Origin of the sequence: Mycolicibacterium sediminis (genome assembly GCF_010731735.1) — a bacterium.
In the GTDB taxonomy this organism is placed as follows: domain Bacteria; phylum Actinomycetota; class Actinomycetes; order Mycobacteriales; family Mycobacteriaceae; genus Mycobacterium; species Mycobacterium sediminis.
Genome location: NZ_AP022588.1, coordinates 4,732,617 through 4,790,287, shown reverse-complemented (window position 1 = coordinate 4,790,287; position 57,671 = coordinate 4,732,617). Strand labels below are relative to the sequence as shown.

The window sequence follows — 57,671 nt, the reverse complement described above, 5'->3', positions numbered from 1 at the left end:
AGGGCGCGACCCGGATCGACGACGACGCCGTCCCGGTACTGGTCCACCCCAACCCCCGCGCGGTCCTCGGGGTGGCCGCCGCCGCCGTCTACGGGAACCCGTCCGAACTCCTGCGCGTCATCGGCGTCACCGGGACCTCGGGCAAAACCACCACCACGCACCTGGTCGAGGCCGGGTTGCGCGCCGCCGGTCGCGTCGCCGGTCTGATCGGCGGCGTCGGCATCCGGATCGACGGCCACGACGAACCCGGCGGGCTGACGACGCCCGAGGCGCCCGACCTGCAGGCCCTGCTCGCGGCGATGCTCGAGCGCGGCGTGGACACGGTGGTGATGGAGGTGTCGAGCCACGCGCTGACGCTCGGACGGGTCGACGGCGTGCACTTCGCGGTGGGCGGGTTCACCAACCTGTCCCGCGACCACCTCGACTTCCACCCCACGATGGCCGACTACCTGGACGCCAAGGCGCGACTCTTCGACCCCCGGTCCTCGACGCACGCGGACGTGTCGGTGGTCTGCGTCGACGACGACGCCGGCCTCGAGGTCGCCCGCCGGGCAGACGGTCCCGTCACGGTGAGCCTCGACGGTCGCGGCGACGGCTGGCGTGCCGAGGACGTCCGGGTGGCGGCCCGGGGTGGTCAGGACTTCGTCGCCGTCGACCCCGCCGGTGGACGCCACCCGCTGCACGTCGCGCTACCCGGCCGGTTCAACGTCGCGAACTGCCTGCTCGCCGCCGCGCTCCTCGACGCCGTCGGGGTGTCGCCGGAGCAGGCCGCAGCCGGTCTGCGCGACGCCGGCGTGCCCGGCCGCCTCGAAGCCGTCGACCGCGGTCAACCCTTCCTCGCGCTCGTCGACTACGCGCACAAGCCTGGAGCGCTGGGTGCGGTCCTGTCGACGCTGCGCGACCAGGCGTCGGGCCGGATCGCGGTCGTGATCGGTGCCGGCGGCGACCGCGACCCGGGCAAGCGGGAGCCGATGGGCCGGGTCGCCGCCGAACTGGCCGACCTCGTCGTCGTCACCGACGACAACCCGCGCAGCGAGGACCCCGCGACCATCCGGGCGGCGCTCCTGTCGGGTGCACGCGCCGCTGCACCCGCCACGACGGACGTCGCCGAGATCGGTGACCGCAGAGCCGCCATCGAGTACGCCGTCGAGTGGGCCCGCGACGGCGACGTCGTGCTGGTGGCGGGCAAGGGACACGAGGCCGGCCAGACCGTGGCCGGCCACACCCGGCCGTTCGACGACCGCGACGAACTGGCCTCGGCCCTGGCCGGACTGGGAGCACGCCCGTGATCGATCTCTCCCTGGCGCGGATCGCCGAGATCGTCGGCGGCGTGGTCGCCGACGTGCCCGCGGGTGACGCGGACCTCGTCCACGTCACCGGCACCGTCGAGTTCGACTCGCGCGAGGTCCGCCCCGGTGGACTGTTCCTCGCGCTGCCCGGCGCACGCGCCGACGGCCACGACTTCGCCGCGGCAGCGGTGGCCGCGGGTGCGGTCGCCGTCCTCGCCGCGCGCCCGGTCGGCGTCCCCGCGATCGTCGTGCCTCCGGCTCCGGCCGCGGGGGACCGGGAGTCGGGCGTCCTCGAACACGACGCCGACGGGTCGGGCGCGGCCGTGCTGGCGGCGCTGGCCAGGCTGGCCGCTGCCGTCGCCGCGGAACTCGTCGAGGGCGGGCTGACGATCATCGGCGTCACCGGTTCCTCGGGCAAGACCTCGACCAAGGACCTGCTGGCCGCGGTACTCGCCCCGCTCGGCGAGGTGATCGCCCCGCCCGGCTCGTTCAACAACGAACTGGGCCACCCGTGGACGGTGCTGCGCGCGACCACCTCGACCGACTACCTGATCCTCGAGTTGTCGGCGCGGCACCCGGGCAACATCGCCGCGCTGGCCGCCATCGCGCCGCCGTCGATCGGGGTGGTGCTCAACGTCGGCACCGCTCACCTCGGCGAGTTCGGCTCCCGCGAGGCCATCGCCGCCACGAAGTCCGAACTGCCGCAGGCGGTTCCATCGTCCGGCGTGGTGATCCTCAACGTCGACGACGCTGCCGTCGCCGCGATGGCCGACGTCACGGCGGCACGCGTCGTGCGGGTGGCACGCCGGCCCGGCGTCGACCTCTGGGCCGGTGACGTCACGCTCGACGAGTTGGCGCGGCCGAGCTTCACGCTGCACACCGCCGGCGCGGAGGTGCCCGTGCAGCTGGCCGTGCACGGGGACCACCAGGTGTCGAATGCACTGTGCGCCGCGGCGGTCGCGCTGCAGTGCGGCGCCGATCTCGACACGGTGGCGGCGGCGTTGGCGACGGCGGGACCGGTGTCCCGGCGGCGCATGCAGGTGACCACCCGCGCCGACGGCGTGACCATCGTCAACGACGCGTACAACGCCAATCCCGACTCGATGCGGGCGGGCCTCAAGGCGCTGGCCTGGATGGCTCAGTCGACCGCGGTGGACGGCGTCGGCAAACGCCGGAGCTGGGCCGTGCTGGGCGAGATGGCGGAACTCGGTGACGATGCGATCGGCGAACATGACAGCATCGGTCGTCTGTCCGTGCGCTTAGATGTGTCACGGCTCGTCGTCGTCGGAACCGGGAGGTCCATGAGCGCCATGCACCACGGGGCCGTCATGGAGGGATCGTGGGGCAGCGAGTCGAGCATGGTGCCCGACGCCGACGCCGCGCTCGCGCTGCTCCGGGCAGAACTGCGTGCGGGTGACGTGGTGCTGGTGAAGGCGTCCAACTCGTCCGGGCTCGGCGTACTCGCCGACGCGCTGGCCGCCGACGGGGGCCCGGCGTGAGACAGATACTCATCGCCGTCGGCATCGCGCTGGCGGTATCGATCCTGCTGACGCCCGCCCTGATCCGGCTGTTCACCCGGCAGGGCTTCGGCCAGGAGATCCGCGAGGACGGTCCGCCCAGCCACCAGAAGAAGCGCGGCACCCCCTCGATGGGCGGCGTGGCGATCCTGGCCGGCATCTGGGCCGGGTACCTCGGCACCCACCTGGTCGGTCTCGCGCTCGACGGGCGCGGGCCGTCCGCGTCCGGACTCCTGGTACTCGGGCTGGCGACCGCGCTGGGTGCGGTCGGCTTCATCGACGACCTCATCAAGATCCGCCGGTCGCGCAACCTCGGGCTGAACAAGACCGCGAAGACCGTCGGACAGCTGACGGCGGCGGTGCTGTTCGGCGTGCTGGCGCTGCAGTTCCGCAATCCCGACGGGCTCACGCCCGGCAGCCCCGAGCTGTCCTACGTCCGCGAGATCGCCACCGTGACGTTCGCGCCGGCGGTGTTCGTCCTGTTCGTGGTGGTGCTGGTGAGCGCGTGGTCGAACGCGGTCAACCTGACCGACGGGCTCGACGGCCTCGCCGCCGGAGCGATGGCGATGGTGACCGCCGCCTACGTGATCATCACGTTCTGGCAGTTCCGCAACGCCTGCGCCACCAGCCCCGGGCTCGGCTGCTACAACGTGCGGGACCCGCTCGACCTGGCACTGGTGGCCGCCGCCACCGCCGGAGCGTGCATCGGCTTCCTGTGGTGGAACGCCGCACCCGCCAAGATCTTCATGGGGGACACGGGGTCGCTCGCGCTCGGCGGCGTCATCGCCGGCCTGTCGGTCACGAGTCGCACCGAGACGCTGGCGATCGTGCTGGGTGCCCTGTTCGTCGCCGAGGTCACGTCGGTGGTCGTGCAGATCCTCGCGTTCCGGACGACGGGCCGCCGGGTGTTCCGGATGGCGCCGTTCCACCACCACTTCGAGCTGGTCGGGTGGGCCGAAACCACGGTCATCATCCGGTTCTGGCTGCTCACCGCGATCGCCTGCGGGCTCGGTGTCGCGCTGTTCTACAGCGAGTGGCTGGCCACCGTCGGCGCCTAGCCCGTCGCTTCGCTCGCCCTGGTTCGCGACACGCGCCGGGATGTCCCGGCCTTCCCGTGCGCGGCGGGGGAGGATTTTGGGGTGCAAGGGACAGATGAGCCAGCTGATGCAATCGTGGCTTGTGTGACTCCTGAGACCCGGGTGGTCGCGTGACCTCGCTGCTCTCGCGCCTCCGTCGCCCACGCGGCACGGACGCCGACGCCGCAGTGGCGCGTCCGCCGGTCGGCCCCCGGACCAAGTTCGGGGCCTGGCTCGAACGGCCGATGACGTCGTTCCACCTGATCATCGCGGTGGCGGCCCTGCTCGTCACGCTCGGACTCATCATGGTGCTGTCCGCATCGGGGGTGCACTCCTACGACGAGGACGGCACGCCCTGGGCGATCTTCGCCAAGCAGGTGCTGTGGACGGGTGTCGGACTGCTGGCGTTTTACGTCGCGCTGCGGATGCCGATCGCGATGATGCGGCGCCTGGCCTTCCCGGGGTTCCTCGTCACCATCGTCCTGCTGGTGCTGGTGCTGATCCCCGGCATCGGCACGCTCTCGAACGGCTCGCGCGGGTGGTTCGTGGTGGCCGGTCTCTCGATGCAGCCCTCGGAGTTGGCGAAGATCGCGTTCGCCATCTGGGGTGCCCACCTGTTGGCGACACGTCGCATGGAGAAGGCGTCGCTGCGGGAGATGCTGGTCCCGCTGCTACCAGCCGCGGTGGTGGCGCTGACGTTGATCGTGGTGCAGCCCGACCTCGGGCAGACGGTGTCGCTCGTCATCATCCTGCTCGGCCTGCTCTGGTACGCGGGCCTGCCGCTGAAGGTCTTCGTCATCGGCATGGTGTCCGCGGCCTCGCTGGGGGCCTTCCTCGCGGTCTCGGCCGGCTACCGCTCGGCGCGCGTGCAGTCCTGGCTGGATCCCGCCGCCGACGCCCAGGGCTCGGGCTACCAGGCGAAGCAGGCCCGTTTCGCGCTGGCCAACGGCGGCGTCTTCGGCGACGGCCTCGGGCAGGGCACGGCCAAGTGGAACTACCTGCCCAACGCGCACAACGACTTCATCTTCGCGATCATCGGCGAGGAACTCGGCTTCGTCGGCGCAGCCGGACTGCTGCTGCTATTCGGCCTGTTCGCCTACACCGGCATGCGCATCGCCCGCCGCTCGGCGGACCCGTTCCTGCGTCTGCTCACCGCCACGACGACGCTCTGGGTGCTCGGTCAGGCGTTCATCAACATCGGCTACGTCGTCGGGCTGCTGCCGGTGACCGGTCTGCAGCTGCCGCTCATCTCCGCCGGCGGCACCTCGACGGCCACGACGCTGCTCATGATCGGGATCATCGCCAACGCCGCACGACACGAACCCGAGGCGGTGGCCGCCCTGCGCGCCGGACGCGACGACCGGATGAATCGGCTGCTGCGGTTGCCGCTGCCCGAGCCCTACGTCCCCTCGCGCGTCGAGGCGGTCAAGGACCGGCTGCGGGCCAGGTCCGCGTCGTCGGGCGGCAAGTCCGCACCGGCCAAGCGGCTCCCCGCCAAGCCCCCGGCGCGGGTCAGGTCGATGGCCCCGGCCAGGGTCGCCACCAAGGCCGAGCAGAAGGCTGGGCAGAAGGCGCGGGCCAAGGCCACCAAGTCGCGCAAGAAGGTCGACGACCGGACAGAGCAGAGGGCCACCGCCCGGGCGGAGCGCAGGGTCCGCGACGTGGCCGCCCGCGAGGACCGGAGGCAGATCACCCAGCCGGGCGACCGTAGGGTGAGCGGCGCGGTGCATCATGGAGCCCGTCGAACTCAACAGGGCCGTCCGGCCCGCTCACTGGAAGGCCGACCCTACGGGTGAATGACCGCGCCATCCCCGGGAGCGACCGAGGCACCTCCGTCGTACTCGCCGGTGGTGGCACCGCGGGGCACATCGAGCCCGCCATGGCCGTCGCCGACGCGCTCGTCGCGATCGACCCGAACATCAGGATCACCGCCCTGGGCACCTACCGAGGGTTGGAGACCAGGCTCGTCCCCGAGCGGGGCTACTCCCTCGAACTGATCACGCCGGTGCCGCTGCCGCGCAAGCCCAGCGGCGATTTGGCGCGTCTGCCCGTGCGGGTCCGCGAGGCGGTCCGGCAGACCCGCGCCGTCCTGGACGCGGTGGACGCCGACGTGGTGATCGGCTTCGGCGGCTACGTGGCGCTGCCGGCCTACCTCGCGGCCCGCGGCAGGGTCCGGGGACGCCGGGTGATCCCCGTCGTCGTGCACGAGGCCAACGCCCGGGCGGGCTGGGCGAACCGGGTCGGCGCGAGGTCCGCGCGCCGGGTGCTGGCCGCCGTCCCGGATCCCGGGCTGGGCCCCGTCGAGGTCGTCGGCGTCCCGGTCCGCCAGAGCATCACGCTGCTGGACCGCGCCGCGTTGCGTGCTGAGGCGCGCGCCCACTTCGGCTTCGCCGAGGACGCCCGCGTTCTGCTGGTCTTCGGCGGGTCGCAGGGCGCGCAGTCGATCAACCGCGCGGTGTCGGGCGCGGCGGGCGCCCTCGTCGCCGCGGGCATCTCCGTACTCCACGCGCACGGCCCGAAGAACGTGCTCGACCTCGCCGAGCCGCGTCCGGGCGACCCGCCGTACGTCGCGGTCCCGTACCTCGACCGCATGGACCTGGCGTACGCCGCGGCCGACCTGGCGATCTGCCGGTCCGGGGCGATGACGGTCGCGGAGGTCACCGCGGTCGGCCTGCCCGCCATCTACGTCCCGCTGCCCATCGGCAACGGCGAGCAGCGGCTCAACGCCCTACCCGTGGTGGGCGCAGGCGGCGGGATGCTGGTCGACGACGCCGACCTCGTGCCGTCGTTCGTCGCCGATACCGTTTCGGGCGTGCTGTCCGACGAGCGCCGGCTGGGTGCGATGACGTCGGCCGCGGCGCTGGCCGGGCACCGCGACGCGGCTCATCGGGTCGCCGAGGTGGCGCTCGCGGTCGCCGCCGAGCCGCGGAGGATGCGCCGATGAGCGGGCGCGAGCTGCCCGAGGTGCTCCGGCGGGTCCACATGGTCGGCATCGGCGGTGCCGGGATGTCCGGGATCGCCCGCATCCTGCTGGACCGCGGAGGTCAGGTGTCGGGCTCGGACGCGAAGGAGTCGCGTGGCCTGGCCGCGCTGCGGGCCCGGGGTGCGCTGGTGCGGGTCGGGCACGACCCGTCGTCGCTGGACATGCTCGAGGGCGGCCCGACGGCCGTCGTCAGCACGCACGCCGCGATACCGAAGACGAATCCCGAACTGGTCGAGGCTCATCGGCGCGGACTCCCGGTGATCATGCGCCCGACGGTGCTCGCGCGGTTGATGGACGGCTACCGCACCGTGATGGTGACGGGGACGCACGGCAAGACCACGACGACGTCGATGGTGATCGTCGCCCTGCAGCACAGTGGGTTCGATCCCTCGTTCGCCGTCGGCGGCGACCTCGGCGAGGCGGGCACCAACGCCCATCACGGCAGCGGTGACGTCTTCGTCGCCGAGGCCGACGAGAGCGACGGGTCCCTGCTCGAGTACACGCCCGACGTCGCGGTCGTGACGAACGTCGAGGCCGACCACCTCGACTTCTTCGGCACGGTCGAGGCCTACGAGGAGGTGTTCGACTCCTTCGTCGCCCGGTTGCGGCCCGGCGGTGCCCTGGTCGTCTGCGTCGACGATCCGGGTTCCGCGCGGCTCGCCGAGCGCTCGCGCGCCCGCGGCGTGCGGGTGCTCGCCTACGGCAGCGGCGACGACCCCGAACTCGCGGGCTCCCTGCAGGAGTGGACCCAGCAGGGCACCGGCGGCGTCGCCACCGTACGGCTGGCGGGGGAGCGCGCGGCCCGTGGGATGCGGCTCGCGGTACCCGGCAGGCACATGGCCCTGAACGCGCTCGCCGCACTGCTGGCCGCTCGCGAGGCCGGCGCCGACGCAGGCGCGGTGCTCGACGGACTGGCGGGCTTCGAGGGCGTCCGTCGCCGGTTCGAGGCGGTGGGCACGGCAGGCGGGGTGCGCGTGTTCGACGACTACGCCCACCACCCGACCGAGGTCCGCGCGACGCTCGAGGCAGTGCGGGCGGTCGCCGGGGACGCCCGCTCGATCGTGGTGTTCCAGCCGCACCTCTACTCCCGCACCCAGGCCTTCGCACGGGAATTCGGCGCGGCGCTCGACCTCGCCGACGTCGCCTTCGTCCTCGACGTGTACGCCGCGCGCGAGCAGCCGCTGCCCGGGATCAGCGGTGCGTCCATCGCCGAGCACACGACGACGCGCTGTCACTACGTCCCGGACTTCTCGACGGTCGCGGCACGGGTCGCGGAGGTGGCCCGCCCGGGCGACGTCGTCGTCACGATGGGCGCAGGTGACGTGACGATGCTCGGGCAGGAGATCCTGACGGCCATCGACCAGGCGTTGCGGCGATGACCGACGACCCCACCGAGGAGTCGGCCCAGGAGACCGCGACTGCCGAGGACGAACCGGTGGACGTCGACGCTGCCAAAGAGGCGGACGCTCCCGAGGACGCCGAGGACGAGGACTTCGAGGGGCCGCGCAGGCGGGCACGCCGCGAGCGCGAGGAACGCCGCGCGGCCCAGGCCAGGGCGACGGCGATCGAGGACGCCCGCAGGGAGGCGAAGCGCAAGGTGGTTGGCGCGCCGGCCCAGGAGGCGAAGGCCCCCGCGCGCGGGCTGATCCGCGGCCTCAAGGCCCTGCTGTGGTCGGCCCTGATCAGCGTCGTCGTGGTCGGTGCGGGCCTGCTGCTCTACTTCACGCCGATCATGGCCGCCAGGTCGACCGTGATCGACGGGCTCGTCACCGTCACGCCCGCGGAGATCGAGGCCGCGGCCGCGGTCCAGACGGGGACGCCGCTGCTGCAGGTCGACACCGATGCCGTGGCGGAACGGGTGGCCACCATCCGCAAGGTGGCCAGCGCACGCGTGCAGCGCGAATATCCGTCGACGCTGCGGATCACCGTGGTCGAGCGGATTCCCGTGGTGGTCAAGGACTATCCGGACGGTCCGCACCTCTTCGACCGCGACGGCGTCGACTTCGACACCGCCCCGCCGCCACCGGGACTGCCGTACCTGGACGCGGACAATCCCGGACCCACCGACGCGCCGACGAAGGCCGCGCTGGAGGTGCTGCTGTCCCTGCGCCCGGAGGTGTTCGGGCAGGTGAGCCGCATCGCTGCGCCGTCGGTCGCGTCGATCACGCTGACGCTGTTCGACGGCCGCGAGGTCATCTGGGGGACCACCGACCGGACCGAGGAGAAGGCCCTCAAACTCGGCGCACTGCTCACTCAGCCGGGTCGGACCTACGACGTGTCGAGTCCGGATCTGCCGACCGTCAAGTGACCGGTGTGCGGCATGTCTGGCGTCGCCGTCCGGCGCTGGGACATCGTCGCCTCCGGCGAAAAACCGACACGCCACGGCGCGCCTGCGCGGATACCTCCCGCACTCGCCCTACCGTTCTGTTTGCACGGAACTACTTGACATAACTCTAAGCCTGTGGTTGAGGTTGAGAGTTTTGCTCCGGGAGTCCGGCACCCCATTCAGGCAACAGGGAGGAAGGCGACGATGACGCCCCCGCACAACTATCTCGCCGTCATCAAGGTGGTCGGCATCGGTGGCGGCGGCGTGAATGCCGTCAACCGAATGATCGAACAGGGCCTCAAGGGCGTCGAGTTCATCGCCATCAACACCGACGCCCAGGCGTTGTTGATGAGCGATGCCGACGTGAAGCTCGACGTCGGCCGCGACTCCACCCGGGGCCTTGGCGCGGGCGCCGATCCCGAGGTCGGACGCAAGGCCGCCGAGGACGCCAAGGACGACATCGAGGAGCTGCTCCGCGGCGCCGACATGGTGTTCGTGACCGCAGGCGAGGGTGGTGGCACCGGAACCGGTGGCGCACCCGTCGTCGCGACCATCGCGCGCAAGCTCGGTGCGCTCACGGTCGGCGTCGTCACCCGGCCGTTCTCGTTCGAGGGCAAGCGCCGGTCCAATCAGGCCGAGACGGGCATCACGGCGCTGCGCGAGAGCTGCGACACGCTGATCGTGATCCCCAACGACCGCCTGTTGCAGATGGGCGATGCGGCGGTCTCGCTGATGGATGCCTTCCGCAGTGCCGACGAGGTGCTCCTCAACGGCGTGCAGGGCATCACCGACCTCATCACGACGCCCGGCCTCATCAACGTCGACTTCGCCGACGTCAAGGGCGTCATGAGCGGTGCCGGCACCGCGCTGATGGGCATCGGCTCGGCCCGTGGCGACGGGCGTGCGCTCAAGGCCGCCGAGATCGCGATCAACTCGCCGCTGCTCGAGCAGTCCATGGAGGGTGCCCAGGGCGTCCTGCTGTCCGTCGCCGGCGGCAGCGACCTCGGCCTCTTCGAGATCAACGAGGCGGCGTCGCTGGTCCAGGACTCCGCGCACCAGGACGCCAACATCATCTTCGGCACGGTCATCGACGACTCGCTCGGCGACGAGGTGCGCGTCACGGTCATTGCGGCCGGCTTCGATGCCGCCGGACCGAGCCGCAAGCCGGTGGTGGGTACGACGGGGCAGGGCATCGCCCCGGGACGTGCGGGCAAGATCGGCTCGCCGTTCGGCGAGCCCGCCGATCCGGCCGACGTGTCCCTGCACACCAACGGCGCGACGGTCAGCATCGGTGGCGGCGGGGACGACGACGACGACGTCGACGTGCCGCCCTTCATGCGGCACTGACCCACGTCCGACGGTTCCGTAGCGTGAGCGTTCGCGTCCGCCGGGTCACCACCACCCGCACGGGTGGGGTGTCGGCGGCGCCGTACGACACCTTCAACCTCGGCGATCACGTCGGTGACGATCCCGCCGCCGTCGCGGCCAACCGCAGCAGGCTCGCGACGGCGCTGGGTCTCGGTCCCGACCGCGTCCGGTGGATGAACCAGGTGCACTCGGCGCGGGTGGCGGTGATCGACGGCCCCGGCGCGACGGTCGACGACGTCGACGCGCTGGTGACCGCGGAACCGAGGCTGGCGCTGGCCGTACTCAGTGCCGACTGCGTCCCCGTCCTACTGGCCGACGCGAGGGCGGGCGTCGTCGGAGCCGCGCACGCCGGTCGGGTCGGCGCCCAGCACGGGGTGGTGGTCAACACGGTCGAGGCGATGGTGGAACTCGGCGCGCGCGTCCAGGACATCTCCGTGCTGCTGGGGCCGGCCGTCAGCGGCCCCAACTACGAGGTGCCCGACCAGATGGCCGCCGAGGTCGAGGACGCGCTACCCGGCAGCCGGGCCAGGACGGCACGCGGAACCGCGGCGTTGGACATCCGCGCCGGATTGGCAAGGCAGCTCGGGGGATTGGGCATCCGCGCGGTCGACGTCGATCCGCGGTGCACCGTCGAGGACCCGAACCTGTTCAGCCACCGGCGGGGATCGCCCACCGGGCGGCTCGCCTCACTGGTGTGGATGGAATGACCCCCGTCGTGGACCGCCGGACGTTTGACGGGCGAGTCCGACCGGGTAATACGACGTCATCTGGTGACGGCTCGGTCCATCGGCGACCTCGAGACGTCCTTTCAACATCGCTGCGCGCGTGCGCGTGTCGGTACCGCCATCGCACCGTGGTGGCCGCTAACGTCACCTACACCAGTCACACCAGTCACAACTTCATCACAGACAACACAAACCACAGTCTCCGCGAAGGGTCCTCCAGATGAGCACGTTGCATAAGGTCAAGGCCTACTTCGGTATGGCACCCATGGACGACTACGACGACGAGTACTACGAGGACGACGACCGCACGGCCCGCGCCGCCTACCCGCGCCGGGCACGCGAGGAGCGCTTCGAGGACGACGCCTACGGCCGCGAGCCCCGCGGGTACGACGAGCGCAGTGGCGCAAGGGAATTCGAGCGTGAGTTCGGTCGCGAGATGGATCCCGTGCCCGCCGGTTACCGCGGCGCCGGCTACATGGAGGAGCCCGGCTACCGCGCCGGGATGCGCGGCGGCGTGCGCAGCGAGTTCGCCCAGCCCCGATTCAACACCCTGCGCGGAGCGACCCGGGGGTCCGCCGCGATGGAGCCGCGCCGGATGGCCGAGCTGTTCGAGGCGGGTAGCCCGCTGGCGAAGATCACGACCCTGCGCCCGAAGGACTACAGCGAAGCGCGCACCATCGGCGAGCGCTTCCGCGACGGCACGCCCGTGATCATGGACCTGGTGTCGATGGACAACGCGGACGCCAAGCGTCTGGTCGACTTCGCCGCCGGCCTGGCGTTCGCGCTTCGCGGGTCGTTCGACAAGGTCGCCACCAAGGTCTTCCTGCTGTCGCCGGCCGACGTCGACGTCAGCGCCGAGGAGCGCAGGCGGATCGCCGAGGCGGGCTTCTACTCACACCAGTAGGGGTGTCGGTGGTCCGGGGCCACCACGGCCGCGGCGGGTAGGCTCGGAGTCGAATCCCGTCGCGGTGCTCGTGCCCCGCGTACGCGCACTGTCACACATCTGCCTGGAGTGAGGTCGCCGGAGTTGGCGTTGTTCTTCGAGATCCTGGGCTTCGCGCTGTTCGTATTCTGGCTTCTTCTGATTGCCAGGGTCGTCGTGGAGTTCATCCGATCATTCAGCCGGGACTGGCGTCCCAAGGGCTTCACCGTCGTGGTGCTCGAGGTGATCCTGTCGTTGACCGACCCGCCGGTGAAGCTGCTCCGGCGCCTGATTCCGCAGCTCACGATAGGTGCGGTGCGGTTCGACCTGTCGATCATGGTGCTGCTGCTACTGGCCTTCGTCGGGATGCAACTGGCCTTCGGAGCGGCGGCCTGACCGTCCGGGTCGAAGGCGATCGAACTTTGAAGATCGCTCTTAATTGCAGCCTCTGGTGCAACCGCAGAGTCCACTGTGACAGGATGGGCGCCAGTTACTTCCACCATGGCTTTACACTTTGAGACCCGTTGACGGTCCAGACTCCAAGGGGGCAGACGATGCCGCTCACTCCTGCTGACGTTCACAACGTCGCATTCAGCAAGCCACCCATCGGCAAGCGCGGCTACAACGAGGACGAGGTAGATGCATTCCTCGACCTCGTCGAGAACGAGCTGACCCGACTCATCGAGGAGAACGCCGACCTCCGCCAGCGCGTCAGCGAGCTGGATTCCGAGGTCGCGTCCGCTCGTTCGGGTAGCGGCAACGGCAACGGCGGCCAGCCCGCCCAGTCGATCCCGCTCTACCAGCAGCCCGAGCCCGAGCCCGAGCCGGTCGCGCCCCCGCAGCCCGTCTACGAGGCCCCGCCCGTCGCGGCGCAGGCCCCGGCAGCGGCGCAGAGCGAGGAATCGGCCATGCGTGCGGCTCGCGTCCTCACCCTGGCGCAGGACACCGCGGATCGTTTGACCAGTTCCGCGCAGGCGGAGTCGGACAAGCTGCTCTCCGACGCACGTGCGCAAGCCGACCTCATGGTCAGCGAGGCCCGTCAGACCGCGGACACCACGGTCACCGAGGCCAAGCAGCGCGCCGACGCCCTGCTCCTGGACGCGCAGACGCGCTCCGAGACGCAGCTGCGTCAGGCACAGGAGAAGGCCGACGCCCTGCAGGCGGACGCCGAGCGCAAGCACTCCGAGATCATGGGGACCATCAACCAGCAGCGCACCGTCCTCGAAGGCCGGCTCGAGCAGCTGCGGACCTTCGAGCGTGAGTACCGCACGCGCCTCAAGACCTACCTCGAGTCTCAGCTCGAGGAACTCGGTCAGCGTGGCTCGGCGGCACCGGTGGACTCGACCGCCAATACCGACGGCACCCAGTTCAATCAGTTCAACCGGGGCAACAACTAACCGATCGGCTGATCCGTGCTCATCGTTGCGCTCGTCCTTGCCGTCGTGGGCCTCGCGGCCCTCGTCACCGCCGTCGTCACGAGCAACGAGTTGATCGCCTGGGTGTGCATCGGCGCCAGCGTGATCGGCGTCGTCCTGCTGATCGTCGACGCGCTGCGGGAGCGGTCCCGCGACGACGACTCCGATTCGGCCGATGGTCCGGCCGATCAGACCGAGGTCCTCGCCGAACCCGCCGAGGACTACCCGGACGACGCGACGACGCAATTGCCCACCTACACCGAACACGACGCGTCGGAGGCGTCCGAGCCCTCGGACGCCGAGACCAGTGCCGTGACGGTGTCCGATGACCGCGCCGACGACGACCGGCCGAGCACCACCACCTAGGCCGATCCGACTCGCCCTCGGCTCCGAATACTCCAACTGTGGGCATCGAATACGAGAGCGTCGTCGACCATCCGCTGGACGAGGTCTTCGCCTGGCACACCCGGGCCGGCGCCATGCGGCGGCTGGTCCCGCCGTGGCAGCCGATGAAGGTCGTCGCCGAGACCGATTCGCTGGCCGACGGTCAGGCCATCCTGGGGCTGCCCGGCGGACTGCGGTGGATCGCCCAGCACGATTCGACGGCCTACGACCCGCCGTACCGCTTCGTCGACGCGCTCTCCTCGTCCGGGCTGCGCTCCCTGCCGCCGCGGGCGATCGGATGGTGGCGCCACACCCACGACTTCGCCGAGGGCCCGACGGCGGGGACCACCCGCGTGCACGACCGGGTCGACACCACGGTGCCAGGCGCGGGCCTGCGGTCGACGTTCGTCTACCGGCACCGGCAGCTCGCCGACGACCTCGCCGCACACCGGGACGCGGCCCAGGCGGGTGCCGGCTCACTGACGATCGCCGTGACCGGTGCCTCCGGGCTCGTCGGCACGGCCCTGACCGCCATGCTGAGCACCGGCGGGCACCGGATCATCCGTCTGGTCCGGCACGAGCCTGCCTCGTCGGGCGAGCGCCGGTGGAACCCGCTCGACCCGGCGCCGGACCTCCTCGCGGGTGTCGACGCCGTCGTGCACCTGGCGGGGGAGTCCATCTCGGGACGGTTCAACGACGCGCACCGACGGGCGGTGCGGGACAGCCGGATCGAGCCGACACGCAAGCTCGCCGAACTCGCAGCACGTGACGGTGGTCCGCGGGTGTTCGTCAGCGCGTCCGCGATCGGCTACTACGGGTACGACCGCGGTGACGTCCAGTTGACCGAGGACGCCTCGCGCGGCGACGGCTTCCTCGCCGACGTGGTCTCCGACTGGGAGGCGGCACTGGCGCCCGCCGTCGACGCGGGGGTGCGCGTCGTGCCGGTCCGCACCGGCATCGTCCAGGCCGCCGACGGCGGCACCCTGAAACTGCTGCGTCCGCTGTTCGCCGCCGGCCTCGGCGGGCGTCTCGGATCCGGGAAGCAGTGGCTGTCGTGGATCGGCATCGACGACCTGCTCGACGTGTACTACCGCGCGCTCTACGACGACCGGCTGAGCGGTCCGGTGAACGCGGTGGCACCCAACCCGGTGCGCAACGACGAGTACACGAAGGTGCTCGCCAGCGTCATGCACCGGCCGGCGATCGTGCCGGTCCCGGGCTTCGGGCCGCGGCTCCTCCTCGGTGCGCAGGGCGCGCGCGAACTCGCCGAGGCGAGCCAGCGGGTGGTGGCGGCCAAGCTGGCGTCGGTCGAGCACCGCTTCCGCCATCCCGACGTCCGCGGCGCACTGTCACATCAGCTGGGACACGGCTGAGCGACCACCCGCCGGGTGAACTCGGCCACCAGGTGACGTAGCCGCGCACCCGCATCCGTCGCGGATTCGGATGTGGCCGAACGCAACTGGTCCACGCTGAGCCCGGCGGCGGCGACCTCGTCGGCCCCCGCGGCGAGCCACGTCTCGAGCAGGTCGGCGTCGAGTTCGGGGTGGAACTGCAGCGCCAGCGTCCGGCCGAGCAGGAACGCCTGGGACGCGTTGGCCGTGCGCGCCAGTTCCGTCGCGCCCGGCGGCAGCCGCCACGTGTCGAAGTGCCACTGGAACCACCGGCCGCCGGGCACCAGGTCGGCGTCGTCGGTGTCGATCTCGTACCAGCCGATCTCGGGCACCTCGGCGCGCGCGACCGACCCGCCGAACGCCTGCGCGAGCAGTTGACCGCCGAAGCAGACCCCCAGCGTCGCCACGCCCGCGGCGGCGGCGTCGCGCATCATCTGCATCTCCGCCTCGACCCAGCTCATCCCGCCGTACACCGGCCAACTGGCGCCCAGTGGCACCACGACGTCGTAGTCACGCGGATCGGGGAACACGACGTCGACGGCCGCGGCGTCGGCGCCGGGCGGGACGACGTCGAACGTCGCCACCTCGTAACCCGAGTCGACGAAGGCGTCGCCGAGCATCGCCTCGGTGGCGATGTGTTCATTGCGGAGGAAGAGGACCGTGGGTGCCACGGTCAGTCATTCTCGCGCATCGGCGTCACTTCGGTGGCACGGGCGGTGCGTGCTCGGGTGCCAGTTCGGCGCCCAGCCTGCGGAACAGGGCCTGGGCGGCGTTCGAGTAGTTCCCGTCGGCGTCGAACGCCTCGGGTGCGAAGGTGACGGCGATCGCGATGGCGAGCTTGCGCGCGGGCAGGTACGCCATGACACCGGCCGCCCCGGCGAACATGGGGTTCTGCAGCAGCCAGTCGCCCGAGGTGACGATGCCCATCCCGTAGGTGTAGCCGTCGGTCATGGGGGCGCAGGTCGCGCAGCCGGGTTGCCCCCGGGTCTTGCCGCGCAGGTCGGTGGAGACCATCAGGTCGTAGGACTCCCTGGAGAGCAGGGTGCCCGCGCCGATGGCACTCGCCGACGCGGCCACGTCGTAGATGGTCGTGGTCTGGACGGCACCGCGGGTGATGGTCCACGACGGGTTCCAGAACGTGGACTCCTCGTAGAAGGGAGTGCCGGGTGGGATGCCGAGGGCCTTGCGGCGCTCGCTGGTGAACGAGTGCAGGACCGGGGACGGAACGTCGGGCGTGACGGAGTTCGCGGTCGCGGTCAGCCCGAGCGGTTCGAGCACCCGGGTCGACAGCAGCGTCGCCATGTCCTTGCCGGTGGCCTTCTCGAGCGCCAGACCCAGCAGGACGTAGTTGGTGTGCGCGTAGTTCCAGTTCGTGCCCGGTTCGTACAGCAGCGGTTTCGACGTCGCGTACGCCAGCAGCTCCTCGGGCTCCCACTGCCGGAACGGATCGGCGTAGGAGGCGTCGTCGAACGCGGGGTTGCCGATCACGTAATCGGCGTAGCCCGAGGTCATCTGGCCGAGTTGACGCAGTGTCACCCGGTCGGAGTTCGGGACGTCGGGCAACCAGGTCGACAGCCTGTCGTCGAGACCGACCGTGCCCTGCTCGGCGAGCCGCAGCAGCAGGGTGGCGACGTAGGAGATGGCGACGGCCCCGTTGCGAAAGTGCATCGCCGGGGTGGCGGGCACGCCGGTCATCGACTCCCCGGCGGCGCGCGTGACGACGTCACGGCCGTCCTCGGTGACGCGGACGAGCACGGCGCGCAGGTGAGAGTCCTTCATCACCTCCCCGACGATGCGCATTACGGCGTCGGCCCTGGAGTCGGTGGCGGGCGCGGTGGACTCGTCGGCGACGGAGTGACAGGACGCCACCAGTGCGACGGTGCAGAGCGCGGCGAGCACGCGTCGGGAGTAGCGCATCAGGAGATCGTGACAGAACCGGTCGACGAGCGAGCCGCTTCACCGGACGGCGCGATACCGCCGCTCGGGCCGGCCCGCGCCGTACTGCAGGCGCAGCTCGACCGCCCCCGCGCCGAGGTAGTGCTCCAGGTAGCGGCGCGCACTGACCCGCGAGATGCCGATCAGCTCCGCGCATTCCGCGGCCGACACCTCGCCGGCGGTGCGCAACGCGTCGAGCACCAGGCGGCCGGTCTCGACGCCGAGCCCCTTCGGCAGCTGGTCTGTGCGCTGCGCCGCCGAGCCGAACAGCGTGTCGATCAGCGATTGGTCGGCGCCGGTGGCGGCGGTCAGTGCGTCGGCCCTCGCGGCGAACGCCTGCAGCTTGCCCTCGAACTGCTCGAACTCGAACGGCTTCATGAGGTAGTCGGCGGCCCCGCCGTCGAGAGCGCCTGCGACGGTGTCGAGTTCGCGTGCCGCGGTGATCATGATGACGCCGACGCGGTCGCCCCCCGAGCGCAGCCGCTGCAACACCTCGAGGCCGGTCATGTCGGGGAGGTGGACGTCGAGCAGCAGCAGGTCGGGGGCGAGGGTGGCCGCCCGGTCGAGGGCCTCGGCGCCGGTGCGGGCCACCCCGACCGAACGGAATCCGGGCACCCGTTCGACGAACCGGCGGTGGATCTCGGCCACCATGAAGTCGTCGTCGACGACCAGGACGTCACGCATCGGCGGCCGCCCCGGTGGAGACTTGGCTCGGGAGCCGGACGTCGAACACGGCGCCACCCACCGAACCGTCGGACACCCGCACCGAGCCCCCGAGCTGCGTGCTGACGAGGCGGACCAGTGCGAGCCCGATGCCGCGGCCGCCCGGTACCTCGGGCTTGGAGGTGATGCCCCGTGCGAAGATCGACTCGCGCATGTCGTCGGGCACGCCGGGTCCCGAGTCGGCGACCGAGATGGTCAGCCCGTCACCGTCGTTCACCGCCACGCGCACGACGGCGCGTCCGGAGCCCTCCGAGACGTCCACCGCGTTGTCGATCAGGTTCCCCAGGACGGTGATGACGTCGGTGGCCAAGGCTGGATCGAGCGCCGCAAGGTGGCTGTCCTCGTCGATCTCCAGTGCCACGCCGCTCTCGGCGGCCAGCGAGGTCTTGGCGATCAGCAGCGCCGCCACCGCGGGGTCGGACACGTGCCGGGTGACGGCGTCGCTGATCTCGGCGCGGCGGCGGGTGAGCGTGCCCACCAGGCTGCGGACGGCGTCGTACTCGCCGAGCTGGACGAGCCCCGAGATGGTGTGCAGCTGGTTGGCGAATTCGTGGGTCTGCGCGCGCAGCGTGTCGGTGACGCTCTTGTGCGACGACAGCTGGCCCTGCATGGAGGCCAACTCGGTGCTGTCTCGCATGGTGGTGACGGTACCGATGCGTTTGCCGCGGGTACTGGCCGCCCGCCGGTTGAGCGCGAGAACCCTTGTGCTGGTGGTTATCACGACGTCGCGACCTTCGTCGCCGGACAGCAGGAACGCGCTGACGGCGGGGTCGAGGTCGACGGCGTCGAGGTGCCTGCCCACGGCGTCGGCCTCGAGGCCGAGGAGTTCCTGGGCGCTGTCGTTGAGCAGGGTGATGACGCCGTCGGTGTTGACGGCCACCACGCCCTCGCGGATGCTGTGCAGCAACGCCTCCCGGTGGTCGGCCAGGCCCGCGATCTCGGCGACCTCCAACCCCCGGGTGTGGCGCTTGATGCGCCGCGACAGCAGCCACGACGTCAGCACCCCGAGCGCCGCGCCGAGGCCCAGGTACACCAGCAGGCGTTCGCCCGCGCCGCCGAGCAGCTGCCACGTCGACGGGTACGGCTCGCTGACCGACACCACCGCGAGCACTGCGCCGTCGATCGACAGGATGGGCACCTGACCGATCAGCGAGTGCACGCCCGTGCCGTCCTGTGCCACGTCGACGTCACCCGCCCAGGCTCGGCCCCGGACGACCAGGCTGGGCCCGAAGTCGACCTGCCGACCCACCCGCGCCGGGTCGGACGACGCGCGGACCACGCCGTCAGGACCGGAGATCTCCACCAGCCGCGCCCCCGACAGCGCCACGGCCCGGTCCACGTCGGGCGCCAGCACCATCGAGGCGACCGGGTCGGCGTACCGCTCGCGGACGATCGGGGTCGACGCCAGGTTCTCCGCGACGGCGATCATCCGCTGACCACGCACCTCCCGGAACTCCTGGGTGGACTGCGCCACCGAGACCGCGGCGACGGCACCGAGGACGACCGCCACGACGAGCACCTGGAACACCAGGAACTGGCCGGCGAGGCTGCGAGCCGTGAGCGTGCGCGGGGCCAACCAGCTCACCGGTGCGACTTACTCAATGACCACAACTTCCTTTGCTTCCGAAACGGTGACCTGGGTCACGACGGGGGTCCAGTATGGCTGAGCATCACATCCAGTGAAGGGGACGACTGTGCCGACTGTTCGACGAGGTACGAGATGGCTGGCGGCCGTGCTGCTGCTCGCCATGGCGGTGACCGGATGTGGGGTGACGCGTGGTGACGACCCATCGAGCATGCACCGCCTCCGGATGATGGTCCCCAACAGCCCGGGCGGCGGCTACGACCTGACGGCCCGCACGGCGGTGAAGATCATGGAGGACAAGGACATCACCGGCCGCATCGAGGTCTTCAACGTCATCGGCGCCGGCGGCACGGTCGCGATGGCGCGCCTCATGAACGAGCGCGGCAACGGCGACCTCATGATGATGATGGGCCTCGGCGTCGTCGGCGCGACGTACACCAACGGATCGAATGCGCGGGCGTCGGACGCCACGCCGCTGGCCCGGATGGTGGAGGAGCAGGAGGGGATCCTGGTTCCCGCCGACTCGCCCTTCCGCACCGTGCAGGATCTGGTCACCGCGTGGAAGGCCGATCCCGCCAAGGTGACGGTCGGCGGCGGTTCGTCGCCGGGCGGGCCGGACCACCTGTTCCCGATGGAGACGGCCCGGGCTGCGGGCATCGACCCGCGCAAGGTCAACTACATCGCCTACGACGGCGGCGGCGACCTACTGACCGCGCTGCTGGGCGGGAAGATCGCGGCGGGCACCTCCGGTCTCGGCGAGTACGTCGACCAGATCGAGGCCGGGTCGGTGCGCGTGCTCGCGGTGTCCGGCGAGGAGCGGGTCGAGGGCGTCGACGCACCGACGCTGCGCGAGGCCGGAATCAACCTGGTTTTCACCAACTGGCGCGGAGTGCTTGCGCCTCCGGGCATCTCGGGCGAGTCCCGGGCGGCACTCGTGAAGGTGCTCGAGGAGATGCACGCGACCGACGAATGGAAGGAAGCCCTGGTGAAGAACGGCTGGAGCGACGCGTTCGCCACCGGCGAGGAGTTCGATCAGTTCCTGACCGATCAGGACGAGCGGGTGTCCTCGACGCTGACCGAACTGGGTCTGCTGTGAGCGCGCCCGAGCAGGCACCCGAGAAGCGGGTGGACTACGCGCAGTACCTGGTCGTCGCGGTGCTCGCCATCGTGGGTGCCTTCCTGGTGTGGAACGCCATGACGCTGCCGGAGGGGTTCGCGAAGGTCGACCCCGTCGGACCGAAGTTCTTCCCGATGGTCATCGGCATCGCCGCGCTCCTGCTGGCGGTCATCCTGGCCGTCGCGATTCCGCGCGGATCCCGCGGCGAGGCCGACGCCGGCGAGGACATCGATCCCGACATGCCGAGCGACTGGAAGACCGTCGGCATGCTGGTCGCGTGCTTCGTCGGGATGATCCTGCTGGTGAACCCGCTGGGCTGGGTCATCACGAGCGCGCTGTTCTTCGGCGCTGCCGCAACGATTCTCGGCAGCAAGCACTACGTGCGCAACATCGGGATCGGCGTGATCCTGGCGCTGGCCAGCTTCTACGCGTTCTACTCAGGGCTCGGAATCCCGCTGCCCGCAGGCATCTTGGACGGAATTCTCTAGATGAACAACTTCGACTGGCTCATGCAGGGCTTCGCCGAGGCCGCCACGCCGATGAACCTGCTGTACGCCTGCATCGGCGTGCTGCTGGGCACCGCGGTGGGCGTGCTGCCCGGCATCGGCCCGGCCATGACGGTGGCACTGCTGCTGCCCATCACCTACAACGTCAGCCCCAGTGCGGCGTTCATCATGTTCGCGGGCATCTTCTACGGCGGCATGTACGGCGGCTCGACGACCTCGATCCTGTTGAACACGCCGGGGGAGTCGTCCTCGGTGATCACGGCGATCGAGGGCAACAAGATGGCCAAGGCGGGCAGAGCCGCGCAGGCGCTCGCCACGGCGGCCATCGGGTCGTTCGTGGCCGGCGCCATCGGTACCGCGTTGCTCGCGGCGTTCGCGCCCGTCATCTCCCGGTTCGCGGTCACCCTGGGCGCGCCGTCGTACCTGGCGATCATGCTGTTCGCGCTCGTCGCCGTCACCGCGGTACTCGGCAGCTCGAAGCTGCGCGGGGCGATCTCGCTGGTGCTCGGTCTCGCGATCGGCATCGTCGGCATCGACTTCCTGACCGGCCAGCCGCGTGCCACGTTCGGCATCCCGCAGCTGTCCGACGGCATCGACATCGTCGTCATCGCGGTCGCGATCTTCGCCCTCGGCGAGGCGCTCTGGGTCTCGGCGCACCTGCGTCGACGGCCGGCGGACATCATCCCGGTGGGACGGCCGTGGATGGGCAAGGACGACTTCAAGCGGTCGTGGAAGCCGTGGCTGCGCGGCACCGCGTTCGGGTTCCCCTTCGGCGCGCTGCCCGCCGGTGGCGCCGAGCTGCCGACCTTCCTGAGCTACATCACCGAGAAGAAGCTCAGCAAGCATCCCGAGGAGTTCGGCAAGGGTGCCATCGAGGGCGTCGCCGGTCCGGAGGCGGCCAACAACGCGTCGGCGGCCGGCACGCTGGTGCCGATGCTGTCGCTCGGTCTGCCCACCAACGCGACGGCCGCGGTCATGCTCACCGCGTTCGTGTCGTACGGGATCCAGCCGGGGCCGACGCTGTTCGAGAAGGAACCGCTGCTGATCTGGACGCTCATCGCGAGCCTGTTCATCGGCAACTTCCTGCTCCTCGTGCTCAACCTCCCGCTGGCGCCGCTGTGGGCCAAGCTGCTGCGCACCCCGCGGCCGTACCTCTACGCCGGCATCCTGTTCTTCGCGACGCTGGGTGCCTTCGCGGTCAACCTCCAGCCGCTCGATCTCGCGCTGCTGCTGATCTTCGGTCTGCTGGGCCTCATGATGCGGCGCTTCGGACTCCCGGTGCTGCCGTTGATCATCGGCGTCATCCTCGGGCCGAGGATCGAGCGCCAGCTGCGACAGAGCCTGCAGCTCGGCGGCGGCGAGTGGAGTGGGCTGTTCACCGAGCCGGTGGCGATCGGTACCTACATCGCGATGGCGGTGCTGCTGCTCATCCCGCTGGTGCTCAAGCTGCTGCACCGCGACGAGGAGACGCTGCTCGTCGTCGAGGACGACAAGGACCAGAGAGAGAAGGCCCAGGCGTGATCGTGATCGGCTACACCGCAGACAGGTTCGGACGCGCAGCGCTCGAGCACGGCGTCGCCGAGGCGCGGCTACGGAACACCAGCGTCCTGGTGATCAACTCGACGGCGGGGGACTCCTACACCGACTCGACGTTCGCGTCCCCCGACCAGCTCGCCGACGTGCGGACCGTGCTCGGCGAGGCGGACGTGGAGTTCGAGGTCCAGCAGCCCGTCGGGGTCGACGCGGCCACCGAGCTGCTGAAGGCGATGGACCGCCACGACGCCGAGCTGCTGGTGATCGGCATCAAGGACCGCAACCCGGTCGGCAAGCTGCTCCTCGGCAGCGTGTCCCAGCAGGTGCTGCTCGAGAGCCCCAAGCCCGTGCTCGCGGTGAAGCCCGCCGAGTAGCCGCTTCTACATTGACGTCAATACTCGGGTTTGACCGTTGATCATGGCGGGGTAACCCCCGGCCATGGTCGACACCAAGGGTGCGGTGCGCAACGCCGCGGACAACGAGTGGTTCGAACGGGCGGCGCGGGCCGGCTTCGCGGCGAGCGGCGTCCTTCACCTGCTGCTGGCGTGGATCGTGCTCCGGCTCGCGTTCGGCGACGCGGGCAACGCCGACCAGTCCGGTGCGCTGGCACAGCTCGGCAGCCAGACCGGCGGCGCGATCATGCTGTGGCTGGCGGCGGCGGGTCTCGCGGCGCTCGGGCTGTGGCACCTCGCCGAGGCGGTCGTCGAGAAGGACGCCAAGGACAAGGTGAAGGCCGTGGCGGTCGGGGTGGTCAACATCGCGCTGGCGGTATCCGCCGCACGGTTCGCCATGGGCGGCGGCCAGTCCAGTGGGCAGCAGAACGCCGGCATGAGCGCCCAGCTGATGCAGTCGGCGTGGGGCAAGGCCGTCCTCATCGTCGTCGCGCTGGTCCTGATCGGCGTCGGCGGCTACCACGTCTACAAGGGCGCCACCAAGCGCTTCGAGAAGGAACTCACCCGCTCCCGTGGGTCGGTCGTCACGCCGGCCGGCATCATCGGCTACGTCGCCAAGGGACTGGTTCTCGCGGGCGCCGGAATCCTGGTGATCGTCGCGACGGTCACCTCCGACCCCGCCAAGGCGTCGGGCATCGACGCCGCGGTCAAGACCCTCGGGGCCGCGCCGTTCGGCCGGATCCTGCTGGTGCTCGCCGCGGTCGGCATCGCCGCCTACGGCGTGTTCAGCCTCATTCGGAGCCGCTACGCCGACATGTCCTAGCGGGATCCGCGCGTCGATCCGATTGTTTCCCCGCCGTTTCCGGCGCGCGGCGGCCGTGCAAACCGGTCCGCACCCCCAGGTGGGAGCGGACGTGAGCCACACTTGACCTGACGGTCACGGATGCGCAATCGACGTGGCATCGCCCGCGCATAGAACTGTCGTCATGAGCAAGCTCTCTCGCAGCCACGACATCGCGCACTGGGATGCGGAGGACGCCGACGCCTGGGCGGCGGGCAACGACAAGATCGCCAAGCGCAACCTGATCTGGTCCATCGTGGCCGAGCACGTCGGGTTCTCGATCTGGTCGATCTGGTCGGTGATGGTGCTGTTCATGCCGCAGGACGTGTACGGCATCGACGCGGCGGGCAAGTTCTACCTCGTCGCGGTGCCCACGCTGGTCGGCGCGTTCATGCGGATCCCCTACACGATCGCTCCCGCGCGCTTCGGCGGCCGCAACTGGACGATCGTCAGTGCACTGCTCTTGCTGATCCCCACGGTGCTCGCGCTGTGGGCGATGATGAACCCCGGCACCAGCTACACCACGTTCATGGTGGTCGCGGCGTTCGCGGGGTTCGGTGGCGGCAACTTCGCGTCGTCGATGACCAACATCAACGCGTTCTACCCGCAGCGCCTCAAGGGCTGGGCGCTCGGCCTCAACGCCGGCGGCGGCAACATCGGCGTGCCCGTGGTCCAGCTGATCGGACTGCTCGTCATCGCGACCGTCGGCAACACCGCCCCGGAGATCGTCTGCGCCGTCTACCTGGTGTTCATCGCGCTGGCGGCGGTGGGCGCGGCGTTCTACATGGACAACCTGCGCAACCAGAAGTCCAACCTCGGTGCGCTCGCGGAAGCGCTGCGCCACAGGCACTCCTGGGTGATGAGCTTCCTCTACATCGGCACCTTCGGATCCTTCATCGGGTTCTCGTTCGCTTTCGGCCAGGTGCTGCAGATCAACTTCCTCGCCGGTGGCGACACACCGGCGCAGGCAGCCCTGCACGCCGCGCAGATCTCGTTCCTCGGCCCGCTGCTCGGCTCGATCTCCCGGCCGTTCGGCGGCAAGCTCGCCGACCGCATCGGCGGCGGCAGGATCACCCTCTACACGTTCGTCGCGATGATCTTCGCCGCGGGCATCCTCGTCGCGACGGGAATGCTGGACGATGCCGCGCCGGGCGCCCCGAGCGGGGCGCACATGACCGGCTTCGTCGTCGGCTTCATCGTCCTGTTCGTGCTGTCGGGTATCGGCAACGGCTCCACCTACAAGATGATCCCGTCGATCTTCGAGGCCAAGGCGCAGGACGAGCACGCCTGGACCGCCGAGGAGAAGGCCGCGTGGTCGCGTCGCATGTCGGGTGCGCTCATCGGATTCGCCGGCGCCGTGGGCGCACTGGGCGGCGTGTTCATCAACGTCGCGCTGCGACTGTCCTACACCGGGGCGGCCAAGTCGGCGACGAACGCGTTCTGGGTCTTCCTCGCCTTCTACGTGGTGTGCGCCGTCGTCACCTGGTTCGTGTTCCTGCGCATGCAGTCGGTGCGGACCGTGGCGGGGGAACACGTGGGCCGCGCTCCGGCACCCGTCGGGTGAGCGTTCGGACCACGCGGACGGCGTGCTCGTACTGCGGTGTCGGTTGCGGGATCTCGGTGCAGACCCGCACCGAGTTCGATACCGGCCTGCCGGTGATCACCCGCGTGTCGGGGGACACGCTGCATCCCACCAACGCCGGCAGGCTGTGCACGAAGGGGGCGACGCACGCCGAGCTGATGGCTGCCACCGACGGCCGGCTCACCACGGCGCTGATGCGGTCGGATCGTGACGGTGAGTTCGCGGAGGTCGACGTCGACGACGCGGTCGCCGAGGCCGGCCGACGCCTCCGCGCGATCGTCGACGAGCACGGCCCGGACGCCGTCGCCCTCTACGTCTCGGGCCAGATGTCGATCGAGGCACAGTACGTGGCGACCAAGCTCGCCAAGGGCTTCGTGCGGACCACGCACCTCGAATCGAACTCGCGGCTCTGCATGGCAAGCGCCGCAACCGGATTCAAGCAGTCACTGGGGGCCGACGGGCCGCCCGGTTCGTATGCGGACTTCGACACCACCGACCTGTTCTTCGTTATCGGGTCGAACATGGCCGACTGCCACCCCATCCTTTACCTGCGGATGGTGGACCGGCTCAAGGCGGGCGCACGGCTCATCGTCGTAGACCCCCGCCGCACCACCACCGCCGACCACGCCGACCTCCACCTGCCGATCCGGCCCGGCACCGACCTGGCGCTGCTGAACGGCATCCTGCACCTGCTCGTCATCAACGGCGACGTCGACGCGGACTTCATTGCCGAACACACCGAGGGCTGGGACCCGATGCCCGAGTTCCTCGCGGACTACCCCCCGCACGTCGTCGCCCGCATCACCGGCCTCGCCGAGGACGACATCCGCACGGCCGCAACTATGATCGCCGAGGCGGGCGACTGGACGACGTGCTGGACGATGGGACTCAACCAGAGCACGCACGGCACGTGGAACACCAACGCGATCTGCAATCTGCACCTCGCCACCGGCGCGATCTGCCGACCCGGCAGCGGACCGATGTCGCTGACCGGCCAGCCCAACGCGATGGGCGGCCGCGAGATGGGCTACATGGGCCCGGGACTGCCCGGCCAGCGCACCGTCACCTCACCCGCCGACCGCGCGTTCGTCGAGACCCGGTGGGGCCTGGCCGCCGGAACGATCCGCTCCGACGTCGGTCCCGGCACCATCGAGATGTTCGAGCGGATGGCCGCCGGCGACGTCAAGGCGTGCTGGGTGATCTGCACCAACCCGGTCGCGTCGGTGGCGAACCGCAGCACCGTGATCGACGCACTCCGGACGGCGGAGCTGGTCGTCACCCAGGACGCGTACCGCGACACCGCCACCAACCGGTACGCCGACGTCGTGCTGCCCGCGACGCTGTGGGCGGAATCGGATGCGGTGATGGTCAACTCCGAACGCACCCTGACGCTGATGGCGCAGTCGGTGCCCGCGCCGGGGCAGGCGATGCCCGACTGGCAGCTGATATGCCGGGTCGCCGAACACATGGGGTTCGGCGCCGACTTCGCGTACGCCTCGAGCGAGGAGATCTTCGCCGAGATCCGGGAGTTCTCCAATCCGCGAACGGGATACGACCTGCGCGGCGCCAGTTACGATCGGCTGCGCGAGACGCCGCTGCAGTGGCCCGTCGCACCCGGTGGCGCCGATCGCAACCCGACCCGCTACCTCAACGACGGCGTGAGCCAGGACCCGTACGTCGACGCCGACGGCCACCGACCGCGCCTGGCGTTCCCCACCCCATCCCGGCGCGCGGTGTTCCATCCCCGGCCGCACGTGGACCCCGCCGAGCGTCCCGACGGCGAGTACCCGATCGTGCTCAACACCGGCCGCCTGCAACATCAGTGGCACACGATGACCAAGACCGGTCGGATCGCCAAGCTCAACAAGCTGAACCCCGGCCCTTTCGTCGAGGTCCATCCCGACGACGCGGTTACCCTCGACGTCGTGGACGGCGGCCGCGTCGAGCTGACGTCGCGACGGGGGAGGGCGATCGTGCCCGCCGTCGTCACCGACCGCGTGCTTGCCGGGACCTGCTTCGTGCCGTTCCACTGGAACGACGAGCACGGCGCCGACCTCACCATCAACGCGCTCACCAGTGACGCCGTCGACCCGGACTCGCTGCAGCCCGAGTTCAAGGCGTGCGCCGTGCGGTTGACGGCCGTCACGCCGGACACTCCGGCCCCTCCGCTGCCGGACGACGTGGTCGAGGACGTCGTCACGGACGGTCCGCTGGTGCTGTGGGCGTCGCAGACCGGCACGGCCGAGGACGTCGCGTCCCGGGTCGCGGGCCGCATCTGCGGGGCGCGGCTGATCGCGATGGACCAGGCGACGCCGGCCGACCTGTCCGAGGCGGGGGACGTCGTGATCGTCACCAGCACCTTCGGCGCCGGCGGGCCACCCGACAACGGAGCCGGGTTCTGGGACCGGCTCTCGCGCGACGACCAGCCCGCGCTGGACGGGGTGCGGTACGCCGTGCTCGGCATCGGCGACCGGTCCTACGACGACTTCTGCGGCTACGCGAAGTCGTTGGACCGCAGGCTGTCCGACCTCGGTGCCAGCACGCTGCTCGACCGCACCGAGTGCGAGGCCTACGACGACGAGCCGATGGCGCGATGGACCGACAGGGTGAGCGGAATTCTCGGCCGTTCGGCCGCGGCCACCGACGGGCCGCCGTCGGCGGCCGTCGCGGAACCATTCACTCGCCACCGGCCCCTGCGGGTGCCGCTCGGTCGCAACGTCCTGCTGACGCCGCCGACGGCCGACAAGGAGGTGCGGCTGTTCGGCTTCGACGTCTCCGAGCACGACGTGACCTACTCGGTGGGCGACGCGCTCGGCGTCTACGTGGTCAACGCTCCCGAGGTCGTCGACGCGTGGCTGTCGGCCACAGGTCTGGCGGGCTCCGAGGCCGTGCACGTCGACGGCGAGGACGTCGACCTGCGAGACGCGCTGTCGTCGTCCTACGACGTCTGCCGGGTGACGCCGAACCTGCTGTCGTTCATGGCCGAGCGGTGCGGTGACGGGGCGGCGGCGCGGATGCTGACGCGGTCGAGTTCTGAGCGCGACGCCTGGCTGGTGGGTCGCAACGGACTGGACGTCGTCGAGGCCTTCGCGGTGCGCGCGGAGCCCGCCGAGTGGCTCGACGCGCTGGTGCGGCTGACCCCGCGGTCCTACTCGATCGCGTCGAGCCCGCTGGTGAGCCCGCACGAGGTGCAGACGACGGTCTCGGTGGTGCGGTACCGCAGTCCGAGTGGCGCCCGGCGCGGCGGGGTGTCCTCGACGTTCCTGGCCGACCGCGCGACCCACGCCGAGGTGTTCCTGCAACCGTCGCCGCACTTCCGGCCGCCCGAGGACGGGGCGACGCCGATGATCATGGTCGGTCCGGGCACCGGCGTGGCGCCGTTCCGCGGCTTCCTGCAGGAACGTCGGGCGTTGGGTCACATCGGTCGCAACTGGCTGTTCTTCGGCGATCGGCATCGCGCCGAGAACTTCTACTTCCGCGACGATCTCGAGGACATGGTGCGCGACGGCCTGCTGGACCGCCTGGACCTGGCGTTCTCGCGGGACCAGGCCGAGCGCAGATACCTCCAGCACGACATGACCCGCTCCGGTGCCGACCTCTGGCGGTGGCTCTGCGAGGGCGCGCACCTGTACGTCTGCGGCGACGCCGCGCGGATGGCCAAGGACGTCGACGATGCCCTCACCGCCATCATCCGCCGCCACGGCCACCTGTCCGCCGACGCGGCGCGCGACTACAAGCGCGAACTGGTGGCCACCAAACGCTATGTCCGGGACGTGTACTGAGGCCCGTGTATGTGCGACGTCAGTAGGCGGCGGTCGCGGCGCCGCCGTTGCCGCTCTGGGCCCAGGACTCGATGTCCGGCAACACGTCGGGGCACATGTTGGCTCCCGCGGAGTAGACGATGATGCCCGTCTCGTACGGCGCGTAGCCGGCGCTCTGGACGTTGCTCAGAGCCGCCGGCACCGGCGCACCGGATCGCAGCATGCGGCACGTGAACTTGCCGAGATCGATGACGTCGCTGATCGATTCGTAGTAAACGCCCTCGTCGTCGAGCAGCATCACGAAATCGATCGGATCAGCGGCCGCCGCCGGCGCCAGCGCCGTACCGGTCGTTACCACGCTCACCGCAACACCCGCCACCGTCAATGCGCTACGGAACATGTCCCACCCCCTGAATCTGCGGTCCCCCGACCGCAAGAGTGCACCGTATCTCTGGGGTCTGACACGTCACCGTGATGCTTACGTGGCATTGCCGCGCGACGACCGTCGTTGCGTGGTATGCCCGTTGGCGCAGCCCTAGAAGGGTGGTGGGTTGGCGAGTCGGTGGGCGATGTTGGTGTCGCGTTCGGTGGTGATGCGGCGTTGTCGGTGTTGGGCGCGGGTGCGTGGCCGTGTGGGCATGCGTAGGCCCTTGATGGTGCGGTCGGTGGTCTGGTCGGGTGGTGGCCCGGTGGTGGGTGGGGTGCCGGTGGGGGTGGCGAGGTGGGGGAAGAGCGTCGCGCCGAGTGGGGTGGTGGTGTAGAGGATCCCGGTGGGGCTGGTGACGGTGATGGTGCCGTCGGGGTGCTGGGTGTCGTTCCATCCGCCGGTGCCGATCCAGAAGGTCTTCATGAGGTGGTGGTGGCGGCAGAGGTGTTTGGTGTTGGACGGGTGGGTGGCGCCGTGGGGCCAGGGGGTGGTGTGGTCGGTGTCGCAGTTTTGGGCGGGTCGGGTGCAGCCGGGCCAGCGGCAGGTGAGGTCGCGGCAGAGCAGGAACGCCGCGAGTCCGGTGGAGGGCCGGTACCCCTTCTCGGCGACGAGGTCGTCGGGTTGGGGGACGGGGCGGACCTTCGTGCGCGGTGAGCCGGCGAGTTCGCGGACGTGGTCGGCGGGGATGGGTCCGTGGCCGGGCATGTAGGCGGGGGTGTTGGTGGTGCCGTCGAGGGTGGTGTGGTCGGTGAGGACGTGGATGACGATCTGATGCCCGCCGTTCCCGCGGTTGCCGTCGGCGTCGGACGTGGCGGTGCAGGTGTTGGTGCCGCACTGGCAGTCGAGGCGGGTGTGTCCGTCGCAGAGTGCGGTGAGGGCGTCGGCGCGGCGGTGGTGGTGGGTGCGGGGGTCGGCGGGGCAGACGGTGGCGGCGACGGCGGTGAGGCGTTGGTCGAGGCAGAGGCCGGCGTCGGCGGTGAGGCGGCCGGTGAGGTCGGCCATGCCGTGTCGGTCGGGGTGGATGGTGACGTGGGATTCGTCGCGGCGGTGGCGGGCGGTGCGTTGGGCGTCGGGGTCGAGGTCGGTGACGAGCCAGTCGAGGATGTCGGTGAGCTTCTTCTCGGAGAGGTGGTTCCAGTGTGGGGCGGCGGCGGCGATCTTGGTGTCGATGGCGGCGAGGACGTCGGGGTCCTGGATCAGCAGGGTGCGGTCGTCGATGGTGGCGATGATGCGGCGGTCGATGTCGCCGGCGAGGAAGCGGTTGGCCAATTCCGGGAGTCGTTGGATGAGGCAGGTGCCCAGGAGCATGTCGGTGCGGGCGCGGTGGCGGCTGATGCCGAGGTGGGCGGAGACTTCGGCGATGGCGACGTCGAGGTCGTCGACGGTCCAGAGGGCGGTGGTGGCGTCGGGGCCGGGGTCGCGGCGGATGGCGAGGGTGCCGGCGGCGAGGATGCGGCGGGCGGTGGCGATGCGTTCGGTGCGCAGTTCGGTGGCCATGGACGCCAGGAGTGCGGCGTCGCCGAGGGCCGCCCATTCATCGAACACACGTTCTATGTTGCCACTCCGGATGTGTGATCGGTACCCGACCACACCAGCCTGTGGATGAACCGACGACTGTGGATAACCCAGCGCAGCAACGGCTTTCGCAGGGCAACTTGTCGGACACGCATGGTATCGCCGGTGACGGACGTCGGGCCAGGTCAACGGCTCAGGCGCCCGACGCGAAACCGCTCGCGCCGACGCACCGAGGTGTACTTTCGGCGATCATGGACCTTCCCGTCACCGTCACGCTGCCCGGCCGACTGGGGGACCCCACCCTCGAACTCCGCAGCGATCCACGATCCGATCCGCGGATGCTCGCACTGTTCGCGCCGTACGGCATCGACGGCACCGCCCCGGACCTCCCGGTCACCCGGCAGTCGCCACTCGAGGAGCTGCTCGCGACGGCGCTGGGGGTGGAGCAGGCCTTCGAGGGCCTCTTCGGTGCCCTACTGTCCGACGTCCACGCACCGACGGGTCTGACGTCGACCGTCGAGACGATCACCGGCGTCGATGGCAACGACATCACCCTCTACGTCGACCGGCTCGCCGACGCCACCGGACCGCAACCCGGCCTGCTGCACCTGCACGGTGGCGGCATGGCGATCCTCACCTCCGCCACCAGCGCGGTGTGGCGGCAACGGCTCGCCGCCGCGGGCTGCGTCGTGGTCGGCGTCGAATTCCGCAATGCGGGTGGATCTCTCGGCCCGCACCCCTTCCCCGCCGGCCTGAACGACTGTGCGAGCGCGCTGGACTGGATGCACGAGCGCCGCGCCGAACTCGGTCTCTCGTCGATCGTCGTCACCGGTGAGTCGGGCGGAGGCAACCTGTCGGTGGCCACGGCGCTGAAGGCCAAGCGGGAGGGCAGGCTGGACCACCTCGACGGCGTGTACGCACAGGTGCCGTTCGTGTTCGGCGGCTACGACGCCCCCGACCCGGCGCTGCCGTCGCTGATCGAGAACGAGGGTTACGTCATCGGACCCAGCGTGATGACGCTGATGGCAAGCCTCTACGACCCCGACGGCGAGCACGCCAAGGACCCGCTCGCCTGGCCCTACTACGCGACCATCGACGACGTCGCGGGCCTGCCACCGCACGTCGTCACCACAGACGAACTCGACCCGCTGCGCGACGAGGGGCAGGCCTACCTGCGCACGCTGCAGAAGGCGGGGGTGCGAGCCACCGGCCACGTCTACAACGGCGTACCGCATGCGGCCGAACTACTCGCTGCCGCAGCGCTTCCCGACCTGTTCGACCGCGCCCTACGTGACGTCGTCGCGTTCGCCCACAGTGTGACCGGGACCTAGCCGTGGACACCCTCGTCTCGCTCAACGTCGGCATGCCGAAGGACGTCCCATGGGGCACGCGCACCGTGCACACCGGCGCGTGGAAGTCCGCGGTGTCCGGACCCCGAATGGTGCGGCGGCTCAACGTCGACGGCGACGGGCAGGGTGATCTCGGGGGTCACGGCGGCGAGCACCGCGCGGTGCTGGTGTACCAGACGCAGTCCTACCGCTACTGGGAGGACGCCCTCGACCGGCCCACGTTGCCGCTCGGCGCATTCGGCGAGAACTTCACCGTGGACGGAATGTCCGACGACGACGTGTGCATCGGCGACCGCTACCGGATCGGCGGTGCCGTCTTCGAGGTGAGTCAGCCCCGGGTCACGTGCTACCGGGTCGGCCTCCGGCTCGACGAGCCGCGGATGGCCGCCCTCCTCGTCGAGCGCCGTCGTCCCGGCTTCTATCTCCGCGTGGTCACGGAGGGCGAGGTCGAGGCGGGTCAGACCATCGAGAAGGTGCACGAGGACCCCGAGCGGGTCTCGGTCGCCGAGGTGGACGCGCTGCTCTACCTACCCGGCCACCCACGCGAGGCACTGGCGCGGGCGATGCGCGTCCCCGCCCTCAGCCCGGGCTGGCAGGGGTCGTTGCGCAGCATCGCCGACCAACCCGCGACGGCCACCGGCAACACGGGCCTGACGGCGGCGGCGACCAGCCCGCCGCCCGCGTGGCCCGGCTTCCGGCCACTGATGGTGTCCCGCATCGAGGGCCAGAGCAACACGGTCTTCTCCGTCGAACTCGCTGCCGAGGACGGCAGTGACCTTCCGCCGTGGCGCCCCGGGCAGTCGCTCGCGGTCAGGGTCCATCCACCGGACGGGACGTCGGCGATCCGCAACTACTCGCTGTGCAACCGGCCGGGCGAGCGCACGTACCGCATCGGCGTCAAGGAGGAGTCCCACGGCGCGGTGAGCAGCTACCTGCGCGCCACCCTCGCCGTCGGCGACGCCATCGAGGTGGCCGCACCGCGGGGAAACTTCTTCCTCGACGACGGCGACGGTCCGGTGGTGCTGCTGTCCGCGGGCATCGGGGTGACGCCGGTGCTGTCGATGCTGCACAGCCTCGCGGGATCGTCGTCGACGCGGCAGGTGTGGTGGTTGCACGGTGCTCGCAACGGCGCCGAACATCCCTTCGCCGAAGAGGCCCGTCGGCTGGTCGACGAACTGCCCGGCGGTCGGTCGTTCATCGCCTACAGCAGGCCTGGTCCCACGGACCGTCTCGGCACCGACTTCGCGATCGCGGGGCGGCTGTCCGAGGAGGTCCTCGTCCGGGCAGACATACCCGCCGACGCCGACGTGTACGTCTGCGGCCCCGACGCGTTCATGGCGGCGGTGGACGCCCTGCTCGTCGGCGCCGGCATCGACCCCGCCCGGATCCACCGCGAACAGTTCGGCCCCGCCGCGGCGTTGACACCGGGCATCGCCGCGACCCCGACGGTCAGCCCGCACCAGCCGTCCGGCCCGGTGGGGCCGGGACCCGGCGTGTCCTTCGCGCGCAGCGGCCTCGACGCGCCGTGGGGTCCGCAGTACCCCAGCCTGCTCGACTTCGCGGAGGCGTGCGACGTGCCGACCCGATGGTCCTGTCGCACGGGGGTGTGCCACAACTGCGAGACGCCGATGCTGGCGGGTGCGGTGGTCTACGACCCCGAGCCGATCGAGCGGCCCGCGGAGGGGAACGTCCTGCTGTGCTGCAGTCAGCCCGTCGAGGCCGTCGTGCTCGACGCGTGAGCGTCGAGATGATGTGGTGTCCGAGGGGGGACTTGAACCCCCACGCCCGTTAATAGGGCACTAGCACCTCAAGCTAGCGCGTCTGCCATTCCGCCACTCGGACAAGAGCGCCTAAGGCTAACGGATGGGACACCCCGGACCCAAACCGCCTCGCTGCGATGGTGGTACGAATGGGTCTGTGACAGACGCCCCGGAACCCACCAGCGAGGTCGTCGGCCTCGTCAGCGAGCTAATTCGCTTCGACACGTCGAACACCGGCGAGCTGTCGACGACCAAGGGCGAGGCCGAGTGCGCCCGGTGGGTGGCCGCCCAGCTCGAGGAGGCCGGCTACGAGACCGAGTACGTCGAGTCCGGCGCTCCGGGCCGCGGGAACGTCGTCACCCGGCTGCGCGGTGCGGACTCGAGCAGGGGAGCGCTGCTGATCCACGGCCACCTCGACGTCGTCCCCGCCGAGGCCGCCGACTGGAGCGTGCACCCGTTCTCCGGGGCGGTCACCGACGGCTACGTGTGGGGCCGCGGCGCCATCGACATGAAGAACATGATCGGCATGATGATCGCCGTCGCGCGGCACCTCAAGCGCTCGGGCACCGTGCCGCCACGGGACTTGGTCTTCGCCTTCGTCGCCGACGAGGAGGCCGGCGGTCGGTACGGCTGCGGATGGCTCGTCGAGAACCGTCCCGACCTGTTCGAGGGCGTCACCGAGGCCATCGGTGAGGTCGGCGGATTCTCTCTGACCGTGCCGCACCGCGACGGCGGCGACAAGCGCCTGTACCTGATCGAGACGGCGGAGAAGGGCATGCGCTGGATGCGGCTCACCGCCCGCGGCCGCGCGGGCCACGGCTCGTTCGTGCACGACGACAACGCCGTCACGACCCTCGCCGGTGCGGTCGACAGGCTGGGCCGCCACCAGTTCCCCGTGGTGCTCACCGACACCGTCGCTCAGTTCCTGGCAGCGGTCGGCGAGGAGACGGGGCACTCGTTCGATCCCGATTCGCCGGACCTGGACGGCGTGGTCGCCAAGCTGGGTCCGATCGGGCGCATCGTCGGTGCGACGCTGCGTGACTCGGCGAACCCCACGATGCTCAGCGCGGGCTACAAGGCCAACGTGATTCCCGGGTCGGCCGAGGCCGTGGTGGACTGCCGGATCCTGCCCGGCCACGCCGCCCAGTTCGAGGCCGCGGTCGACGAACTCATCGGACCGAACGTCACCCGGGAGTGGATCACCGACCTGCCGGCCTACGAGACGACCTTCGACGGCGACCTGGTCGAGGCGATGAACGCCTCGCTGCTCACCGTAGACCCCGACGCCCGCATCGTGCCCTACATGCTGTCCGGCGGCACCGACGCGAAACACTTTGCCCGCCTTGGCATCCGCTGCTTCGGCTTCATCCCGCTGCGCCTGCCGCCCGATCTCGACTTCGCGGCGCTGTTCCACGGCGTCGACGAACGGGTACCCGTCGAGTCGTTGACGTTCGGCACGGAGGTGCTCGCGCACTTCCTGCTGCACTGCTAGACCACCGCTCTCCCGAAAGGACACGCACATGAGCACGCCGTACGACGCGCTACCGCAACTGCCCTCCTTCACCCTGACCAGCAAGGTCGTCACCGACGGCCAACCGCTGGGCAACGAGCAGGTCAGCGGGATCATGGGAGCCGGTGGCTCCGACGTGTCACCGGACCTCGCGTGGTCGGGCTTCCCCGAGGAGACCCGCAGTTTCGCGGTCACGATGTACGACCCGGACGCGCCGACCGGCTCGGGTTTCTGGCACTGGGCCGTCGCGAACCTCCCCGCGACAGTCACCGAACTGCCCGAAGGCGTCGGCGACGGTAGCCACACCGGGTTTCCCGGTGACGCGGTGACGCTGAGCAACGATGCGGGCCTCAAGCGCTTCATCGGCGCCGCGCCGCCGCCGGGACACGGACCGCACCGCTACTTCATCGCCGTGCACGCCGTCGACGTCGAGAAGCTCGACCTGCCGGACGGCTCGACGCCCGCCTACCTCGGCTTCAACCTGTTCAGCCACGCGATCGCCCGCGCCGTCATCCACGGCACGTACGAGAAGAAGGAGTAAGCCGCTTCAGTCCAGGCTGGAGCCGACGGCGTCGGTCAGGGACCCGAAGCCACCGTCGCGCAGGCGGCGGGCGACACCGTCGTGGATCTGCTTGGCCCACAGCCCGCCGCCGTAGACGAAGCCGGTGTAGCCCTGCACCAGTGACGCACCCGCGGTGATGCGCTCCCACGCGTCGTCGGCGGTCTCGATGCCGCCGGCGCTGACGAGGACGAGCCGGTCGCCGACCCTCCGGTACAGGCGCCGCAGCACTTCGACCGACCGCTGGGCGACCGGCGCTCCGGAGACGCCACCCGCGCCCAGGTCGGCGACGCCGGGGGTGCGCAGGCCGTCGCGCGAGATCGTCGTGTTCGTGGCGACGATGCCCGCGAGGCCCAGCTCGACGGCGAGGTCCGCGACGGCGTCGACGTCGGCGTCGGACAGGTCGGGCGCGATCTTGACCAGGACGGGTACGGACGTCTCTGCACGCACGGCCGCGAGGATGGGCCGCAGCGACTCCACCGCCTGTAGGTCGCGCAGTCCGGGTGTGTTCGGGGAGCTGACGTTGACCACCACGAACGCGGCCAGCGGGCCCGCGAGCCGTGCGCTCTCGGCGTAGTCGGCGACGGCGTCGGCGGGTGCGGTGCTCTTCGTCTTGCCGATGTTGACGCCGATGGGCACGTCGGCGCGGTGGCTACGCAACCGCGCCGCCAGCGCGTGCACGCCCTGGTTGTTGAAGCCCATCCGATTGAGCAGGGCGCGGTCGTCGGCGAGCCGGAACATCCGGGGTCGGGGGTTGCCTGGCTGCGCCCGAGCGGTGACCGTGCCCACCTCGGCGTAGCCGAAACCCAGTGCGCCCCAGGTGTGCAACCCGGTGCCGTTCTTGTCGAAGCCGGCGGCGAGGCCGAGGGGACCCGGGAACCGGACGCCGAACACCGTCGTCGCCAGCACGGGATCACTCGGCGCGAGCCGGCCCAGCAGCAGCCGGCGCAGCGGTGGCACGGCGGTGACCGCACGGAGCACGGCGAACACCCACGTGTGGATGCGTTCGGGCGGGACGAGGAAGAGAATCCGGCGCAGCAGTCCGTACATCAACTGCTCGGCTGGTCGCCGAGGCGGTCGGCCGCCGTCTTGCGCCGGCGCAGGAGCACCCGGCGGCTGCCGTCGGTGTACAGGCGCACCCGCGTCAACTCCCACCCCCGGTACTCGGCCTCGATGGACAGCCGCGTCGACGCCGACACCCGGGTGACGTCCGGAGGCAGGCGCAGGGGCACCCACTCGTAGTCGTCGGAGAGGTCGGACTCCCAACTCGCGGGCATCCGGCCGCGCATCGCCGTCACGATGCCGACGCCACGGTGATCACCTGCACGCCCGCGCCGGACCCCGACACCACGTACAGCGTGTCGGCGGCGTCGTCGTAGGCCAGTGAGTTCGGTTGCTGCACGGTTCGATGACGCACCTTCTCGACGGGGATTCCGGTCGCCAGATCGTAACCAATCACGGTGTTCGTCGCCGTCTCCGATACCCAGGTCAGCCGCGACCCGCCCGCCAGGCCGTACGGGGCACCGCCGACCGGGAACCGCTGCCGCAGCATCAGGGGATCGGAGCCGAAGACGAGCAGTTCGTCGCCCCGGGTGTCGGCGACCAGCACGCGGCCTTCGGGGTCCGCGGCGATGGTGGTCGCACCCTCGCCGGCGCGCAGCGCATGCTCGGAATCCTCGCCCGACGCGCTCACCGTGGTCACCGACGTCTGCCCCCGGTCGAGCACCACGACCGTGTTGCCCTGCGCCGCAAGGGCATCGACGCGGGCGAAGATCTTCAGCCGCGCCGTCACGGCCGAATCGGAGCCCAGCGTGTAGACGGCGCCGTCCGCGCTGCCGAGGGCCAACCGGCCGTCGGCCCGACGGGTGATCGCCGTGAAGTCGACGTCGGCGGCGTCGTCGATGCGGACCGGGTCCACCACGCCGCCGGCCAGTTCCACCCGCACATAGCCGCCCCGGCTCGACCCGTAGACGGTGCCGTCGTCGTCGCCGGTCAGCGCGGTCACCGGCGCGGGCAGCGCGACCGTGCGGGCGGGGCCGCGCGCCGGCATCAGCGTCAGAGTCGAACCCGCGGCGGCGTCGCCGGTCAGGACCACCAGCGTGCTCGTGCCGCGGTCGAACACCGTGGTGAGGCCGCGTCCCCGCAGGGCACGGACCTCGCCGTCGGGCGGCTGGGCCGCAACGGGCGAGTCGGCCGCCGCGGCGGGGGAGATCGTCGGGGGCGGCGCCTCGGACGGTTTCGACGAGCAGGCGGCGACGGCGAAGGCCGCCACACCGACGACGAGGGTGTGACGAAGGCGACGCATGGTGTTTCGGTGCCGGGGCAAGGGGTAGCTCTCGGATCGTGCGGATACGAGGACGAGTCGAGTGTAGGCAAGCCCGCGTTCACCGGTTGGTCAGAACCGGCCTCCCGGGCGGACACCCCGACTGTAGGGTGCGCTCATGACGCTCGCGGCGGACAGGGACGTGACCCGCGACGACTTCACGATCGAGGACATGAGCACCGGCATGCACGCCAGCGGCTTCGGCGCCGTCGGTGACGGGCGTACCTTCTCCTTCGTGGTGGAGCGTCAGACCCTGGTCGTCGAGGTCTACCGCCCGCGGCTGACGGGCCCCGTGCCGCAGGCCGAGGACGTCATGGCGCGGTCGAGCCGCAGCCTGGCGCACGTCGACGTGACCGACGAACGCAGCCTTCGGGCCGCGGTGCGCGACGCCGTCGCCGACGCCCAGCCGGTACCTCGCACAGCTCGCTGACAGGACGCTCGCGGTACGGTCTTCTCCCGTGACCGACGTCGAGGCCATGTCGTGGCTGCAGGTGGTCGTCCTGGCGGTTCTGCAGGGCCTCACCGAGTTCCTCCCCGTGTCGTCGTCGGGTCACCTCGCGATCGCGTCGCAACTGTTCTTCGACGACGACGCCGGCGCCTCCTTCACCGCGGTCACGCAGCTCGGCACCGAGGTGGCCGTGCTCGTCTACTTCGCGCGCGACATCGGCCGCATCTTGACTGCCTGGTTCGGCGGCCTGCGCGACTCGGCCCGGCGCACCTCCGACTACTGGCTCGGCTGGTGGGTCATCATCGGCACCCTGCCGATCTGCGTCCTCGGACTGCTGTTCAAGGACCAGATCCGCGGCGGCGTCCGCAACCTTTGGGTCGTCGCGATCGCGCTCATCGTCTTCTCGGCCGTCATCGCCGCCGCGGAGTTCTACGGAAGGCAGAACCGCACGGTGGAGCAGTTGACGTGGAAGGACAGCGTGATCGTCGGCCTCGCACAGTGTCTCGCGCTGGTGCCCGGGGTGTCGCGCTCCGGCGCCACCATCAGCGCAGGACTGTTCCTCGGGCAGAACCGCGAGGTGGCGGCGAGGTTCGGCTTCCTGCTGGCCATCCCCGCCGTGCTGGCGTCCGGTCTCTTCTCGCTGCCGGACGCGTTCGCGCCGGTGACCGAGGGGATGAGCGCCACCGGCGCCCAGCTGATCGTGTCGATCGTGATCGCGTTCGTCGTCGGCTACGCCGCGGTCGCCTGGTTCCTGCGGTTCCTGGTGCGCCACGGCATGTACTGGTTCGTCGGGTACCGCGTCGCACTCGGCGTCGTCGTCCTGATCCTGCTCGGCACCGGCGTGATGGCCGCGCAGTGACATCACCCACCCAAGCCAAGGCCCGCCCGTGACGGTCATTCTGCTGAGGCACGGCCGCTCCACGTCCAACACCGCCCACACGCTGGCCGGCCGCTCGGAGGGCGTCGACCTCGACGACAAGGGCGCCGAACAGGCCGACGCCGTCGTCGGCCGCATCGGGGACCTCCCCGTCCGCGCGATCGTGAGGTCACCGCTGCTCAGGTGCGCCCGCACCGTCGCGCCGCTGGCCGCAGCGCTCGACCTGGAACCCACCGTCGACGACCGGCTCGTCGAGGTCGACTACGGCACGTGGACCGGCCGCAAGATCAGCGAGCTGGTCAAGGAGCCGCTGTGGGCCACCGTGCAGCAGCAGCCCAGTGCCGCGGTGTTCCCCGAGGGGGAGGGCCTAGCCCACGTCCAGTCCCGCGCGGTGACGGCCGTGCGAGAACACGACCGGACGCTCGCCGAGACGCACGGCGGCGACGTGCTGTGGGTGGCGTGCACGCACGGCGACGTCATCAAGGCCGTCCTCGCCGACGCCCTCGGCGTCCACCTCGACGGGTTCCAGCGCATCACCGCCGACCCCGCGTCGATGAGCGTCATCCGCTACACGGCCATCCGGCCGTTCGTGCTGCACGTCAATCACACCGGCACCGGACTGACGTCGGCGCTGACCCCGAAGCCCGAGCAGACCGACGGGACGGCCACCGACGCGGTCGTCGGAGGCACCACCGACTGAGCCGAGAACCGGCCCACCCCCCCGGCTCGCAACTCGCCCACCCCCCGCCCGAAGTACGGCACCACCCCGATACCGCTATTTTGGAAGGGCCATGTCCCGCTCGATTCACGTCTTCCGCTCACCCGACCGCTTCGTGGCCGGGACCGTTGGTCAACCCGGGAATCGCACCTTCTACCTGCAAGCCGTGCACGACAGCCGCGTCGTGTCGGTGATGCTGGAGAAGCAGCAGGTCGCCGTGCTCGCCGAGCGCATCTCCGCGCTGCTGCTCGAGATCAACCGCCGGTTCGGCACCCCCATCCCGCCCGACACCGGTGAGGTCGAGGATCTCAGCCCACTGGTGATGCCGGTCGACGCCGAGTTCAGGGTCGGCACGATGGGCCTGGGCTGGGACTCCGAGGCCCAGACCGTCGTCGTGGAACTCCTCGCGGTCTCCGACACCGAGTTCGACGCCTCGGTGGTGCTCGACGACGCCGAGGACGGCCCGGACGCCGTGCGCGTGTTCCTCTCGCCGGAGTCGGCGCGCGAATTCGCCACCCGGTCCACCCGGGTGATCTCCGCCGGCCGCCCCCCGTGCCCGCTGTGCGACGAACCGCTCGACCCGGACGGCCACATCTGCGTCCGCACCAACGGCTACCGGCGCGGCGCGTTCGGGACCACCGAAGTCGACGATGAACCCGAGTTCTGACCCGAACGCCGAGGTCGTCCGCAGCGGCGACCTGACCGTCATCGGACGGATCCGCTCGGCCAGCAACGCCACCTTCCTATGCGAGGCGCACCTCGGCGACCTCGAGGCGCACTGCGTCTACAAGCCCGTCGCCGGTGAGGCGCCGCTGTGGGACTTCCCCGACGGCACCCTCGCCGGCCGCGAGTACGGCGCCTACCTCGTGTCGGAGGCGCTCGGCTGGAACGTGGTGCCGCTCACCGTCGTTCGAGAGGGTCCGGCCGGCCCCGGCATGGTCCAGCTATGGGTCGACCAGCCCGGCGACGCGCTGTCCGAGGACGACGAGGAGCCCGCCGACACCGGGCCCGACCTGGTCGACCTGGTGCCCACCGGGAAGGTGCCACCCGGGTACCTCCCCATCCTGCAGGCCTACGACTACCAGGGCGACGAGGTCACGCTGGTGCACGCCGACGACGACCGCTTACGGGCCATGGCGGTGTTCGACGTCCTGATCAACAACGCCGACCGCAAGGGCGGCCACATCCTCGCCGGCGTCGACGGCCGGGTGTACGGCGTCGACCACGGCGTCAGCCTGCACTCCGAGGACAAGCTGCGCACCGTGCTGTGGGGATGGGCGGGCAAACCCGTCGACGACGAGGCGCTCGCCCGGGTCGAGGCGCTGCGCGATCGGCTGTACGGCGACCTCGGCGAGGCACTCGCCCCACACGTCACCGACGTCGAGATCGACGCGCTGCACGCGAGAGCCGTTGCGCTGCTTCGCGACCCCGTGATGCCCGGCCCGGACCGGCACCGGCCCATCCCGTGGCCCGCCTTCTGAAGCGCGTCTAGACGGCCGAGCGTCGCCTGACCCGTCTCGTCGTGTTCTACGCTGACGCCCATGACGGATCATGACCGGGCCGCCGCCCGCCGCGAGATCACCGACGCCCTGCTGCAGGCGCTCGACCGCAGGCACGAGGTACTCGACGCGATCGTCGAGGCCGAGGACAAGGCCGGCGCGGTCGCAGCCATCGCCACGCTGCTCGGCACGTCGAAGATCGGCGGCGAGGCGGTGATGGCCATGCAATTCGACCTGCTGACCCGCGACTCCCGCCGGCGGATCGCCGCCGAACTCGAGGACCTGAACCGGCAGCTGTCGTTCCTGCTCGCCGACCGGCCCGCCAGCACCGGCGACGACCTGACGCTGCGCCCGTTCTCCGGGACCGACGACCGGGACCTCTTCGTCGCAAGGACCACCGACGTCGGCGCCAGCGGCGACGGCTCCGGCGGCCCCGCGGGGAACATCGACGACGAGATCGCCGCGGCCCTCGCACGCGTGTCCGCGGAGGAGGCGGTCTGGTTCGTCGCGGAGGAGGGGCCCGACAAGGTCGGCATGGTCTTCGGCGAACTCGTCGGCGGCGAGGTGAACGTGCGGGTGTGGGTGCACCCGGATCACCGGCACCGCGGGTTCGGCACCGCGGCGCTGCGGCGGTCACGGTCAGAGATGGCGGCGTACTTCCCGGCCGTCCCGATGGTGGTCCGCGCACCCGCCGCGACGCCACCGCCAGCGTGACCGACGCGGCGCTTGCCGCGCAGGTGGCCGAGGAGGCCGGCGAGATGCTGGTCGCCCTCCGCGAGGAGGTCGGCTTCCGCAACCCCTACGATCTCGGCGACCTCGGTGACCGACGGGCCAACACCCTGATCCTGAAGCGGTTGCTCGAGGAACGACCCGACGACGCGGTCCTGTCGGAGGAGGCCGCCGACGATCTCGTCCGGCTCAAGTCCGACCGGGTGTGGATCGTCGACCCGGTGGACGGCACCCGCGAGTTCTCCTCGGCCGGTCGCGTCGACTGGGCGGTGCACATCGCCCTCTGGCAGCGCGACGGCGATCCAGGGGGGTCGCGGCACGGCGGCATCACCGACGCCGTCGTCGGGCTCCCCGCCTCGGGTCTGGTGTACCGGACCGACACCGTGACCGGTCCGGCGCCCCGCGACCCCGGACCGATCCGGATCGCGACCAGCCGTCACCGCCCGCCAACGCTGCTCTGGTGGCTACGCGACGTGATGGACGTCGAACTGGTCGGCATCGGGTCCGCGGGCGCCAAGGCGATGGCGGTGGTGCGCGGCGACGTCGACGCCTACGTACACGCCGGAGGGCAGTGGGAGTGGGACTCGGCCGCCCCGGCCGGCGTGGTCCGTGCCGCCGGACTGCACGCCTCGCGCATCGACGGATCGCCGCTGCTCTACAACCGGCCCGACCCCTACCTGCCGGACCTGCTGATGTGCAGGCCGGAGGTCGCCGGACCGATCCTCGACGGCATCCGCTCGATCTACTGACCGGGCTCGGGAATGGATCGCCGTGATCCGGTGTCCCTCCCTGGTGAACACGAAGAGACGTCGAGTCGCTACCTCAGTCGACTGACCACCATCGGGAGGCCGTCCTGAACGCACACCCTAGAGTCGGAGCCATGCAATCGTGGCCCGCGCCGAACGTCCCGGCGCTGCCCGGACGTGGCCCGGAACTGCGCCTGTACGACAGCGCCGACCGCCAGGTCCGGCCCGTCGCGGCCGGCGAGACGGCCACCATGTACGTCTGCGGCATCACCCCGTACGACGCGACGCACCTCGGCCACGCCGCGACCTACCTGACGTTCGACCTGGTCAACCGGGTCTGGCTCGACTCGGGTCGCTCGGTGCAATACGTGCAGAACGTGACCGACGTCGACGACCCGCTGTTCGAGCGCGCCGACCGCGACGGCATCGACTGGCGCGACCTCGGGGCCCGGGAGACGCAGCTGTTCCGCGAGGACATGGCGGCGCTGGCGGTGCTGCCGCCGCGCGACTACGTCGCGGCCACCGACGCGATCGCCGAGGTGATCGAGCTGATCGAGAAGTTGCTCGCCTCGGGCGCGGCGTACGTCGTCGACGACGCCCAATACCCCGACGTGTACTTCCACGCCGACGCCACCGCCCAGTTCGGCTACGAGTCCGGCTACGACCGCGACACCATGCTCCGGCTGTTCGGCGAGCGGGGCGGCGACCCCGACCGCGCGGGCAAGGCCGACTCCCTCGACGCTCTGCTGTGGCGCGCCGAGCGTCCGGGCGAGCCCAGCTGGCCGTCGCCGTTCGGCGCGGGCCGACCGGGCTGGCACGTCGAATGCGCGGCGATAGCGCTGACGCGCCTGGGCGCGTCCGTCGACGTCCAGGGCGGCGGCAGCGACCTGGTCTTCCCGCATCACGAGTTCTCGGCCGCGCACGCCGAATCCGCCACGGGCGAGCGACGATTCGCGCGGCACTACGTGCACGCCGGGATGATCGGCCTGGACGGCCACAAGATGAGCAAGAGCCGCGGCAACCTGGTCCTGGTGTCCCGATTGCGTGCCGACGGCGTCGAGCCCGCCGCCATCCGGCTCGGCCTGCTCGCCGGGCACTACCGGGAGGACCGGTCGTGGACCGACGCGGTCCTCGCCGACGCTCAGGACCGGCTGCAGCGGTGGCGCCACGCCACCGGCCTGGCCGCAGGCCCGGACGCCGCCGACGTGGTCGCCCGGCTGCGCCAGTACCTCGCCGACGACCTCGACACCCCCAAAGCCATTGCAGCGATTGATGGCTGGGTCGCCGACGCGCTCGAATTCGGCGGTCACGACGAGTCCGCGCCGCGGACGGTGGCGACGGCCGTCGACGCACTCCTCGGGGTGGCCCTGTAGTACCTTTCGCGTCATGCCACGTGTGCGCGGAAAGGTCGTCCTCATCACCGGCGGCGGAGCCGGGGTCGGTGCCGAGGTAGCTCGTCGCCTGCACGCCAAGGGAGCACTGCTGGTGCTCACCGACGTCGACGAGGACGCACTGGACCGCAAGGCCGAGGAGTTCGACTCCGAACGGGTGCTCACCGTCGTCGCCGACGTCCGCGACCTCGAGTCCATGCAGGCGGCCGCCGAGGTCGCAGTCGAGCGATTCGGAGGCATCGACGTCGTCGTCGCGAACGCGGGCATCGCGAGCTACGGGTCGGTGCTGCAGGTGGACCCGGAGGCGGTCCGGCGGCTGCTGGAGATCAACGTGCTGGGCGTGTTCCACACGGTGCGGGCCACGCTGCCGTCAATCATCGACCGGCGGGGCTACGTCCTGGTCGTGTCGTCCCTGGCCGCCTTCGCCGCGGCTCCCGGGTTGGCGCCCTACAACGCCTCGAAGGCCGCCGTGGAGCAGTTCGCCAACGCCCTGCGCCTCGAGGTCGCCCACCGCGGCGTCGACGTCGGCGTGGCGCACATGTCCTGGATCGACACCGCGATGGTCCGAGACTCCAAGACCGATCTGCCGACGTTCGGCGAGATGCTGTCGCGGCTGCCCGGCCCGCTGTCCCGGACCACCTCGGTCGACCGCTGCGGCGAGGCGTTCGTCAAGGGCATCGAGCGCCGACGGACGCGGGTGTACTGCCCCGCCTGGGTGGGCGCGGTGCGGTGGTTCAAGCCCCTGCTGTCCACCCGCGTGGGCGAGATCCCGGTGCGGGCGATCGTGCCGGACATCCTGCCCCGCATGGACGCCGAGGTGGCCGCGCTCGGCCGCTCGACCAGCGCACACGCCAGGTCCTTCGAGGAGCGGTAGTCCCACCTCCCCGGTTTCGTCCACCGGTGGCGGTACCCTCACCTGACCCGTCACCGGAGGAGGCACGATGTCGCGACCGATGACAGATCTGGAATTGCTGCGCGAACTCGAACCCGTCGCCGAGGCCGGGATGAACCAGCATCTGGCGACCACCAGGGACTGGAATCCCCACGACTACGTGCCGTGGTCGCAGGGCACGGCGGTCGACCGGCCGTGGACGCCCGAGCAGTCCGCTTTCTCCGAGATCGCCCGGATCGCGATGATCACGAACCTGCTGACCGAGGACAACCTGCCGTCCTACCACCGCGCGATCGCCGAGCACTTCAGCCTCGACGACGCGTGGGGCGCGTGGGTCAACCGCTGGACCGTGGAGGAGAACCGGCACGGCATCGCCCTGCGCGACTACCTGGTGGTCACCCGCGCGGTCGATCCCGACGCCCTCGAACGGGGACGCCTGCAGCAGGTCACCGCCGGCTTCAGCCCCGGCCAGCAGGGTCAGGGTTCGGTCGCACCCGAGTCCATGCTCGACGCGCTCGTCTACGTGACGTTCCAGGAGCTGGCCACCCGCGTCTCGCACCGCAACACCGGACGGGCCTGCAACGAGTCCGTCGCCGACGTGCTGCTCAAGCGGGTCGCCGCCGACGAGAACCTGCACATGATCTTCTACCGCGGGCTGGCCGCCGCCGCGCTCGACCTGGCGCCCGACCGCGCCATGCACTCGATCTGCCGGATCCTGGTCAACTTCCAGATGCCGGGCTTCTCGATCCCCGACTTCCGCCGCAACGCCGTCAAGATCGCCGTCGGCGGCATCTACGACCTGCGCCAGCATCTCGACGAGGTGGTGCTGCCGGTGCTGCGGTACTGGCGCATCTTCGAGCGCGACGACTTCACCGGTGCCGGGGAGCGCAGCCGCGACGAGCTGGCCGAGTTCATCGCGCGCATGGAGGACGAGGCCGCCAAGTTCGAGCTGTCGAAGGCGCGCTACCTGGAGCGCGACGCCATGCGCGCCGAGCGGGCCGCGGTCAAGCTCGGCCGCTGACTACCCGCGGAAGCCCGGCCCGCGGCGACGCAGGTAGCGCTCGAACTCGGCGGCCAGCGCGTCGCCGTCGATCTTGTTGAGCGCCTCGCTCATGTCGACCTCGGCGTCCCCGCGCTCCTCGAGGGACTGCACGTACTCGGCGATCTCCTCGTCGTCGGCGGTCATCTCGGTGACGGCCTGCTCCCACTCCTCGGCGGCGGTCGGCAGGTCGGCTAGCGGGACCTCGACGTCGAGGACGTCCTCGACCCGACGGAGCAGCGCCACGGTCGCCTTGGGGTTGGGCGGTTGCGACACGTAGTGCGGGACGGCGGCCCAGAAGGTGACGGCCGGGATGCCCGCGGCGACGCACGCGTCCTGGAACACGCCGGCGATGCCGGTCGGCCCCTCGTAGCGGGTCTCCTCCAGGCCGAAGTACTTCGCCGAGTCGGGGGAGTAGGCGGCGCCCGACACCGGCACCGGCCGCGTGTGCGGGGTGTCGGCGAGCAGCGCCCCGAGGATCACGACGGTGTCGACGTTCAGCTTCTCGGCGATGCCGAGGAGTTCGGCGCAGAAGGTGCGCCAGCGCATGTTGGGCTCGACGCCGTGCATCAGCACGATGTCGCGGTCGCTGCCGGGCGGGCGGCAGTGCGAGATCCGCAGCGAGGGCCAGACCAGCTCGCGGGTGACACCGTCGATCTGCCGGATCACCGGGCGGTTCACCTGGTAGTCGTAGTACGCCTCGTCGTCGATCTCGACGATGGTCTCGGCCTCCCAGATGGCGTCGAGGTGCTCCAGGGCATCGCTCGCGGCATCCCCGGCGTCGTTCCATCCCTCGAAGGCCGCGACCACGATCGGCTCGTGCAATTCGGGCAGGTCTGTCACCACGCCAGCGTAAGCCCTGCACCCGACGCGGGAGTGGCACCGTCACCGCACGAGTCGGCCGTTCCTGACGCCGATCGAACCACGACGTAGACTTGTCGGGTCGAGAGGCGTTGCAACGGTTACTCGGGGGTTGAATCCCGCCCGATATCCGCCACGCTCGGCAGAGCCAAGGACGCCTTCCGCTACGGAAGGAATGTACGTGACCTCCTCTGAGCCGAAGATCGCTGACACGGCCACTTTCGAGCCGAACGTCCGCCCGGACTGCACTGACGAACTCACCGCAGCCCTGAACCAGCGGATCATGGTGATCGACGGCGCGATGGGCACGGCGATCCAGCGCGACCGGCCCGACGAGGCCGGCTACCGCGGCGACCGGTTCACCGAGTGGCCGACGGCCCTGCAGGGCAACAACGACCTGCTCACGCTGACGCAGCCGCAGATCATCGAGGGCATCCACCGCGAGTACCTCGAGGCGGGCGCGGACATCCTCGAGACCAACACGTTCAACGCCAACGCGATCTCGCTGTCGGACTACGACATGGCCGACCTCAGCTACGAGCTGAACTACGCGGGCGCCGCACTGGCCCGCAGGGCGGCCGACGAGTTCAGCACCCCCGACAAGCCCCGCTACGTCGCCGGTGCGCTGGGGCCCACGACGCGGACGGCGTCGATCTCGCCGGACGTCAACGACCCCGGCGCCCGCAACGTCACCTACGACCAGCTGGTCGCGGCGTACCTCGAGGCCCTCAACGGCCTGGTCGACGGTGGCGCCGACCTCCTCATCATCGAGACGATCTTCGACTCGCTGAACGCCAAGGCCGCGGTGTTCGCCGTCGAGACGCTGTTCGAGGAGCGCGACCGCCGCTGGCCGCTGATCATCTCGGGCACCATCACCGACGCGTCGGGCCGGACGCTGTCCGGTCAGGTCACCGAGGCCTTCTGGAACGCGATCAGGCACGCCAAGCCGCTCGCGGTGGGTCTCAACTGCGCGCTCGGCGCGCCGGAGATGCGGCCCTACATCGCCGAGGTGGCGCGGATCGCCGACACCTTCGTGTCCTGCTACCCGAATGCCGGTCTGCCCAACGCCTTCGGCGAGTACGACGAGGACCCGGAGCACCAGGCCGGCTACATCGCGGAATTCGCCGAGGCCGGTCTGGTCAACCTCGTCGGCGGCTGCTGCGGTACGACGCCCGAGCACATCGCCGAGATCGCCAGGGTCGTCGAGGGCAAGCCCCGCCGCGAGCTGCCCCAGATCCCGGTGGCCACCCGGCTGTCGGGCCTGGAGCCGCTCAACATCACCGACGACTCGCTGTTCGTGAACATCGGCGAGCGCACCAACATCACCGGCTCCGCCCGGTTCCGCAACCTGATCAAGGCCGAGGACTACGACACCGCCCTGTCGGTGGCCCTGCAGCAGGTCGAGGTCGGCGCCCAGATCATCGACGTCAACATGGACGAGGGCATGATCGACGGCGTCGCCGCCATGGACCGGTTCACCAAGCTGATCGCGGCCGAGCCCGACATCAGCCGTGTGCCGGTGATGATCGACTCCTCCAAGTGGGACGTCATCGAGGCGGGCCTCAAGAACGTGCAGGGCAAGCCGATCGTCAACTCGATCTCCATGAAGGAGGGCGAGGAGAAGTTCGTCCGCGAGGCGCGGCTGTGCCGCAAGTACGGCGCCGCGGTGGTCGTCATGGCGTTCGACGAGCAGGGCCAGGCCGACAACCTGGAGCGCCGCAAGGAGATCTGCGGCCGTGCCTACCGGATCCTGACCGAGGAGGTCGGCTTCCCGGCCGAGGACATCATCTTCGACCCGAACTGCTTCGCGCTCGCCACGGGCATCGAGGAGCACGCGACGTACGGCATCGACTTCATCGAGGCGTGCGCCTGGATCAAGGAGAACCTGCCAGGGGTGCACATCTCCGGCGGCATCTCGAACGTCTCGTTCTCGTTCCGCGGCAACAACCCCGTCCGCGAGGCGATCCACGCCGTGTTCCTCTATCACGCGATCCGGGCCGGTCTGGACATGGGCATCGTCAACGCGGGTGCGCTGGTGCCGTACGACTCGATCGACCCCGAGCTGCGGGACCGCATCGAGGACGTCGTGCTGAACCGCCGCGAGGACGCGGCCGAGCGCCTGCTGGAGATCGCCGAACGGTTCAACTCCTCGGAGAAGGCGGACGATCCGGTGGCCGCCGAGTGGCGCAGCCTGCCCGTCCGGGAGCGGATCACGCACGCCCTCGTCAAGGGCATCGACGCCAACGTCGACGACGACACCGAGGAGTTGCGGGCCGAGATCGAGGCCGCGGGTGGTCGCCCGATCGAGGTCATCGAGGGCCCGCTGATGGACGGCATGAACGTCGTCGGCGACCTCTTCGGCGCGGGCAAGATGTTCCTGCCCCAGGTCGTGAAGTCGGCCCGCGTCATGAAGAAGGCCGTGGCCTACCTGCTGCCGTTCATCGAGGCCGAAAAGGCGCAGCCGCTGCCTGGAGAGACGGTGAAGAAGGACACGAACGGCACGATCATCATGGCGACGGTCAAGGGCGACGTCCACGACATCGGCAAGAACATCGTCGGGGTCGTCCTGCAGTGCAACAACTACGAGGTGATCGACCTCGGCGTGATGGTGCCCGCCCAGAAGATCCTGGACGCGGCCAAGGAGCACGACGCCGACATCATCGGGCTGTCCGGCCTGATCACCCCGTCGCTGGACGAGATGGTCAACTTCGCCGTCGAGATGGAGCGCCAGGGTCTGGAGATCCCGCTGCTGATCGGTGGCGCGACTACGTCGCGCGCCCACACGGCGGTCAAGGTGGCGCCGCGCCGCAAGGGCCCGGTGGTCTGGGTCAAGGACGCGTCCCGCTCGGTGCCGGTCGCCGCCGCGCTGCTCGACGACAAGCAGCGCCCGGCACTGCTGGAGGCCACCGAGAAGGACTACGCCTCGCTGCGGGAACGGCATGCTCAGAAGAGCGAACGCAAGATGCTGACGCTGGAGAAGGCGCGGGCGAATCGGACGCCGATCGAGTGGGACGGCTACACCCCGCCGGTGCCCGCACAGGGTCTCGGCGTGCGGGAGTTCATGGACTACGACTTCGCCGAACTGCGCGAGTACATCGACTGGCAGCCGTTCTTCAACGCCTGGGAGATGAAGGGCCGGTTCCCCGACATCCTCAACAACCCGGTCTCCGGCGAGACGGCCCGCAAGCTGTACGAGGACGCCCAGGAGATGCTCGACACGATGATCAAGGAGAAGTGGCTGACCGCCAACGGCGTCATCGGCTTCTTCCCGGCGAACGCGGTGGGCGACGACGTCGAGGTCTATACCGACGAGAGCCGCACCGAGGTGCTGACCCGGCTGCACAACCTGCGCCAGCAGGGCGAGCACCGGGACGGCATCCCGAACCGTTCCCTCGGTGACTTCGTCGCGCCCAAGGACACCGGTCTGGCCGACTACGTCGGCGCCTTCGCGGTCACCACCGGGCTCGGCATCCACGACAAGATCAGTGAGTACAAGGCGGCGAACGACGACTACAGCGCGATCCTGCTGGAGTCGCTCGCCGACCGGCTGGCCGAGGCGTTCGCCGAGCGGATGCACCAGCGGGTCCGCAAGGAGTTCTGGGGTTTCCAGCCCGACGAGCAACTCGACAACGAGGACCTGATCGGCGAGAAGTACGTCGGCATCCGGCCCGCCCCCGGCTATCCGGCCTGCCCGGAGCACACCGAGAAGGCGACGCTCTGGGACCTGATGGACGTCAAGGAGCGCACCGGCATCGAACTCACCGAGTCGATGGCGATGTGGCCCGGCGCCGCCGTCAGCGGCTGGTACTTCAGCCACCCGCAGTCGCAGTACTTCGTCGTCGGCCGGATCAGCCAGGACCAGGTGGCCGACTACGCGAAGCGCAAGGGCTGGACGCTGAAGGAGGCCGAGCGCTGGCTCGCCCCCAACCTCGGCTACAACCCGGAGGACTGACCATGAAGGCAGTCCTGTGGGACATGGACGGCACGCTCGTCGACTCCGAGAAGCTGTGGGACGTCGCCCTGCACGAGCTGTACCGCCTGCACGGCGGCGTGCTCAGCACCGAGGTCCGCGAGTCGACGGTGGGCGGCTCGGCCGAGACGGTGATGGCGGTCGTGTTCGCGGATCTGGGTCTGGACCCGAACCCGGCCGACGTCAGGCGGGAGACCGACTGGCTGCACGAGTACGTGGGTGAACTCTTCGCCCGGGGCCTCCCGTGGCGGCCCGGTGCCCGCGAGCTGCTCGACGGTCTCGCCGCGGAGGGCGTGCCGATGGCCCTGGTCACGAACACCCGGCGCGACCTGACCGACCAGGCCCTGAACAGCATTGGCAGGCACTACTTCTCGGCGACGGTGTGCGGTGACGAGGTGCCGCGCGGCAAGCCCGCGCCGGACCCCTACCTGCGCGCCGCGGAGCTGCTCGGCGTCGAACCCGCGGACTGCCTCGCCGTCGAGGACTCCACCACGGGCACCACCGCGGCCGAAGCGGCCGGCTGCGCGGTGCTGGTGGTCCCCATCGACGTGGCGGTACCGAGCACGCCGCGGCGGCGGCACGCGGACACCCTCGCGGGCCTCGCGGTCCCGGATCTGCGCGCGATCTTCACCGATCTTGAAACGCTGGCAACGCCGGTGGCTAAGCCCTTGCGCTAGCGAGCAATTGCTCGGTCGTTCCGTACGCGCCGGTGATTCCCGAACACCCGACACTGACCTACATCAGTGCTTGAATGTGTTCCAGGTCACCGCGAAAGGACGTCTCATGGCAGGTCAGGGTCCCCCCGTCGACGATTCGGCGTCGGCAATCACCGACGAGGACTTCTCGTCGGGTCGCACCGCCGTCCGGATCGCCGCCGTCGCCGCGCTCGGCGGTCTGCTGTTCGGCTACGACAGCGCGGTGATCAACGGCGCCGTCGACTCGATCCAGGAGGACTTCGGGATCGGCAACGCCGAGTTGGGCTTCGCCGTCGCGTCGGCACTGCTCGGTGCCGCCGCGGGTGCCATGACCGCTGGCCGGATCGCCGACAAGATCGGCCGCATCGCGGTCATGAAGATCGCCGCGGTGCTGTTCTTCATCAGCGCCTTCGGCACCGGCTTCGCCCACGAGGTCTGGACGGTGGTGCTGTTCCGCATCGTCGGCGGCATCGGCGTCGGCGTGGCATCGGTGATCGCACCGGCCTACATCGCCGAGACGTCGCCCCCCGGCATCCGCGGCCGGCTCGGATCGCTGCAGCAGCTCGCGATCGTGTCCGGCATCTTCCTGTCGTTCGCGGTCAACTACCTGCTGCAGTGGCTCGCGGGCGGGCCCAACGAGCCGCTGTGGTTCGGCCTCGACGCGTGGCGGTGGATGTTCCTGGTCATGGCCGTCCCCGCCGTCGTGTACGGGCTGCTGGCGTTCACCATCCCGGAGTCCCCGCGGTACCTCGTGGCCAGCCACCAGATCCCCGAGGCGCGCCGGGTCCTCAGCACCCTGCTCGGGCAGAAGAACCTCGAGATCACCATCACCCGCATCCGCGACACCCTGGAGCGCGAGGACAAGCCGTCGTGGCGCGACATGCGCAAGCCGACCGGCGGGATCTACGGCATCGTCTGGGTGGGCCTCGGTCTGTCGGTGTTCCAGCAGTTCGTCGGCATCAACGTGATCTTCTACTACTCGAACGTGCTGTGGCAGGCGGTCGGGTTCAGTGCGGATGACTCCGCGATATTCACCGTCATCACCTCGGTGATCAACGTGCTGACCACGCTCATCGCGATCGCTCTGATCGACAAGATCGGCCGCAAGCCGCTGCTGCTCATCGGATCGTCGGGCATGGCGATCACGCTGATCACGATGGCGATCATCTTCGGCAACGCGACTCTCAACCCCGACGGGACGCCCAGCCTGCCCGGCGCATCCGGGACGATCGCACTGATCGCGGCCAACCTCTTCGTCGTCGCCTTCGGCATGTCGTGGGGCCCGGTGGTCTGGGTGCTGCTCGGCGAGATGTTCCCCAACCGCATCCGCGCCGCCGCCCTCGGCCTCGCCGCCGCCGGGCAGTGGGCGGCCAACTGGCTGATCACGGTGACGTTCCCGGGTCTGCGCGAGCACCTCGGCCTCGCCTACGGCTTCTACGGACTGTGCGCGGTGCTGTCGGGTCTGTTCGTGTGGAGGTGGGTCATGGAGACCAAGGGAATGGACCTCGAGGACATGCACGGGCAGATCGTCGCCGACTCGAAGACGACCGGCGAGAAGAACGTGACCAACCTCTGATCACGCGCGCCGTCGCGGCCGTGCGGGAAACCGCCGTGACGGCGCCGTGCGCGGCGTGGAACAATCGCGTGCCGTGAAGACCTTCGACGCCCTGTTCGCCGAGTTGAGCGAACGCGCCCGCACCCGACCCGAGGGCAGCGGCACCGTCGCGGCGCTCGACGGCGGCGTGCACGGGCTGGGGAAGAAGATCATCGAAGAGGCCGGCGAGGTGTGGCTGGCCGCCGAACACGAGGGTGACGAGGCGCTCGCCGAGGAGATCAGCCAGCTCCTCTACTGGACGCAGGTGCTGATGCTCAAGCGCGGGCTCACGCTCGACGACGTGTACGCCAAGCTGTGAACGGCTCCGGGTCGGGCGCGAACCTGCTGCGGGTCGCCGTCCCCAACAAGGGGGCGCTCAGCGAATCGGCTGCCGAGATCCTGTCGGAGGCGGGCTACCGCCGCCGTCGCGACGCCAAGGACCTCACGGTCATCGACCGCGTCAACAACGTCGAGTTCTTCTTCCTGAGGCCCAAGGACATCGCGATCTACGTCGGCTCGGGCCAGCTCGACCTCGGCATCACCGGACGCGACCTCGCCGCCGACTCCGGTGCCGCCGTCTCCGAGCGGCTCGCGCTCGGCTTCGGCAACTCCACCTTCCGCTACGCCGGCCCGGTCGGCCGCGACTGGACCGTCGAGGACCTCGCCGGACAGCGCATCGCGACCTCGTTCCCCAACCTGGTCCGAAAGGATCTGGCCGACAGGGGAATCGACGCGACGGTCATCCGGCTCGACGGAGCGGTGGAGATCTCGGTTCAACTCGGCGTCGCCGACGTGATCGCCGACGTCGTGGGCTCCGGCCGCACCCTCGGCCTGCACGACCTGGTCGCCTTCGGCGACTCGCTGTGCGACTCGGAGGCGGTGCTCATCGAGAGCGCCGATCCCGACCCGACCACGACCGCCGCCCGCGCCCAACTCACCGCCCGCGTGCAGGGCGTGGTGTTCGGCCAGCAGTACCTGATGCTCGACTACGACTGTCCCCGAACCGTTCTCGAGCGCGCCACCGCCGTCACGCCCGGCCTCGAGTCGCCGACCATCGCGCCGCTCGCCGACCCCGACTGGGCCGCGGTGCGGGCGCTGGTCCCGCGCCGCGAAGTCAACGCGATCATGGACGAACTCGCGGCCATCGGCGCCAAGGCGATCCTGGCCTCCGACATCCGGTTCTGTCGCTTTTGACGTGTTAGCGTCCTGCGCATGACGCATGCGCTCGTCCTCCTCCTCGCTGTGCTGATCGGTGTCGTGGCGGGTCTGCGGGCGCTCACGCCGCCCGCCGCTGTGGCATGGGGTGCGGCGCTCGGTTGGCTTCCGACCGAGGGCACCTGGGCCGAATGGGTCGGTCATCCCGTCACCGTCGCGGTGCTCACGATCCTGCTCGTCGTCGAACTGGTCACCGACCAGCTGCCGAAGACGCCACCCCGCACCGTGCCTCCGCAGTTCGTGGCGCGCCTCCTCACGGGTGCGTTCGCGGGTGCCGTCATCGGTGCCGGGTTCCACCACACGTTCAGTGCCATCGGCGCGGGCATGATCGGCGCCGTGCTCGGCACGCTCGGTGGCTTCCACGCCCGCCGCGCCCTGGTGAGCCGCAACGGCGGCCGCGATTTGCCGATCGCCGTCACCGAGGACGTCATCGCCGTGCTCGCCGGATTCGCCGTCGTCGCACTAGCCACCACGCTCTGACGCCATGGCCCGCGACTTCAACGCCATCGTCATCGGTGCCGGCCAGGCCGGACCGCCCCTGGCCGGTCGGCTGACCGCGGCGGGCAAGACCGTCGCGGTCATAGAACGCAAGCTGGTCGGCGGCACCTGCGTCAACTACGGCTGCATCCCCACCAAGACGTTGGTCGCCAGCGCCCACACGGCACACGTCGCCCGCCGCGCCGCCGACTTCGGCATCGGAACCGGTGACGTCACCGTCGACATCTCGAAGGTCAAGGCCCGCAAGGACCGGATCATGCTCGACGATCGGCACGGCCTCGAGTCGTGGCTCGAGGGGATGGACGGAGCGACCTTGATCCGCGGCCACGCCCGCTTCGAGCGGCCGCACCAGATCCGCGTGGACGACGAGGTGCTCACCGCGCCTCGGATCTTCCTCAACGTCGGCGGCAGGGCGACGGTCCCCGACGTGCCCGGCCTGGCCGACGTCGACTACCTCACCAACGTCGGAATCCTCGACCTCGACGTCCTACCCGAGCACCTCGTCGTCCTCGGTGGCAGTTACATCGCGCTGGAATTCGCCCAGATGTACCGCCGGTTCGGAGCGCGGGTCAGCGTCGTCGAGCGCGGTCCGCGGCTCACCGCCCGCGAGGACGAGGACGTGTCCGCCGCGATCAAGGACATCCTGACCGGCGAGGGCATCGACGTCCACCTCGACGCCACGGGCATGCGAGTGGTCAAGCACGACACCGGATCCGGGTTCGACCTGTATCCGCGCGACGGCGCCGACCCCATATCCGGGTCGCACCTGCTGGTCGCGACCGGCCGTCGGCCGAACACCGACGACCTCGGTCTCGACGTCGCGGGCGTCGCCACCGACGGGCACGGGTACATAAAGACTGACGACCAGTTGCGGACCAACGTCGACGGCATCTGGGCGATGGGGGACTGCAACGGCAAGGGCGCCTTCACCCACACGTCCTACAACGACTTCGAGATCGTCGCCGCCAACCTCCTCGACGACGACCCCCGTCGCGTCAGCGACCGGGTGAGCACCTACGCGCTCTACATCGATCCGCCGCTGGGCCGCGCGGGCATGAGCGTCGACGAGGTCCGCAAGTCCGGACGCAGGGCGCTGGTCGCCACGCGCCCCATGACCCAGGTGGGTCGCGCGGTCGAGAAGGGCGAGACCCAGGGCTTCATGAAGGTCGTCGTCGACGCGGAGACCGAGCAGATCCTCGGCGCCGCAATCCTCGGGGTGGGCGGCGACGAGGTGATCCAGGACATCCTCGACGTGATGACGGCGAAGCTGCCCTACACCGCGATCTCGCGGACCATGCACATCCACCCGACGGTGAGCGAACTCGTGCCGACCCTCCTGCAGGGCCTCGAGCCGCTGACCTAGCCGTCAGCGCCGCTGGACCAGCAGCGTCTGCGCCGAGGTGCCGATGAACCCGCGCCGGTCGAACACGTCGGCGGTCGTCACGCCGATGCCGTCGGGCCCGACGGAGCCGCGGGCCCGCAGGGCGAAGTCGTTGCCCTCGGGCAACCGGTGCAGGTGCACGGTGGTGTCGGTGTTCATGAAGAGGAACTCGGTGGGGTCGATCGCGGCGCCGACGCCGTTCGCGGAGTCCACGACCATCGCGAGGCGCTGCAGATCCGACATCGGTTCGTCGTCCACGAGCGGCACCAGCGGACTCATCCATGACACCGCGGCCTCGCCCTCG

Annotated in this window: 53 protein-coding genes and 1 tRNA gene (2 of these 54 cut by a window edge); 42 read left to right on the top strand and 12 right to left on the bottom strand. The window is 70.4% G+C overall.

Annotated elements, in window-relative coordinates; genetic code table 11:
- The 14 genes from G6N64_RS22930 to G6N64_RS22865 form a co-directional block, all read left to right on the top strand.
- Positions 1-1,289, top strand: partial view of a UDP-N-acetylmuramoyl-L-alanyl-D-glutamate--2,6-diaminopimelate ligase gene (locus tag G6N64_RS22930; protein ID WP_163800075.1) — the 3' portion only. 235 nt of this gene lie to the left of the window's left edge; 1,289 of the gene's 1,524 nt are visible here — the last part of the coding sequence; the start codon falls outside the window, past its left edge; its stop codon occupies positions 1,287-1,289.
- Positions 1,286-2,788, top strand: coding sequence for a UDP-N-acetylmuramoyl-tripeptide--D-alanyl-D-alanine ligase (locus G6N64_RS22925; protein ID WP_163800074.1), 1,503 nt, complete (start codon positions 1,286-1,288; stop codon positions 2,786-2,788). The genes G6N64_RS22930 and G6N64_RS22925 overlap by 4 nt, the downstream gene beginning before the upstream one ends.
- On the top strand, positions 2,785-3,864 hold the full coding sequence (gene mraY / locus G6N64_RS22920; RefSeq protein ID WP_163800072.1) for a phospho-N-acetylmuramoyl-pentapeptide-transferase: 1,080 nt from the start codon (positions 2,785-2,787) through the stop codon (positions 3,862-3,864). The genes G6N64_RS22925 and mraY overlap by 4 nt, the downstream gene beginning before the upstream one ends.
- A gap of 149 nt (positions 3,865-4,013) precedes the next feature.
- Positions 4,014-5,678 carry a putative lipid II flippase FtsW gene (gene ftsW / locus G6N64_RS22915; protein ID WP_409370775.1) on the top strand — a complete coding sequence of 555 codons (1,665 nt, stop codon included), beginning with the start codon at positions 4,014-4,016 and terminating at the stop codon, positions 5,676-5,678.
- On the top strand, positions 5,675-6,826 hold the full coding sequence (gene murG / locus G6N64_RS22910) for an undecaprenyldiphospho-muramoylpentapeptide beta-N-acetylglucosaminyltransferase (protein WP_163800070.1): 1,152 nt from the start codon (positions 5,675-5,677) through the stop codon (positions 6,824-6,826). The genes ftsW and murG overlap by 4 nt, the downstream gene beginning before the upstream one ends.
- Positions 6,823-8,244 (top strand): UDP-N-acetylmuramate--L-alanine ligase, encoded by a 1,422-nt coding sequence (gene murC, locus G6N64_RS22905; RefSeq protein WP_163800068.1) that lies wholly within the window; start codon positions 6,823-6,825, stop codon positions 8,242-8,244. Before murG ends, murC begins: the two co-directional genes overlap by 4 nt.
- Positions 8,241-9,173 carry a cell division protein FtsQ/DivIB gene (locus tag G6N64_RS22900; protein ID WP_163800065.1) on the top strand — a complete coding sequence of 311 codons (933 nt, stop codon included), beginning with the start codon at positions 8,241-8,243 and terminating at the stop codon, positions 9,171-9,173. Before murC ends, G6N64_RS22900 begins: the two co-directional genes overlap by 4 nt.
- Positions 9,174-9,395: 222 nt before the next feature.
- Positions 9,396-10,538: a cell division protein FtsZ gene (gene ftsZ, locus G6N64_RS22895; protein ID WP_163800062.1), complete on the top strand. Its 1,143-nt coding sequence runs from the start codon at positions 9,396-9,398 to the stop codon at positions 10,536-10,538.
- A gap of 23 nt (positions 10,539-10,561) precedes the next feature.
- The gene (gene pgeF, locus G6N64_RS22890) at positions 10,562-11,266 is read left to right on the top strand and encodes a peptidoglycan editing factor PgeF (protein WP_163800060.1); all 705 of its coding nucleotides are present in this window, start codon (positions 10,562-10,564) and stop codon (positions 11,264-11,266) included.
- Positions 11,267-11,504: 238 nt separating this feature from the next.
- A complete protein-coding gene (locus tag G6N64_RS22885; protein WP_163800058.1) occupies positions 11,505-12,188 on the top strand; it encodes a cell division protein SepF in 684 nt (227 codons plus the stop codon).
- Positions 12,189-12,311: 123 nt separating this feature from the next.
- The gene (locus tag G6N64_RS22880) at positions 12,312-12,602 is read left to right on the top strand and encodes a YggT family protein (RefSeq protein WP_163800056.1); all 291 of its coding nucleotides are present in this window, start codon (positions 12,312-12,314) and stop codon (positions 12,600-12,602) included.
- A 158-nt stretch (positions 12,603-12,760) separates the two neighbouring features.
- The gene (wag31, locus tag G6N64_RS22875) at positions 12,761-13,603 is read left to right on the top strand and encodes a DivIVA-like cell division protein Wag31 (RefSeq protein WP_163800053.1); all 843 of its coding nucleotides are present in this window, start codon (positions 12,761-12,763) and stop codon (positions 13,601-13,603) included.
- A gap of 15 nt (positions 13,604-13,618) precedes the next feature.
- Positions 13,619-13,987 (top strand): DUF308 domain-containing protein, encoded by a 369-nt coding sequence (locus G6N64_RS22870; protein ID WP_163800051.1) that lies wholly within the window; start codon positions 13,619-13,621, stop codon positions 13,985-13,987.
- 38 nt (positions 13,988-14,025) lie between these two features.
- Entirely contained in the window at positions 14,026-15,378 is a 1,353-nt protein-coding gene (locus tag G6N64_RS22865; protein ID WP_163800049.1) for a TIGR01777 family oxidoreductase, read from the top strand.
- Here G6N64_RS22865 and G6N64_RS22860 read toward each other — a convergent pair.
- From G6N64_RS22860 to G6N64_RS22845, 4 genes are read right to left on the bottom strand one after another with little or no spacing between them, the layout of a single operon-like run.
- Positions 15,360-16,067: a type 1 glutamine amidotransferase gene (locus tag G6N64_RS22860; protein ID WP_163800047.1), complete on the bottom strand. Its 708-nt coding sequence runs from the start codon at positions 16,065-16,067 to the stop codon at positions 15,360-15,362. The two genes, G6N64_RS22865 and G6N64_RS22860, sit on opposite strands and share 19 nt — an antisense overlap.
- Before the next feature lie 25 nt (positions 16,068-16,092).
- Positions 16,093-17,313, bottom strand: a complete 1,221-nt coding sequence (locus G6N64_RS22855) for a serine hydrolase domain-containing protein (RefSeq protein ID WP_163800045.1) — start codon at positions 17,311-17,313, stop codon at positions 16,093-16,095.
- A 39-nt stretch (positions 17,314-17,352) separates the two neighbouring features.
- A complete protein-coding gene (locus G6N64_RS22850) occupies positions 17,353-18,015 on the bottom strand; it encodes a response regulator (protein WP_163800044.1) in 663 nt (220 codons plus the stop codon).
- Positions 18,008-19,639, bottom strand: coding sequence for a sensor histidine kinase (locus tag G6N64_RS22845; RefSeq protein WP_246230770.1), 1,632 nt, complete (start codon positions 19,637-19,639; stop codon positions 18,008-18,010). Before G6N64_RS22845 ends, G6N64_RS22850 begins: the two co-directional genes overlap by 8 nt.
- Before the next feature lie 163 nt (positions 19,640-19,802).
- Here G6N64_RS22845 and G6N64_RS22840 point away from each other — a divergent pair, with 163 nt between their 5' ends.
- From G6N64_RS22840 to G6N64_RS22810, 7 genes are all read left to right on the top strand, one after another.
- A complete protein-coding gene (locus tag G6N64_RS22840) occupies positions 19,803-20,735 on the top strand; it encodes a Bug family tripartite tricarboxylate transporter substrate binding protein (protein ID WP_163802046.1) in 933 nt (310 codons plus the stop codon).
- Positions 20,732-21,244, top strand: a complete 513-nt coding sequence (locus tag G6N64_RS22835) for a tripartite tricarboxylate transporter TctB family protein (protein WP_163800042.1) — start codon at positions 20,732-20,734, stop codon at positions 21,242-21,244. Before G6N64_RS22840 ends, G6N64_RS22835 begins: the two co-directional genes overlap by 4 nt.
- Positions 21,245-22,783 carry a tripartite tricarboxylate transporter permease gene (locus G6N64_RS22830; protein WP_163800040.1) on the top strand — a complete coding sequence of 513 codons (1,539 nt, stop codon included), beginning with the start codon at positions 21,245-21,247 and terminating at the stop codon, positions 22,781-22,783.
- On the top strand, positions 22,780-23,169 hold the full coding sequence (locus G6N64_RS22825) for a universal stress protein (protein WP_163800038.1): 390 nt from the start codon (positions 22,780-22,782) through the stop codon (positions 23,167-23,169). Before G6N64_RS22830 ends, G6N64_RS22825 begins: the two co-directional genes overlap by 4 nt.
- A gap of 64 nt (positions 23,170-23,233) precedes the next feature.
- The gene (locus G6N64_RS22820; protein WP_163800037.1) at positions 23,234-24,010 is read left to right on the top strand and encodes a DUF1206 domain-containing protein; all 777 of its coding nucleotides are present in this window, start codon (positions 23,234-23,236) and stop codon (positions 24,008-24,010) included.
- 163 nt (positions 24,011-24,173) lie between these two features.
- Positions 24,174-25,592: a nitrate/nitrite transporter gene (locus G6N64_RS22815; RefSeq protein WP_163800034.1), complete on the top strand. Its 1,419-nt coding sequence runs from the start codon at positions 24,174-24,176 to the stop codon at positions 25,590-25,592.
- Positions 25,589-29,392 (top strand): bifunctional nitrate reductase/sulfite reductase flavoprotein subunit alpha, encoded by a 3,804-nt coding sequence (locus tag G6N64_RS22810; RefSeq protein ID WP_163800032.1) that lies wholly within the window; start codon positions 25,589-25,591, stop codon positions 29,390-29,392. Before G6N64_RS22815 ends, G6N64_RS22810 begins: the two co-directional genes overlap by 4 nt.
- A gap of 19 nt (positions 29,393-29,411) precedes the next feature.
- On the opposite strand, the gene G6N64_RS22805 is transcribed toward G6N64_RS22810, so the two are convergent.
- Together G6N64_RS22805 and G6N64_RS22800 are read right to left on the bottom strand one after the other, a co-directional pair.
- The gene (locus tag G6N64_RS22805) at positions 29,412-29,735 is read right to left on the bottom strand and encodes a DUF732 domain-containing protein (RefSeq protein ID WP_246230769.1); all 324 of its coding nucleotides are present in this window, start codon (positions 29,733-29,735) and stop codon (positions 29,412-29,414) included.
- Between the two features lie 171 nt (positions 29,736-29,906).
- On the bottom strand, positions 29,907-31,343 hold the full coding sequence (locus G6N64_RS22800; protein WP_246230768.1) for an HNH endonuclease signature motif containing protein: 1,437 nt from the start codon (positions 31,341-31,343) through the stop codon (positions 29,907-29,909).
- Between the two features lie 221 nt (positions 31,344-31,564).
- On the opposite strand from G6N64_RS22800, the gene G6N64_RS22795 reads away from it, so the two are divergent.
- A complete protein-coding gene (locus G6N64_RS22795) occupies positions 31,565-32,644 on the top strand; it encodes an alpha/beta hydrolase fold domain-containing protein (protein WP_246230767.1) in 1,080 nt (359 codons plus the stop codon).
- Between the two features lie 2 nt (positions 32,645-32,646).
- Positions 32,647-34,401 carry an MOSC and FAD-binding oxidoreductase domain-containing protein gene (locus G6N64_RS22790; protein ID WP_163800028.1) on the top strand — a complete coding sequence of 585 codons (1,755 nt, stop codon included), beginning with the start codon at positions 32,647-32,649 and terminating at the stop codon, positions 34,399-34,401.
- A 14-nt stretch (positions 34,402-34,415) separates the two neighbouring features.
- On the opposite strand, the gene G6N64_RS22785 is transcribed toward G6N64_RS22790, so the two are convergent.
- Positions 34,416-34,504, bottom strand: a tRNA-Leu gene (locus tag G6N64_RS22785).
- A gap of 21 nt (positions 34,505-34,525) precedes the next feature.
- Here G6N64_RS22785 and G6N64_RS22780 point away from each other — a divergent pair.
- Together G6N64_RS22780 and G6N64_RS22775 are read left to right on the top strand one after the other, a co-directional pair.
- Positions 34,526-35,914 carry a M20/M25/M40 family metallo-hydrolase gene (locus G6N64_RS22780; protein ID WP_163800027.1) on the top strand — a complete coding sequence of 463 codons (1,389 nt, stop codon included), beginning with the start codon at positions 34,526-34,528 and terminating at the stop codon, positions 35,912-35,914.
- A gap of 28 nt (positions 35,915-35,942) precedes the next feature.
- Positions 35,943-36,473 (top strand): YbhB/YbcL family Raf kinase inhibitor-like protein, encoded by a 531-nt coding sequence (locus G6N64_RS22775; RefSeq protein ID WP_163800026.1) that lies wholly within the window; start codon positions 35,943-35,945, stop codon positions 36,471-36,473.
- Between the two features lie 6 nt (positions 36,474-36,479).
- Here the strand turns inward: G6N64_RS22775 and G6N64_RS22770 are convergent, their stop codons facing one another.
- From G6N64_RS22770 to G6N64_RS22760, 3 genes are read right to left on the bottom strand one after another with little or no spacing between them, the layout of a single operon-like run.
- Positions 36,480-37,541 (bottom strand): quinone-dependent dihydroorotate dehydrogenase, encoded by a 1,062-nt coding sequence (locus tag G6N64_RS22770; RefSeq protein ID WP_163800024.1) that lies wholly within the window; start codon positions 37,539-37,541, stop codon positions 36,480-36,482.
- On the bottom strand, positions 37,541-37,792 hold the full coding sequence (locus G6N64_RS22765; protein ID WP_409370787.1) for a DUF5703 family protein: 252 nt from the start codon (positions 37,790-37,792) through the stop codon (positions 37,541-37,543). Before G6N64_RS22765 ends, G6N64_RS22770 begins: the two co-directional genes overlap by 1 nt.
- Positions 37,786-38,796: a YncE family protein gene (locus tag G6N64_RS22760; RefSeq protein WP_163800022.1), complete on the bottom strand. Its 1,011-nt coding sequence runs from the start codon at positions 38,794-38,796 to the stop codon at positions 37,786-37,788. Before G6N64_RS22760 ends, G6N64_RS22765 begins: the two co-directional genes overlap by 7 nt.
- A gap of 136 nt (positions 38,797-38,932) precedes the next feature.
- On the opposite strand from G6N64_RS22760, the gene G6N64_RS22755 reads away from it, so the two are divergent.
- The 10 genes from G6N64_RS22755 (at position 38,933) to G6N64_RS22710 (ending at position 47,135) form a co-directional block, all read left to right on the top strand.
- A complete protein-coding gene (locus G6N64_RS22755; RefSeq protein WP_163800021.1) occupies positions 38,933-39,244 on the top strand; it encodes a hypothetical protein in 312 nt (103 codons plus the stop codon).
- 46 nt (positions 39,245-39,290) lie between these two features.
- Positions 39,291-40,121 carry an undecaprenyl-diphosphate phosphatase gene (locus G6N64_RS22750; protein ID WP_163802042.1) on the top strand — a complete coding sequence of 277 codons (831 nt, stop codon included), beginning with the start codon at positions 39,291-39,293 and terminating at the stop codon, positions 40,119-40,121.
- Between the two features lie 28 nt (positions 40,122-40,149).
- The gene (locus G6N64_RS22745) at positions 40,150-40,839 is read left to right on the top strand and encodes a histidine phosphatase family protein (protein ID WP_163800019.1); all 690 of its coding nucleotides are present in this window, start codon (positions 40,150-40,152) and stop codon (positions 40,837-40,839) included.
- Between the two features lie 91 nt (positions 40,840-40,930).
- Positions 40,931-41,524, top strand: coding sequence for an Rv2134c family protein (locus G6N64_RS22740; protein ID WP_163800016.1), 594 nt, complete (start codon positions 40,931-40,933; stop codon positions 41,522-41,524).
- On the top strand, positions 41,508-42,338 hold the full coding sequence (locus tag G6N64_RS22735; protein WP_163800014.1) for an Rv2133c family protein: 831 nt from the start codon (positions 41,508-41,510) through the stop codon (positions 42,336-42,338). The genes G6N64_RS22740 and G6N64_RS22735 overlap by 17 nt, the downstream gene beginning before the upstream one ends.
- Before the next feature lie 60 nt (positions 42,339-42,398).
- Positions 42,399-43,070 carry a GNAT family N-acetyltransferase gene (locus tag G6N64_RS22730; protein WP_163800012.1) on the top strand — a complete coding sequence of 224 codons (672 nt, stop codon included), beginning with the start codon at positions 42,399-42,401 and terminating at the stop codon, positions 43,068-43,070.
- Positions 43,071-43,114: 44 nt separating this feature from the next.
- The gene (locus tag G6N64_RS22725; protein WP_163802041.1) at positions 43,115-43,834 is read left to right on the top strand and encodes a 3'(2'),5'-bisphosphate nucleotidase CysQ; all 720 of its coding nucleotides are present in this window, start codon (positions 43,115-43,117) and stop codon (positions 43,832-43,834) included.
- Positions 43,835-43,965: 131 nt separating this feature from the next.
- Positions 43,966-45,204, top strand: a complete 1,239-nt coding sequence (gene mshC, locus G6N64_RS22720) for a cysteine--1-D-myo-inosityl 2-amino-2-deoxy-alpha-D-glucopyranoside ligase (protein WP_163800010.1) — start codon at positions 43,966-43,968, stop codon at positions 45,202-45,204.
- 13 nt (positions 45,205-45,217) lie between these two features.
- Entirely contained in the window at positions 45,218-46,096 is an 879-nt protein-coding gene (locus G6N64_RS22715; protein WP_163800008.1) for an SDR family oxidoreductase, read from the top strand.
- A 67-nt stretch (positions 46,097-46,163) separates the two neighbouring features.
- Positions 46,164-47,135, top strand: a complete 972-nt coding sequence (locus G6N64_RS22710) for an acyl-ACP desaturase (RefSeq protein WP_163800006.1) — start codon at positions 46,164-46,166, stop codon at positions 47,133-47,135.
- Here the strand turns inward: G6N64_RS22710 and G6N64_RS22705 are convergent, their stop codons facing one another.
- Positions 47,136-47,987, bottom strand: coding sequence for a PAC2 family protein (locus G6N64_RS22705; RefSeq protein ID WP_163802040.1), 852 nt, complete (start codon positions 47,985-47,987; stop codon positions 47,136-47,138).
- 202 nt (positions 47,988-48,189) lie between these two features.
- On the opposite strand from G6N64_RS22705, the gene metH reads away from it, so the two are divergent.
- The 7 genes from metH (at position 48,190) to G6N64_RS22670 (ending at position 57,349) form a co-directional block, all read left to right on the top strand.
- Positions 48,190-51,966 carry a methionine synthase gene (metH, locus tag G6N64_RS22700; RefSeq protein WP_163800004.1) on the top strand — a complete coding sequence of 1,259 codons (3,777 nt, stop codon included), beginning with the start codon at positions 48,190-48,192 and terminating at the stop codon, positions 51,964-51,966.
- A gap of 2 nt (positions 51,967-51,968) precedes the next feature.
- Positions 51,969-52,661: an HAD family hydrolase gene (locus G6N64_RS22695; RefSeq protein ID WP_163800002.1), complete on the top strand. Its 693-nt coding sequence runs from the start codon at positions 51,969-51,971 to the stop codon at positions 52,659-52,661.
- A 106-nt stretch (positions 52,662-52,767) separates the two neighbouring features.
- On the top strand, positions 52,768-54,255 hold the full coding sequence (locus G6N64_RS22690) for a sugar porter family MFS transporter (RefSeq protein WP_163800000.1): 1,488 nt from the start codon (positions 52,768-52,770) through the stop codon (positions 54,253-54,255).
- A 55-nt stretch (positions 54,256-54,310) separates the two neighbouring features.
- Positions 54,311-54,592 carry a phosphoribosyl-ATP diphosphatase gene (locus tag G6N64_RS22685; protein ID WP_163799997.1) on the top strand — a complete coding sequence of 94 codons (282 nt, stop codon included), beginning with the start codon at positions 54,311-54,313 and terminating at the stop codon, positions 54,590-54,592.
- Positions 54,593-54,615: 23 nt separating this feature from the next.
- Entirely contained in the window at positions 54,616-55,467 is an 852-nt protein-coding gene (gene hisG, locus G6N64_RS22680; protein ID WP_163802039.1) for an ATP phosphoribosyltransferase, read from the top strand.
- Positions 55,468-55,485: 18 nt separating this feature from the next.
- Positions 55,486-55,968, top strand: a complete 483-nt coding sequence (locus tag G6N64_RS22675; protein WP_163799995.1) for a DUF4126 family protein — start codon at positions 55,486-55,488, stop codon at positions 55,966-55,968.
- Between the two features lie 4 nt (positions 55,969-55,972).
- Complete coding sequence (locus tag G6N64_RS22670; protein ID WP_163799993.1) at positions 55,973-57,349, top strand: FAD-containing oxidoreductase; 1,377 nt, start codon at positions 55,973-55,975, stop codon at positions 57,347-57,349.
- Positions 57,350-57,352: 3 nt separating this feature from the next.
- Here G6N64_RS22670 and G6N64_RS22665 read toward each other — a convergent pair whose 3' ends face one another.
- Positions 57,353-57,671, bottom strand: partial view of a thioesterase family protein gene (locus tag G6N64_RS22665; RefSeq protein ID WP_163799991.1) — the 3' end only. The gene runs 482 nt beyond the window's last position; the window shows 319 of its 801 coding nt (coding positions 483-801); its start codon lies beyond the right edge, outside the window; it ends in the stop codon at positions 57,353-57,355.

Coding starts and splice junctions, on each gene's coding strand:
- murC (WP_163800068.1), top strand. CDS start 6,823: ATGAGCGGGCGCGAGCTGCCCGAGGTGCTCCGGCGGGTCCACATGGTC.
- G6N64_RS22900 (WP_163800065.1), top strand. CDS start 8,241: ATGACCGACGACCCCACCGAGGAGTCGGCCCAGGAGACCGCGACTGCC.
- ftsZ (WP_163800062.1), top strand. CDS start 9,396: ATGACGCCCCCGCACAACTATCTCGCCGTCATCAAGGTGGTCGGCATC.
- G6N64_RS22885 (WP_163800058.1), top strand. CDS start 11,505: ATGAGCACGTTGCATAAGGTCAAGGCCTACTTCGGTATGGCACCCATG.
- wag31 (WP_163800053.1), top strand. CDS start 12,761: ATGCCGCTCACTCCTGCTGACGTTCACAACGTCGCATTCAGCAAGCCA.
- G6N64_RS22855 (WP_163800045.1), bottom strand. CDS start 17,313: ATGCGCTACTCCCGACGCGTGCTCGCCGCGCTCTGCACCGTCGCACTG.
- G6N64_RS22850 (WP_163800044.1), bottom strand. CDS start 18,015: ATGCGTGACGTCCTGGTCGTCGACGACGACTTCATGGTGGCCGAGATC.
- G6N64_RS22840 (WP_163802046.1), top strand. CDS start 19,803: ATGGCGGTGACCGGATGTGGGGTGACGCGTGGTGACGACCCATCGAGC.
- G6N64_RS22830 (WP_163800040.1), top strand. CDS start 21,245: ATGAACAACTTCGACTGGCTCATGCAGGGCTTCGCCGAGGCCGCCACG.
- G6N64_RS22820 (WP_163800037.1), top strand. CDS start 23,234: ATGGTCGACACCAAGGGTGCGGTGCGCAACGCCGCGGACAACGAGTGG.
- G6N64_RS22815 (WP_163800034.1), top strand. CDS start 24,174: ATGAGCAAGCTCTCTCGCAGCCACGACATCGCGCACTGGGATGCGGAG.
- G6N64_RS22795 (WP_246230767.1), top strand. CDS start 31,565: ATGGACCTTCCCGTCACCGTCACGCTGCCCGGCCGACTGGGGGACCCC.
- G6N64_RS22780 (WP_163800027.1), top strand. CDS start 34,526: ATGGGACACCCCGGACCCAAACCGCCTCGCTGCGATGGTGGTACGAAT.
- G6N64_RS22775 (WP_163800026.1), top strand. CDS start 35,943: ATGAGCACGCCGTACGACGCGCTACCGCAACTGCCCTCCTTCACCCTG.
- G6N64_RS22770 (WP_163800024.1), bottom strand. CDS start 37,541: ATGTACGGACTGCTGCGCCGGATTCTCTTCCTCGTCCCGCCCGAACGC.
- G6N64_RS22760 (WP_163800022.1), bottom strand. CDS start 38,796: ATGCGTCGCCTTCGTCACACCCTCGTCGTCGGTGTGGCGGCCTTCGCC.
- G6N64_RS22755 (WP_163800021.1), top strand. CDS start 38,933: ATGACGCTCGCGGCGGACAGGGACGTGACCCGCGACGACTTCACGATC.
- G6N64_RS22750 (WP_163802042.1), top strand. CDS start 39,291: ATGTCGTGGCTGCAGGTGGTCGTCCTGGCGGTTCTGCAGGGCCTCACC.
- G6N64_RS22740 (WP_163800016.1), top strand. CDS start 40,931: ATGTCCCGCTCGATTCACGTCTTCCGCTCACCCGACCGCTTCGTGGCC.
- G6N64_RS22735 (WP_163800014.1), top strand. CDS start 41,508: ATGAACCCGAGTTCTGACCCGAACGCCGAGGTCGTCCGCAGCGGCGAC.
- G6N64_RS22730 (WP_163800012.1), top strand. CDS start 42,399: ATGACGGATCATGACCGGGCCGCCGCCCGCCGCGAGATCACCGACGCC.
- G6N64_RS22725 (WP_163802041.1), top strand. CDS start 43,115: ATGCTGGTCGCCCTCCGCGAGGAGGTCGGCTTCCGCAACCCCTACGAT.
- mshC (WP_163800010.1), top strand. CDS start 43,966: ATGCAATCGTGGCCCGCGCCGAACGTCCCGGCGCTGCCCGGACGTGGC.
- G6N64_RS22715 (WP_163800008.1), top strand. CDS start 45,218: ATGCCACGTGTGCGCGGAAAGGTCGTCCTCATCACCGGCGGCGGAGCC.
- G6N64_RS22710 (WP_163800006.1), top strand. CDS start 46,164: ATGTCGCGACCGATGACAGATCTGGAATTGCTGCGCGAACTCGAACCC.
- metH (WP_163800004.1), top strand. CDS start 48,190: ATGTACGTGACCTCCTCTGAGCCGAAGATCGCTGACACGGCCACTTTC.
- G6N64_RS22695 (WP_163800002.1), top strand. CDS start 51,969: ATGAAGGCAGTCCTGTGGGACATGGACGGCACGCTCGTCGACTCCGAG.
- G6N64_RS22690 (WP_163800000.1), top strand. CDS start 52,768: ATGGCAGGTCAGGGTCCCCCCGTCGACGATTCGGCGTCGGCAATCACC.
- G6N64_RS22675 (WP_163799995.1), top strand. CDS start 55,486: ATGACGCATGCGCTCGTCCTCCTCCTCGCTGTGCTGATCGGTGTCGTG.
- G6N64_RS22670 (WP_163799993.1), top strand. CDS start 55,973: ATGGCCCGCGACTTCAACGCCATCGTCATCGGTGCCGGCCAGGCCGGA.